The sequence below is a fragment of the Pseudarthrobacter sp. R1 genome, from assembly GCF_024494415.1.
Classification (GTDB): domain Bacteria; phylum Actinomycetota; class Actinomycetes; order Actinomycetales; family Micrococcaceae; genus Arthrobacter.
On the sequence record NZ_JAMKFI010000008.1, the window covers coordinates 380,637 to 436,119 of the forward strand.

At 63.5% G+C, this 55,483-nt stretch carries 63 protein-coding genes and 1 tRNA gene (1 of these 64 running past the window's edge); 45 read left to right on the plus strand and 19 right to left on the minus strand.

The genetic code is table 11. The annotated features are described in order from the left end of the window. Positions 1-26 precede the first annotated feature (26 nt). The 10 genes from M8J71_RS12580 to M8J71_RS12625 all read right to left on the minus strand — a co-directional run bounded on the left by M8J71_RS12580 (position 27) and on the right by M8J71_RS12625 (position 8,949). Positions 27-443: a hypothetical protein gene (locus tag M8J71_RS12580; protein WP_256248232.1), complete on the minus strand. Its 417-nt coding sequence runs from the start codon at positions 441-443 to the stop codon at positions 27-29. Positions 444-445: 2 nt separating this feature from the next. Beyond that, entirely contained in the window at positions 446-1,084 is a 639-nt protein-coding gene (locus M8J71_RS12585) for a hypothetical protein (RefSeq protein WP_256248233.1), read from the minus strand. A gap of 23 nt (positions 1,085-1,107) precedes the next feature. Beyond that, entirely contained in the window at positions 1,108-2,106 is a 999-nt protein-coding gene (locus M8J71_RS12590) for a WXG100 family type VII secretion target (RefSeq protein ID WP_256248234.1), read from the minus strand. A 112-nt stretch (positions 2,107-2,218) separates the two neighbouring features. Next, the gene (locus M8J71_RS12595; protein WP_256248235.1) at positions 2,219-2,437 is read right to left on the minus strand and encodes an NF038396 family protein; all 219 of its coding nucleotides are present in this window, start codon (positions 2,435-2,437) and stop codon (positions 2,219-2,221) included. Between the two features lie 2 nt (positions 2,438-2,439). Then, positions 2,440-3,024, minus strand: coding sequence for a dihydrofolate reductase (locus M8J71_RS12600; RefSeq protein ID WP_163161836.1), 585 nt, complete (start codon positions 3,022-3,024; stop codon positions 2,440-2,442). Then, positions 3,021-3,824 carry a thymidylate synthase gene (locus M8J71_RS12605; RefSeq protein ID WP_256248236.1) on the minus strand — a complete coding sequence of 268 codons (804 nt, stop codon included), beginning with the start codon at positions 3,822-3,824 and terminating at the stop codon, positions 3,021-3,023. The genes M8J71_RS12600 and M8J71_RS12605 overlap by 4 nt, the downstream gene beginning before the upstream one ends. Before the next feature lie 45 nt (positions 3,825-3,869). Then, on the minus strand, positions 3,870-4,841 hold the full coding sequence (locus M8J71_RS12610; RefSeq protein WP_256248237.1) for an NUDIX hydrolase: 972 nt from the start codon (positions 4,839-4,841) through the stop codon (positions 3,870-3,872). 11 nt (positions 4,842-4,852) lie between these two features. Beyond that, entirely contained in the window at positions 4,853-7,102 is a 2,250-nt protein-coding gene (locus tag M8J71_RS12615; RefSeq protein ID WP_256248238.1) for an RNA degradosome polyphosphate kinase, read from the minus strand. A gap of 131 nt (positions 7,103-7,233) precedes the next feature. After that, on the minus strand, positions 7,234-8,202 hold the full coding sequence (gene mshD, locus M8J71_RS12620) for a mycothiol synthase (RefSeq protein WP_256248239.1): 969 nt from the start codon (positions 8,200-8,202) through the stop codon (positions 7,234-7,236). A 48-nt stretch (positions 8,203-8,250) separates the two neighbouring features. Next, complete coding sequence (locus tag M8J71_RS12625; RefSeq protein ID WP_163161846.1) at positions 8,251-8,949, minus strand: winged helix-turn-helix transcriptional regulator; 699 nt, start codon at positions 8,947-8,949, stop codon at positions 8,251-8,253. A gap of 336 nt (positions 8,950-9,285) precedes the next feature. Here M8J71_RS12625 and M8J71_RS12630 point away from each other — a divergent pair, with 336 nt between their 5' ends. The 5 genes from M8J71_RS12630 (at position 9,286) to M8J71_RS12650 (ending at position 13,150) form a co-directional block, all read left to right on the plus strand. Then, the gene (locus tag M8J71_RS12630; protein ID WP_256248240.1) at positions 9,286-10,053 is read left to right on the plus strand and encodes a permease; all 768 of its coding nucleotides are present in this window, start codon (positions 9,286-9,288) and stop codon (positions 10,051-10,053) included. Positions 10,054-10,222: 169 nt separating this feature from the next. After that, the gene (locus M8J71_RS12635) at positions 10,223-10,831 is read left to right on the plus strand and encodes an FABP family protein (RefSeq protein WP_256248241.1); all 609 of its coding nucleotides are present in this window, start codon (positions 10,223-10,225) and stop codon (positions 10,829-10,831) included. Between the two features lie 39 nt (positions 10,832-10,870). Then, on the plus strand, positions 10,871-11,611 hold the full coding sequence (locus tag M8J71_RS12640) for a flavodoxin family protein (protein ID WP_256248243.1): 741 nt from the start codon (positions 10,871-10,873) through the stop codon (positions 11,609-11,611). 22 nt (positions 11,612-11,633) lie between these two features. Beyond that, a complete protein-coding gene (gene ygfZ / locus M8J71_RS12645) occupies positions 11,634-12,716 on the plus strand; it encodes a CAF17-like 4Fe-4S cluster assembly/insertion protein YgfZ (protein WP_256248245.1) in 1,083 nt (360 codons plus the stop codon). Then, positions 12,716-13,150: an ankyrin repeat domain-containing protein gene (locus tag M8J71_RS12650; RefSeq protein ID WP_256248247.1), complete on the plus strand. Its 435-nt coding sequence runs from the start codon at positions 12,716-12,718 to the stop codon at positions 13,148-13,150. Before ygfZ ends, M8J71_RS12650 begins: the two co-directional genes overlap by 1 nt. Before the next feature lie 74 nt (positions 13,151-13,224). Here the strand turns inward: M8J71_RS12650 and M8J71_RS12655 are convergent, their stop codons facing one another. The 5 genes from M8J71_RS12655 to M8J71_RS12675 form a co-directional block, all read right to left on the minus strand. Continuing rightward, positions 13,225-13,941, minus strand: coding sequence for a GNAT family N-acetyltransferase (locus M8J71_RS12655; protein WP_256248248.1), 717 nt, complete (start codon positions 13,939-13,941; stop codon positions 13,225-13,227). Between the two features lie 99 nt (positions 13,942-14,040). Further along, on the minus strand, positions 14,041-15,066 hold the full coding sequence (locus M8J71_RS12660; protein WP_050054289.1) for an ATP-dependent 6-phosphofructokinase: 1,026 nt from the start codon (positions 15,064-15,066) through the stop codon (positions 14,041-14,043). A gap of 187 nt (positions 15,067-15,253) precedes the next feature. Continuing rightward, positions 15,254-15,511 (minus strand): PspC domain-containing protein, encoded by a 258-nt coding sequence (locus tag M8J71_RS12665; protein ID WP_163161859.1) that lies wholly within the window; start codon positions 15,509-15,511, stop codon positions 15,254-15,256. A 3-nt stretch (positions 15,512-15,514) separates the two neighbouring features. After that, a complete protein-coding gene (locus M8J71_RS12670) occupies positions 15,515-15,799 on the minus strand; it encodes a hypothetical protein (protein WP_256248249.1) in 285 nt (94 codons plus the stop codon). A gap of 1 nt (position 15,800) precedes the next feature. Then, a complete protein-coding gene (locus tag M8J71_RS12675) occupies positions 15,801-17,429 on the minus strand; it encodes a PspC domain-containing protein (RefSeq protein WP_256248251.1) in 1,629 nt (542 codons plus the stop codon). 124 nt (positions 17,430-17,553) lie between these two features. Between M8J71_RS12675 and M8J71_RS12680 the strand changes: the two genes are divergently transcribed. Together M8J71_RS12680 and M8J71_RS12685 are read left to right on the plus strand one after the other, a co-directional pair. Further along, positions 17,554-18,972 (plus strand): ATP-binding protein, encoded by a 1,419-nt coding sequence (locus tag M8J71_RS12680; RefSeq protein ID WP_256248252.1) that lies wholly within the window; start codon positions 17,554-17,556, stop codon positions 18,970-18,972. Continuing rightward, positions 18,969-19,658 (plus strand): LuxR C-terminal-related transcriptional regulator, encoded by a 690-nt coding sequence (locus tag M8J71_RS12685; protein ID WP_256248253.1) that lies wholly within the window; start codon positions 18,969-18,971, stop codon positions 19,656-19,658. Before M8J71_RS12680 ends, M8J71_RS12685 begins: the two co-directional genes overlap by 4 nt. A gap of 204 nt (positions 19,659-19,862) precedes the next feature. Here the strand turns inward: M8J71_RS12685 and M8J71_RS12690 are convergent, their stop codons facing one another. Beyond that, positions 19,863-21,080 carry a pyridoxal phosphate-dependent aminotransferase gene (locus M8J71_RS12690; RefSeq protein ID WP_256248254.1) on the minus strand — a complete coding sequence of 406 codons (1,218 nt, stop codon included), beginning with the start codon at positions 21,078-21,080 and terminating at the stop codon, positions 19,863-19,865. Between the two features lie 39 nt (positions 21,081-21,119). On the opposite strand from M8J71_RS12690, the gene M8J71_RS12695 reads away from it, so the two are divergent. From M8J71_RS12695 to rplL, 10 genes are all read left to right on the plus strand, one after another. Beyond that, positions 21,120-21,269 (plus strand): hypothetical protein, encoded by a 150-nt coding sequence (locus M8J71_RS12695; protein ID WP_163161871.1) that lies wholly within the window; start codon positions 21,120-21,122, stop codon positions 21,267-21,269. Between the two features lie 89 nt (positions 21,270-21,358). Continuing rightward, a tRNA-Trp gene (locus tag M8J71_RS12700) sits at positions 21,359-21,431 on the plus strand. Between the two features lie 82 nt (positions 21,432-21,513). Further along, positions 21,514-21,798: a preprotein translocase subunit SecE gene (gene secE, locus M8J71_RS12705; protein WP_163161873.1), complete on the plus strand. Its 285-nt coding sequence runs from the start codon at positions 21,514-21,516 to the stop codon at positions 21,796-21,798. Positions 21,799-21,912: 114 nt separating this feature from the next. Further along, positions 21,913-22,716 carry a transcription termination/antitermination protein NusG gene (nusG, locus tag M8J71_RS12710; protein WP_256248257.1) on the plus strand — a complete coding sequence of 268 codons (804 nt, stop codon included), beginning with the start codon at positions 21,913-21,915 and terminating at the stop codon, positions 22,714-22,716. A gap of 130 nt (positions 22,717-22,846) precedes the next feature. Then, a complete protein-coding gene (rplK, locus tag M8J71_RS12715) occupies positions 22,847-23,278 on the plus strand; it encodes a 50S ribosomal protein L11 (RefSeq protein WP_003803853.1) in 432 nt (143 codons plus the stop codon). Positions 23,279-23,478: 200 nt separating this feature from the next. After that, a complete protein-coding gene (gene rplA, locus M8J71_RS12720; protein WP_163161877.1) occupies positions 23,479-24,186 on the plus strand; it encodes a 50S ribosomal protein L1 in 708 nt (235 codons plus the stop codon). Between the two features lie 129 nt (positions 24,187-24,315). Beyond that, positions 24,316-25,452, plus strand: coding sequence for a GNAT family N-acetyltransferase (locus M8J71_RS12725; protein ID WP_256248258.1), 1,137 nt, complete (start codon positions 24,316-24,318; stop codon positions 25,450-25,452). A 7-nt stretch (positions 25,453-25,459) separates the two neighbouring features. Further along, complete coding sequence (locus tag M8J71_RS12730; protein WP_256248259.1) at positions 25,460-26,578, plus strand: GNAT family N-acetyltransferase; 1,119 nt, start codon at positions 25,460-25,462, stop codon at positions 26,576-26,578. Positions 26,579-26,876: 298 nt separating this feature from the next. After that, a complete protein-coding gene (gene rplJ, locus M8J71_RS12735) occupies positions 26,877-27,461 on the plus strand; it encodes a 50S ribosomal protein L10 (RefSeq protein WP_256248260.1) in 585 nt (194 codons plus the stop codon). Positions 27,462-27,538: 77 nt separating this feature from the next. Continuing rightward, positions 27,539-27,913 (plus strand): 50S ribosomal protein L7/L12, encoded by a 375-nt coding sequence (gene rplL, locus M8J71_RS12740; RefSeq protein WP_066277893.1) that lies wholly within the window; start codon positions 27,539-27,541, stop codon positions 27,911-27,913. A 119-nt stretch (positions 27,914-28,032) separates the two neighbouring features. On the opposite strand, the gene M8J71_RS12745 is transcribed toward rplL, so the two are convergent. Both M8J71_RS12745 and M8J71_RS12750 read right to left on the minus strand, forming a co-directional pair. Further along, positions 28,033-28,530, minus strand: a complete 498-nt coding sequence (locus tag M8J71_RS12745) for an aminoacyl-tRNA deacylase (protein WP_256248261.1) — start codon at positions 28,528-28,530, stop codon at positions 28,033-28,035. Further along, positions 28,530-29,729: an acetyl-CoA C-acetyltransferase gene (locus M8J71_RS12750; RefSeq protein ID WP_256248262.1), complete on the minus strand. Its 1,200-nt coding sequence runs from the start codon at positions 29,727-29,729 to the stop codon at positions 28,530-28,532. Before M8J71_RS12750 ends, M8J71_RS12745 begins: the two co-directional genes overlap by 1 nt. 265 nt (positions 29,730-29,994) lie before the next feature. On the opposite strand from M8J71_RS12750, the gene M8J71_RS12755 reads away from it, so the two are divergent. The 8 genes from M8J71_RS12755 to M8J71_RS12790 all read left to right on the plus strand — a co-directional run bounded on the left by M8J71_RS12755 (position 29,995) and on the right by M8J71_RS12790 (position 43,475). Further along, entirely contained in the window at positions 29,995-30,489 is a 495-nt protein-coding gene (locus M8J71_RS12755; RefSeq protein WP_256248263.1) for a hypothetical protein, read from the plus strand. Positions 30,490-30,792: 303 nt separating this feature from the next. After that, positions 30,793-34,302: a DNA-directed RNA polymerase subunit beta gene (rpoB, locus tag M8J71_RS12760; RefSeq protein WP_091415051.1), complete on the plus strand. Its 3,510-nt coding sequence runs from the start codon at positions 30,793-30,795 to the stop codon at positions 34,300-34,302. Positions 34,303-34,401: 99 nt separating this feature from the next. Beyond that, on the plus strand, positions 34,402-38,301 hold the full coding sequence (locus M8J71_RS12765; protein ID WP_256248264.1) for a DNA-directed RNA polymerase subunit beta': 3,900 nt from the start codon (positions 34,402-34,404) through the stop codon (positions 38,299-38,301). A 459-nt stretch (positions 38,302-38,760) separates the two neighbouring features. Then, the gene (rpsL, locus tag M8J71_RS12770) at positions 38,761-39,135 is read left to right on the plus strand and encodes a 30S ribosomal protein S12 (protein WP_009358312.1); all 375 of its coding nucleotides are present in this window, start codon (positions 38,761-38,763) and stop codon (positions 39,133-39,135) included. A gap of 1 nt (position 39,136) precedes the next feature. Next, complete coding sequence (rpsG, locus tag M8J71_RS12775) at positions 39,137-39,607, plus strand: 30S ribosomal protein S7 (protein ID WP_026531948.1); 471 nt, start codon at positions 39,137-39,139, stop codon at positions 39,605-39,607. A 69-nt stretch (positions 39,608-39,676) separates the two neighbouring features. Further along, positions 39,677-41,791, plus strand: a complete 2,115-nt coding sequence (gene fusA, locus M8J71_RS12780) for an elongation factor G (RefSeq protein WP_256248265.1) — start codon at positions 39,677-39,679, stop codon at positions 41,789-41,791. 265 nt (positions 41,792-42,056) lie between these two features. Next, entirely contained in the window at positions 42,057-43,247 is a 1,191-nt protein-coding gene (gene tuf, locus M8J71_RS12785) for an elongation factor Tu (RefSeq protein WP_163161890.1), read from the plus strand. Positions 43,248-43,250: 3 nt separating this feature from the next. Continuing rightward, the gene (locus M8J71_RS12790) at positions 43,251-43,475 is read left to right on the plus strand and encodes a hypothetical protein (protein ID WP_256249030.1); all 225 of its coding nucleotides are present in this window, start codon (positions 43,251-43,253) and stop codon (positions 43,473-43,475) included. Between the two features lie 10 nt (positions 43,476-43,485). On the opposite strand, the gene M8J71_RS12795 is transcribed toward M8J71_RS12790, so the two are convergent. Then, positions 43,486-44,922: a GH1 family beta-glucosidase gene (locus tag M8J71_RS12795; RefSeq protein ID WP_256248266.1), complete on the minus strand. Its 1,437-nt coding sequence runs from the start codon at positions 44,920-44,922 to the stop codon at positions 43,486-43,488. A 401-nt stretch (positions 44,923-45,323) separates the two neighbouring features. Here M8J71_RS12795 and rpsJ point away from each other — a divergent pair, with 401 nt between their 5' ends. From rpsJ to rplO, 20 genes are all read left to right on the plus strand, one after another. After that, positions 45,324-45,632: a 30S ribosomal protein S10 gene (rpsJ, locus tag M8J71_RS12800; RefSeq protein WP_003803825.1), complete on the plus strand. Its 309-nt coding sequence runs from the start codon at positions 45,324-45,326 to the stop codon at positions 45,630-45,632. A 17-nt stretch (positions 45,633-45,649) separates the two neighbouring features. Further along, positions 45,650-46,300, plus strand: coding sequence for a 50S ribosomal protein L3 (gene rplC / locus M8J71_RS12805; protein WP_013601833.1), 651 nt, complete (start codon positions 45,650-45,652; stop codon positions 46,298-46,300). Positions 46,301-46,304: 4 nt separating this feature from the next. Then, positions 46,305-46,928, plus strand: a complete 624-nt coding sequence (gene rplD / locus M8J71_RS12810; protein ID WP_163161894.1) for a 50S ribosomal protein L4 — start codon at positions 46,305-46,307, stop codon at positions 46,926-46,928. Beyond that, complete coding sequence (gene rplW, locus M8J71_RS12815) at positions 46,925-47,230, plus strand: 50S ribosomal protein L23 (protein ID WP_011692807.1); 306 nt, start codon at positions 46,925-46,927, stop codon at positions 47,228-47,230. Before rplD ends, rplW begins: the two co-directional genes overlap by 4 nt. Positions 47,231-47,259: 29 nt before the next feature. Then, the gene (gene rplB, locus M8J71_RS12820; protein ID WP_009358305.1) at positions 47,260-48,099 is read left to right on the plus strand and encodes a 50S ribosomal protein L2; all 840 of its coding nucleotides are present in this window, start codon (positions 47,260-47,262) and stop codon (positions 48,097-48,099) included. 12 nt (positions 48,100-48,111) lie between these two features. Then, positions 48,112-48,393, plus strand: a complete 282-nt coding sequence (rpsS, locus tag M8J71_RS12825) for a 30S ribosomal protein S19 (protein ID WP_003803803.1) — start codon at positions 48,112-48,114, stop codon at positions 48,391-48,393. Positions 48,394-48,431: 38 nt separating this feature from the next. Beyond that, on the plus strand, positions 48,432-48,797 hold the full coding sequence (gene rplV, locus M8J71_RS12830) for a 50S ribosomal protein L22 (protein WP_009358304.1): 366 nt from the start codon (positions 48,432-48,434) through the stop codon (positions 48,795-48,797). Continuing rightward, complete coding sequence (rpsC, locus tag M8J71_RS12835; RefSeq protein WP_142038804.1) at positions 48,798-49,631, plus strand: 30S ribosomal protein S3; 834 nt, start codon at positions 48,798-48,800, stop codon at positions 49,629-49,631. Next, on the plus strand, positions 49,632-50,048 hold the full coding sequence (gene rplP / locus M8J71_RS12840) for a 50S ribosomal protein L16 (RefSeq protein ID WP_050054315.1): 417 nt from the start codon (positions 49,632-49,634) through the stop codon (positions 50,046-50,048). 2 nt (positions 50,049-50,050) lie between these two features. Then, a complete protein-coding gene (rpmC, locus tag M8J71_RS23345; protein ID WP_163161897.1) occupies positions 50,051-50,380 on the plus strand; it encodes a 50S ribosomal protein L29 in 330 nt (109 codons plus the stop codon). After that, the gene (gene rpsQ, locus M8J71_RS12850; protein WP_104042537.1) at positions 50,377-50,682 is read left to right on the plus strand and encodes a 30S ribosomal protein S17; all 306 of its coding nucleotides are present in this window, start codon (positions 50,377-50,379) and stop codon (positions 50,680-50,682) included. The genes rpmC and rpsQ overlap by 4 nt, the downstream gene beginning before the upstream one ends. A gap of 704 nt (positions 50,683-51,386) precedes the next feature. Then, on the plus strand, positions 51,387-51,755 hold the full coding sequence (rplN, locus tag M8J71_RS12855) for a 50S ribosomal protein L14 (protein WP_009358299.1): 369 nt from the start codon (positions 51,387-51,389) through the stop codon (positions 51,753-51,755). A 3-nt stretch (positions 51,756-51,758) separates the two neighbouring features. Then, positions 51,759-52,121, plus strand: a complete 363-nt coding sequence (gene rplX / locus M8J71_RS12860; RefSeq protein WP_256248267.1) for a 50S ribosomal protein L24 — start codon at positions 51,759-51,761, stop codon at positions 52,119-52,121. Continuing rightward, on the plus strand, positions 52,121-52,702 hold the full coding sequence (gene rplE, locus M8J71_RS12865; protein ID WP_066277862.1) for a 50S ribosomal protein L5: 582 nt from the start codon (positions 52,121-52,123) through the stop codon (positions 52,700-52,702). The genes rplX and rplE overlap by 1 nt, the downstream gene beginning before the upstream one ends. A gap of 94 nt (positions 52,703-52,796) precedes the next feature. Beyond that, positions 52,797-53,195, plus strand: coding sequence for a 30S ribosomal protein S8 (gene rpsH, locus M8J71_RS12870; protein ID WP_050054318.1), 399 nt, complete (start codon positions 52,797-52,799; stop codon positions 53,193-53,195). Between the two features lie 18 nt (positions 53,196-53,213). Continuing rightward, a complete protein-coding gene (rplF, locus tag M8J71_RS12875; protein WP_050054319.1) occupies positions 53,214-53,750 on the plus strand; it encodes a 50S ribosomal protein L6 in 537 nt (178 codons plus the stop codon). A 2-nt stretch (positions 53,751-53,752) separates the two neighbouring features. Further along, on the plus strand, positions 53,753-54,136 hold the full coding sequence (gene rplR, locus M8J71_RS12880) for a 50S ribosomal protein L18 (protein ID WP_163161903.1): 384 nt from the start codon (positions 53,753-53,755) through the stop codon (positions 54,134-54,136). After that, positions 54,133-54,855, plus strand: a complete 723-nt coding sequence (rpsE, locus tag M8J71_RS12885) for a 30S ribosomal protein S5 (RefSeq protein WP_163161905.1) — start codon at positions 54,133-54,135, stop codon at positions 54,853-54,855. The genes rplR and rpsE overlap by 4 nt, the downstream gene beginning before the upstream one ends. A gap of 2 nt (positions 54,856-54,857) precedes the next feature. Continuing rightward, the gene (gene rpmD / locus M8J71_RS12890; RefSeq protein WP_256248268.1) at positions 54,858-55,064 is read left to right on the plus strand and encodes a 50S ribosomal protein L30; all 207 of its coding nucleotides are present in this window, start codon (positions 54,858-54,860) and stop codon (positions 55,062-55,064) included. Further along, on the plus strand, positions 55,065-55,483 hold the 5' portion of the coding sequence (gene rplO / locus M8J71_RS12895; protein WP_163161909.1) for a 50S ribosomal protein L15. 73 nt of this gene lie beyond the right edge of the window; the window shows 419 of its 492 coding nt (coding positions 1-419); its start codon is at positions 55,065-55,067; the stop codon falls past the right edge of the window.

Genomic DNA, 55,483 nt, shown 5'->3' on the forward strand with positions numbered 1-55,483 from the left:
GCTATTCGACAGGACGTGCCAATAAGTTACTGCGAGACATGTCCTGCGCCTGGTTCCGGTGCCTGCCGCTCTTTCCTCAGCTTTTTGGCCCGGTACTCGTCCCTGGCCATGCCAAAGGTGTACCAGGCGCCGAAACCACCCAGCACGATAGCGAACAGTGCGCCCCACTCCGGGTCCCCACCCTGCCCGAACGAGGCAAGAAACATAACCGAAGAACCAAGGAACAGGAGCCCCAGAACGGCAGACACAATTCCCATGCCCCACCAGGATCGGACCTGTACCTGGCCTCGGCCGGGAGAAAAACCGATTTCGTCACCGGGGTAGCTGTGCAGTTCGCCGGCGTCGGTTCGCCGCAGGACGCGCTTCTCTCCCCGGGCAAGCGCCGCCTTGTGCTCGGCATATACATCATCGTTGCGGCGTTCACGATCGCGATCGAATGTCATAGTCAGTCCTGACGGATGGTGCGGATCTGGTCAAGCAGGGCAGCGTCGTCAAGGCCTGTGGTTTCAACAATGTCCTTCTGCTGCGCGTTGGCGGTGCCGATGGTCCATGATCCGCCCCCGCCATTTTTCACGTAAAGGGTCTGCCCCGTGGGCTCCTCGCGGCGACGAATTGTTGCGCCCCCCTGCGGGTTATTGTGCAGGTGCTGCCTGATGACCATGAAATTGGCCTCGGCAGCTGTGACATCCGGTCTCTGCGCCATGGCCCACCAGGTGAAGTAGGAGCGCGGCTGGAACAACAAGTGGATGTCCTCATTTTCCATGGCGATCACGCTGTCGCCCCCTTCTGCGGTGAGAAGTGAGATCTCCATGCGGCGACTGGCTGAAGAGAGGACGGCGGCAACAGCCGCGGTGGGTCCTGCCACCGCGAGAAGCCCGTCGCTTTCGGCGGTTGCCAGGCCGCGGGCAACCAGGGAGGATGCGCCCGCGCTCACCATGTCCGTATCGCCAAGGTAGTTGCCCACCCGCAAGGCCTCCGCGCTGAGTACTGCTCCGTCACCGCCCCGCAGGCTCGCCAGGGCGGCCATCTCGGCGAATCCATAACCGATGGCGTCGGGGATGGCTTGTGCTGTTGTTTCAGTCATCGTGAGTACCTCTCGTTGTGTGCTCAGAATCCGAAGAAATCGACGACGTTTTCGGCCGCGTCCCCGGCACTTTCCCATGCCGCCTCGGCACCATCAGCGATGGATCCGCCGATAGCATTGACAGTCTCCTTGACGATGGGGACGTTGTCGTAAATGGCCAGCGCGCCCGATGCAACCATTGCAGCAGTTCCAACGGGCGGCGGCGCGAAGCCTGCTACGCCCAGTCCCGCCTTAACCGCCGAATACCAGGCGCCGCCGTTGTCATCCGGGTTGCCGTTGGTGAAGTTGTTAAACGCGTCGAGGGTATCGAGTCCAACCCCCACCACTCCGAGGGCCTTGCCGCCGAACTCGAAGAAGGTAGCAGCCTTGCCGCCATCAACGAGGTTCAAGGCGGTATCCCACCTGCCGTCGAACAGCTCAGACGACGTGTTGAAATACTGGCTCAGCATGTTGGTGTCCTGAAATGCCTTTGCCACGTCTCGGAAGTCCTTGGAGAAGAACTCGGCGAAGCTGTCTGCCCTCTTGATGAAGTGTGGCAGATCGAAGAGACCAGCCCGGAGGTTGGGCAACGCCTTGGTCAGGTTGTAGATGTCCCAGCCGTCCCGGAACGGGGAGTCTGGGTCAGCAAGCCAATCGGGCCCCCAAGGATTGTTGAATGGCGGGCGGCCCGTGCCCTGGCCACCGAGGCTGCCGGGCACGCCCGTACCGGGTCCGCCCGTGCCAGGCCCGGCGCTCCCGCCTGTACCGCCGGTGCTGCTCGCGTTCTCCTGCTCGTCGGCATGTGTCAGCAGCAGTTTGGACTCCTGCTTCAGGCGTGCCGCCGTCGTCTGCAGGAGCGCCCGGTGGTTGCCGTTCCAGTCGGAACGGAAGTGCTCGGCGTCGCGGCCTTTCCAGGCCGGGCTGTTGTTGATCTGGCCGCTCAGCTGCGTGGACTGCTGCAGCAGCAGGTCTGCCGTCTTACTGAACTGCTGCGCCAGCGTGCGCAGCTGGTCAACATCGGCACCCCACAGATTTCCTGACACCTGGCTTCCCCCAATATTCGAGCAGCTCCTGACGGCTGCGGGCCCCAGCCTAGTAACAACCTGGTTCGGGCGCGATGGGGTGGCCTCCCCATGACCCGGACAGTTACGCCGGCTAGTGGCGCTCCGGTTCCTCCAGCACGGCCGCCTTCCGGGCGCGCAACGCGAAGAACGCGCCGAAGGCGAACGCCTGCGTCACCACCACCAGCACAACGGCCCCGGCGATCTTGTTGCCGCCCAAAATCATCGTTAGCCCAACGATGGCAGACAGCAGCGCCAGCAGGGGGAGCAGCATGTAGCCCAGCACAAAAAGGGTTTCCCGTTTCTTCAACATTCCTAGCCCTCAGTCCTTGACCATTTAGTAAACCTGTAGCGTGTGCCGTTGGCGGCCGTGAGCCAGCCGTCCGGAGGGACCGAGGCGGATGCTTCCCAGCTGGTGCCAAGCTCGGGGGCGAAAGTGTCGCCGTCGGCATCGACGTCGATGGTGGTGACCACCGCGACGTTGGCGAGCTCGGTGGACTGGCGGAAAATCTCGCCGCCGCCCAGAATCCAGACGGTTTCGCCGCCGTCGACGAACTGGGACTCAAGCAACGCGTCATCAAGGGAGGGGACCACGACGGCGCCCTCCGCCTCGGGCGTGTCAGCCCAGCTTTTCTGCCGGGTGATCACGATGTTGGTCCGGCCGGGCAGGGGGCGGTACTTCTCCGGAAAGGACAGCCAGGTCTTGCGGCCCATCACCACGGGGTGGCCCATGGTCAGCCGGTTGAAGTGCTTGAGGTCCTCGGGCAGGTGCCAGGGCATGTCGCCGTCTTTGCCGATGACCCCGTCGGGAGTCTGGGCCCATACCAGTCCCACGCCCGTCACCGACGCGGCCAGTTCCTCGGTGAAGGACTGCGGATCGGTCGAATTCTCCGTGCTCATACCGCGATCGGAGCCTTGATCGTGGGGTGGTGCTGGTAGCCCACCACTTCGAAGTCTTCCAGGGTGTAGTCGAAGATCGAAGCCGGTTTCCGGATGATCTTCAGCTGCGGGTACTCGTAGGGTTCCCGGTCCAGCTGCTTGAGGACCTGGTCCATGTGGTTCTCGTAGATGTGCACATCGCCGCCGGTCCACACGAATTCGCCGGGCTCCAGTCCCACCTGTTGGGCCACCATGCAGGTGAGCAGTGCGTAGGACGCGATGTTGAACGGCACGCCCAGGAACATGTCCGCGGAGCGCTGGTACAGCTGGCATGAGAGCTTGCCGTCGGCCACGTAGAACTGGAAGAACGCGTGGCACGGCGGCAGCGCCATGTCATCGAGTTCGGCGACGTTCCAGGCCGAGACGATGTGCCGGCGGGAGTCCGGATTGGATTTCAGGTTCTCGACGAGTTCGGCGATCTGGTCGATGTGCCCGCCGTCCGGGGTGGGCCAGCTACGCCACTGGACGCCGTAGACGGGCCCCAGGTCGCCATCGGCGTCGGCCCACTCATTCCAGATGGTGACGCCCTGGTCCTGCATCCATTTCACGTTCGTTTCGCCGCGCAGGAACCACAGGAGCTCTACTGCCACGGACTTGAAATGGACCCGCTTGGTGGTGATCAGCGGGAAACTCCTGGCCAGGTCAAAGCGCATTTGGCGGCCGAAAACGCTGGTGGTTCCGGTTCCAGTGCGGTCCGATTTGTGCGTGCCGGAAGCCAGGACATCGCGCAGGAGGTCTTCATAAGGCGTTGGGATGCTCACGGCTCAAGTCTACTTTGGTTGCTACCGGCAGCAGCCCAGCCGCACCTAGTCGTCAAAAGGCTTGAACTGCTCCACGGCTACAATCCGGTTTTTACCGCCCGGAGCCACATGGCACACCACCAGTTCGCCGGGGGACAGGTACGGTTCGTCCGCCGGCAGGAGGGCGCTCAGGCGCGACGGCATGTGTTTGGCCAGCTGCGCGAACACGGTGGGAAGCGCCGGGCGGTGGGTGCAGACGGCGACTGGACGCTGCTTATCGAGCAGGGCCTCGATGACTGCCGCGGTCTTCTTGGGACTCCGTTGGTGCCGGTGCTCGGTGAGGGCTTCGGCCAGCTTCACCTTCGCGCCGGTTGCCTTGGCATACGGCGCAACCGTGGCGACGCACCGGAGCCACGGGCTGGTGACAACCCGGGGCGGCTTCCACGCCTGAAGCAGCCGGCCGACAGCCTGGGCCTGGCGCGTTCCGGTGGCAGCCAACGGCCGCTCGCCTTCCGCCTTGGTCCATGACGAGCGCGGTTTCGCCTTTGCGTGGCGGACCACCAGAAGGGGCCAGGTGTCCAGTTCCCCGCGCTCATGGGCCTGGCGCAGGCACTCAAGGGGCTCGACGTCGGACGGGTTGGAAAGTAGCAGGGCCGCCTTTTCCGGGGCGCACCACATCACACTGTCCACCTCTTTGCCGTCCGGTACCAGCCTTCCACCACCATTGACTTTGACGGCCCAGTAATGCACCACCTTGAGGCCGGACGCCACGTGGTAGTGGATGGGCGGCAGGGGAATCCCCAACGGCGCGTCCAGCCCGATCTCCTCCCGGGCTTCCCGGACGGCGCATTCGGGGACAGTCTCGCCGTCATCGATCTTGCCCTTCGGCCAGGACCAGTCGTCATAACGGGGCCGGTGGATCAGCAGGACTTCAAGCTGGTCCTTCGTGACCCTCCAGGGCAGGGCACCGGCAGCGGTGACTGCTACCGGTTCTCCTGGGTGGTCTGTCTGGTCTGCTACGAGTGCGTCGCTCGACAAAACAGCAGCCCTTACCGTCGGCTCAGGCTGCGCTGCCGCGGCCGCGACGCCAGCAGGAAGGACTGGACGTCCTCAAGATGCCTGCCGTCGTCGGCCAGATGGTGACGTGTCCAGTTCCCCTCGTTGTCCAGGTGCCAGCTCGCGGTCTCCGGGGCCATGTAGCGGCGCAACAGGTCCAGGACATAGTTGATGTCATCGGGAGCGCCCAGCTGGACCAGGGCCTCCACCCGTCGGTCCAGGTTGCGGTGCATCATGTCCGCGGAGCCGATGTACACCACCGGGTCCCCGCCGTTCGCGAAGGCGAACACGCGGGAGTGCTCCAGGAACCTGCCCAGGACGGAGCGGACGGTGATGTTGTCGCTGAGCCCCGGCACCCCCGGCCGCAGCGAGCAGATGCCGCGGACCACCACGTCCACCTTCACCCCGGCCTGGGATGCCCGGTACAGCGAATCGATGATGGCCTCGTCCACCATCGAGTTCACTTTGATCTGGACGCGGGCCGGCAGCCCTGCCCGCGCGTTCCGGATCTCAGTTTCGATCCGGTCGATCAGCCCGGAACGCACCGAACGGGGCGCAACCAGGAGCCGCTTGAAAGTTGACTTGGGGGCGTAGCCGGAGAGCTGGTTGAAGAGCTTGGAAAGGTCCTCGCCCACCTGGTCGTTTGCGGTCAGGAGGCCCAGGTCCTCGTAGTAGCGGGCGGTGCGCGGATGGTAGTTGCCTGTGCCGATGTGGCAGTAGCGGCGCAGCCCGTCCACTTCCTGGCGCACTACGAGTGAGAGCTTGCAGTGGGTCTTCAGGCCCACGATGCCGTACACCACGTGCACGCCGGCCTGTTCCAGCTTCCGGGCCCAGGAGATGTTGGCTTGCTCGTCAAACCTTGCCTTGATCTCCACCAGGGCCAGGACCTGCTTGCCGGCCTCGGCCGCATCGATCAGGGCATCAACGATGGGGGAGTCGCCGGAGGTGCGGTACAGGGTCTGCTTGATGGCCTGGACCTTGGGGTCCGCTGCGGCCTGCTCAAGGAAGGCCTGGACCGAGGTGGAAAATGAGTCGTACGGGTGATGGAGCAGGATGTCCCGGCGGCGCATCGCCGCAAAGACGTTGGCGGCCTTGGAGGTCTCGGACTCGTTCAGGTACCGGGAGGTATGCGGAACGTGCTTGGGGTAGTGCAGGTCGGCGCGGTCAATGCCCGCAATCACCGACAAGCCCCGGAGGTCCAGCGGGGCTGGGACCGAGTACACTTCGGATTCCTCAACGCCCAGTTCCCGGATCAGCAGCGCCCGGATGTTGGGGTTGATGTCGTTGGTGACCTCCAGCCGCACAGGGGGGCCGAAGCGGCGCCGCAGCAATTCCTTTTCGAGCGCCTGCAGCAGGTTCTCGGCGTCGTCCTCTTCGACCTCCACATCCTCGTTCCGGGTGACGCGGAAGGTGTGGTGCTCCAGGACCTCCATCCCGGCAAACAGCTTGTCCAGGTGAACGGCAATGACTTCCTCAAGCGCGATGAAGCGCGCCACCCGGCCTGCTACCGCTCCGGCACGCGGGCCGTCGATGGAGATGAGCCGCGGCAGCTGGTCCGGCACCTTGACGCGGGCGAACAGTTCCTTGTCGCTGACGGGGTTCCGCACCACGACGGCCAGGTTCAGGGAGAGACCCGAAATGTAGGGGAACGGGTGCGCCGGGTCCACCGCCAGGGGCGTCAGGATGGGGAACACCTTTTCGGCGAACATCTGGCTGAGCTGCTGCTTGGCCGCATCATCGAGTTCGTCCCAGTGCATGAGGTGGATGTGCTCGTACGCCAGGGCCGGGCGGATCTGTTCCGCAAAGACCCGCGCGTGGCGCTGCTGAAGCCGGTGGGCTTCCTCCCCGATTTTTTCCAGCACTTCCACGGGGCTCAGGCCCGCGGGGGAGGGGACCGCCAGTCCGGTGGCAATGCGCCGCTTCAGGCCGGCCACACGGACCATAAAGAACTCGTCCAGGTTTGACGCGAAAATGGACAGGAAGCTGACCCTTTCCAGCAGGTGCAGGGAAGCGTCTTCGGCTAGCTCAAGGACCCTGGAGTTGAAGCTGAGCCAGCTCAGTTCCCGGTCAAGGAAGCGGTCCGGCCGGATGTCGCCCTCAGGTTCCAGATTCGGCGCAAAATCCGGAATGTCGATCCGGTCCTGCGTGGCCCGCGACGCCGGAACCTCCGAGGAGCCGAATCGGGCGCGCACGGGGACCGGGGTCTCCTGGGACGTGGCTGCTCCGGAAGGTTCCGGGTTCATGGCATCTCCTTTACCTGGCGCTTGGATACTGCCGTTTCCGGCCGGCGCGGTTCTGTTCCAACCTTACAAGCATTCAGTGCCCGGGGGCCTTTGATTTAGCGCCCTTCGGGCGCCTGCGTCAGGGGATTGGACTAACCCGCCACTGGGCCGTACATCACGTCCATGTCCCAGCGGGTGAAGCCCAGCCGGCGGTACAGGGAGACAGCCGGGGCGTTATCGGCGTCGACGTACAGCATGACCGCGTGCAACCCCAGGTCCTGCAGGTACTTGATGCCGGCCACCGTTAGGGCTTTGCCCAGGCCTGAACCCTGGGCTTCCGGGGTCACCCCCACCACGTAGATTTCACCGATCGCCGGGTGTGTGCCGTGGCTCGGATGCACCTTGGTCCAGTGGTATCCCAGCAACCGGCCGTTCCCGTTCACCGCAAGGAGGAAGCCCGAGGGGTCGAACCAATCCTCAGCCATCCGGGCATCAAGGTCCGCGCGGGTGAGGCTGCCCTGCTCCGGGTGGTGGGAAAAAGCGGCGCGGTTGGCCGTCAGCCAGGCGTCCTCATCCTGGCCGGGCACAAAGGCCCGGATCACAACGCCTTCCGGAAGGACGACGTCGGGAAGGTCCGCCGCCGCCGTCGTCATCCGCATCTTCCACAGCTCCCGCACGGGGACGTAGCCGTAGCGCGCGGCAAGGTCGGCCGCCGCTTCATGGTTGCCGTGGGACCACGCCTTCAGCCCCTGCAGCCCGCGCCGGTCCTGAAGGGCACCAACGAGGCGGTCGGCGACACCCTGGTTGCGGTAGCTGGGGTGCACGGCGATTTCCACCACGCCATTGCCGTCCGGCTCTTCAACCACCGCGGCGAAGCCTGCAAGGTCCTGGCCGGAGGACGGATCAGAGTCCTCGTCCGGGGCATACAGGGCCAAGGTCAGCAGCTTGTGTTCCGCGGAGTCGCCGGCGCGCATGCTGATGAGGGTCTGCTCTGAGATGGATGGGTTGCCGTCCGACTCTTCCGCCGCCGACAGGAGACCGATGCAGTCCTTCAGGAGCTGCCGGTCAACACCGCCTTGAACAACATGGACGGGCCACTTCTCAGGGTGCGCTGGAGTCATGAGGCAAGGCTATACGGGTTCGCAGGATGCCGGACCGCGAAGCCCGGGTCAGGCTTCCGTCAGCTCGTCTTCCTGCTGGCGCACCAGGGTGAGCCGGTAGCCAACGTTGCGGACAGTGCTGATGAGGTTTTCGTGGTCGGCTCCCAGCTTGGCGCGCAGGCGCCGGACGTGGACATCCACGGTACGGGTGCCGCCGTAGTAGTCGTAGCCCCATACTTCGGTGAGCAACTGCTGCCGGGTGAATACGCGGCCGGGGTGCTGCGCCAGGTACTTCAGGAGTTCAAATTCCTTGAACGTCAGGTTCAGGGGTGCCCCGTTCACGCGGGCGGTGTAGCTCGCCTCATCAATGACGACGCCGGCGGCGCGGATCTCGGACGGCGTGTCCTCCTGCTCCGGGACGGCCCGGGCGACCGACAGCCGGATGCGTGCCTCCACCTCGGCAGGGCCGGCTGATTCCAGCACGATGTCGTCCACGGCCCACGCAGAGGAGACAGCAGCCATGCCGCCTTCGGTGAGGATCAGTACCAGCGGGGCGCTGAGCCCGGTGGCCTTGAGGAGCTGGGTGAGGGAACGGGCGCCCACCAGGTCCTTGCGGGCATCCAGCAGCACAATGTCGCAGGGGTCGGTCTCCAGCAGCGCTGTCGGCTCGGCGGGGAGGATATGAACGCGGTGGTTCAGCAATTCCAGGGCAGGCAAAATGTCCACCGAAGAACCGGTGCTGTTCGTCAGTAACAGGATGTGCGACATTGTTCCTCCAAGGGCCGTCCGCGCATCGTTGGGCGACTGAACCGGATTTTCACCGGCCGGTACTGGCTCCCTGCCACGGTTTGGGACTCTGCCAATGGCAGCGGTCCGGCCACTTCAGCAGGGAACTTAGCTGAGCTCCGAGTATACCCGCAGGCCCTGCCCGCACCATTGATTCAGCCCCGGCGAGGGTACGTTTTGCGACATAACCCGTTCATATAAGGCAGGATTGTGGCAGGGCCGGATGCCCTGCCGCCGAGGGCGGACCGCCCTCGAAGGTCAACGCAGGATGGGATGCATCGCAGTGAGTGCACAGACTAAGCCCGGGCCGGGATCCGTATGACGGCGGACCTGCAGGCGCCCGCGCGCTCCCTGGGCTCGTGGACCATCGGCGTGGTGGGCATTGCCGGGCTGGCAGCCATCATCGCGGGGGTCTACACGTCCCGCGAGGCCCTCGTCGCCGTTGCCGTGGCCAGCGCCGCTGCGGTGGGCATCGGCTGGCCGCACTTCCTCCGGATTCCTGCCAAAAAGACGCTCGCGGCGGTGATTGCCCTGGCCGGGGCCGGTTCGGCGCTCGCTGCCGCGTACGCCCCCGCTCCCGGCTACCTCGACTGGACGCCGCCCTTTATTGCACTCGGTATGATGGCCGTTTTTGTGGTGCAGCTCATCCGCGGAACAGGGCAAACGCAGCGGCTGGAGTCAACCCTTGGCTGCTCGGCAGGAGTGCTGCTCGCCTGCCTGGGCGCGGGCTGGATCGCCGGAGCACGGTTTAACGGGGTGCGCGAGATGCTGCTCGTAGCGGCCATCAGCGCGGCCGTTGCCCTGCTGGCAGGATTGATCAGGTGGCCGGACAGTATTATTGCGCCCCTGGGCATCGTTCTCGCGGGACTTGCCGGTCCGCTCGCCGGGCTGGTGCTCTCGGATATCGCTGTCCTGCCGGCGGCCATTTTTGGTGTGGTGGTAGGTGCGGTCCTGGTGAGCTTCCGCCGGCTCGTGACGCTGCGCGGCGCTCCGATTAATGTTCCTGCTGCCTTTAGCATTGGCCTGGCGCCTGTCTCGGCGGTGGGTTCCCTGGCTTACTTCATAGACAAACTACTCATCTACTAACGCGTTAGGATGGCATCATGTCCGTACTTGCTTTTGAAATCTTCTTCCTTGTCCTGCTCGGCATCGCCAGCCTTTCCATGGCATGGTTTGCCGGCTTTGTGGTCTACCGCCTGTTCAAAGGCCAGAAGTAGACCCTTTCCGGAGCTAGCCGTTTTCCGAGGTAATTGCTGTGCCGATTGAGATTCCCACCGACTTGACCCCAGAACTTGTCCCGCTTTCCTGGCTCATTGGTGAGTGGGAAGGCCGCGGCCGGCTGGGCACAGGGGACGAGGGCTCGGAGCACTTCCTGCAGCGTGTGTCCTTCACCCACAACGGGCTGCCCTACCTGCAGTACCGTGCGGAGAGCTGGCTGACGGACGACGACGGCACGCGCCTGCGGCCGCTGACCGTCGAGACGGGCTTCTGGGCGCTGGAGCGCAAACAGCTGGATGCCGACGGCGGCCCTGGCCTGATCCCCGCGGACATCGTTCCTGCGTTGAAGAGCGCCGATGAGGTGGAAGCCCTCCGCAACAGCGAGGGCGGCTTCGACATCTCGGTGTCCATCTCGCATCCCGGAGGCATCTCCGAGCTGTACTACGGACAGATCAAGGGACCGCAGATCCAGCTCACCACCGACATGGTGATGCGCGGGAGCCACTCCAAGGACTACAGCGCGGCCACGCGCATTTTCGGCCTGGTGGACGGCAACCTGCTCTGGCGGTGGGATGTCGCCGTTGGTGGCAAAGAGGGCAAGGGACTGGAAGCACACGCCTCCGCCTTCCTCAAAAAGGTCTCCTGACCCTATCCGGGCCGGAAAAACGAAAGCGGGTCGTGGCACGTGAAAGATCCCCAGAACGTTCAGGCTCCCGGAAGTCTGCGGGACTACAGCGACCTGAAAGCCGTTTTTTTCAACGGGACCCTGAAGAGGTCGCCCCAGACCAGCAATACGGACGGGCTGATCAACATCAGCCGGCTCATCATGGAGAAACAGGGCGTCAGCACCCGTGTGATCCGCACTGTGGACCACGATATTGCCAGCGGCGTCTACCCGGACATGACCAAGTACGGCTGGCCCACGGATGAATGGCCCCAGCTGTATCCGGCGGTGCAGGAAGCGGACATCGTGGTGGTGGCCGGACCCATTTGGCTGGGCGACAACTCCTCCCAGACCAAGAAGCTCATCGAACGCCTCTACGCCCACTCCGGTGAACTCAACAGCAAGGGCCAGTGGGCGTTCTATCCCAAGGCGGGCGGCTGCCTGATCACGGGCAACGAGGACGGCATCAAGCACTGCGCCATGAACGTCCTGTACAGCCTGCAGCACATTGGCTTCAGCATTCCGCCACAGGCGGATGCCGGGTGGATCGGCGCTGTTGGCCCGGGCCCGAGCTACCTTGACGAGGGCTCCGGCGGTCCCGAAACCGACTTCACCAACCGGAACGCCACGTTTATGACCTGGAACCTCCTGCACCTGGCCCGGATCCTCAAGGACGCCGGCGGCTACCCGGACTACGGCAACCTGCCCCAGGAATGGGCAGCAGGGACGCGCTTCGATTTTGAGAATCCGGAATACCGCTGACCTTCAAGGACTTCTACTACATATGACTACTTCCAGCCCTCTGTTGTCGCGCCCAGGAGCCGTTGAGGCATCCGGCGCGGACGCCGGCGTCGCCTCCCACTACGGCGAGCCGCTGCGCGAGCAGCGCGCACTCGCTGCCGGTACCGCCGTCGTCGACCTTTCCCACCGCGGCATTGTCACAGTCAGCGGGCCGGACAGGCTGAGCTGGCTCAACACGCTGTCCTCGCAGCAGGTGGCCGGCCTCCAGCCCGGGGAATCCAGCGAACTGCTCCTCCTGAGCGTGCAGGGCAGGATCGACTTCGACGCCCGGGTGATTGACGACGGCGTTACCACCTGGCTGATCGTTGAGGCCGCCGAAGCAGCACCCCTGGCGGAGTTCCTGAACAGGATGAAATTCATGCTGCGGGTGGAAATTGCTGACGTCTCCGCCGACTGGGCCGTTGTGGGCAGCACCAGGGTAATTCCCGAATGGTCGGAGCTGCTGGTGTGGCAGGACCCCTGGCCCAACGTGGCAGCCGGCGGCTACTCCTATGCCACCGTTCCCGAAGCCAGCCATCCCGGGCTGGAGCGGCCTTGGTTTGAGTACTTGGTACCGGCCGCCGACCTGGAACAGCGGGTAGCCGACCGCCAGCTGGCCGGAGTCCTCGCCGCGGAAGCGCTCCGGCTGGCGGCCTGGCGCCCCCGCATCGGTGCTGAAACGGATGACAAGACCATCCCGCATGAACTGGACCTCCTCCGCACGGCCGTGCACCTGGCAAAAGGCTGCTACAAGGGACAGGAAACCATCGCGCGCGTGCACAACCTGGGACACCCGCCACGCCGGCTCGTGTTCCTCCAGTTGGACGGCTCGCAGCACACCCTGCCACAGGCCGGAAGTCCGGTGCTGGCGGGGGAGCGGAAGGTGGGGACGGTTACCTCGGTGGCCCAGCATTACGAGATGGGGCCGGTTGCGCTGGCAGTCATAAAGCGTTCGGTGGGCGCGGATGAAATACTGACGGTTCTGGACGGCGAGGAGCCTTACCCTGCCGCCCAGGAACTTATCGTTGCCCCCGACGCCGGTCAGGTAGTGGGGCGCCAGACCGGATTCCTCAAGGGGCCACGCTAATGACTGACAACGCCGGAACCAGCGCCGCGCCGTCCGCCTCACCGGCAGGCCAGGAAGGGCCCGACGAGGAGGCGCTCGCTTTGGCGCATACGCTCTTCCAAGCCGCCAGGGAAGGGGACACGGCGCTGCTGCGTGCCTATCTCGACGCCGGTGCTCCCGCCACCCTGACGAATTCCGCCGGCGATTCCCTCCTGATGCTCGCTGCCTACCATGGCCACGCGGAGACCGTTCAGCTCATCCTGAAACACGGCGCCGAGGCCGACACCGCCAACGACCGCGGCCAGACTCCGCTGGCCGGAGCGGCGTTCAAGGGCTACACCGACGTTGCCCGGGTCCTGCTGGATGCCGGTGCGGACCCGGACGCAGGTTCGCCCACAGCACGGGCCGCCGCCCAGATGTTCGCGCGCAAGGAAATCCTGGATCTCCTGGGCTAATTGATGCGGCCGTAGCGCTGTCCTTTATGAAGCCCCAGCCGGTTTAGGGCTGGGGCTTCAGCGTGTTAGCCCTGTCAGCCAAGGTGGACGCTGGTCTGGATTCCGCCGGCTGACAGGCCAAGCTTCCGGGCCAGCGCCAGGGACCCTGTGTTGCTGACGTCTGTCCGCCACTGCAGCGTGAGACCCGCCGCCAGTGCCTCATGGGCTGCGATGGACACCGCGAGCGAGCCCAGGCCCCGGCGCCGCCATTCCGGGTCCACCAGGACGCCCAGGTGGGCCAGCAGGCCCACCCACTCGGAGTAAGCGCCGCAGGCCAGAGGGACGCGGCGCCCGTCAACTTCGTGGACGATGGTGTAGCGGTTCTCGAGGTCTGACAGGCCAACCTCGTTGACGTCGTCCGGCGGGCAGCGGCCCTCCAGCTCGATGGCCTCGGGGTTGCCGTGGGAGACCGTCATCTCTTCGGAGGGCTGCTTCAGGGGCAGGTCGTCGGCGAAGAACAATGCCGCGGCGCCCAGGCCGTGGCCCCCGTGCGACCGGGTCAGCGTCAGGAGCGTGACGTGCTGGGCCATCTCCTCATCGGGAATGCCGGCCGCGGCATCAATGACCCACTGCGGTCCCACCAGTGCCGAGCTGCCAAAGAGCCGCACAAACTCAACGGTCCGCACCGATTCGTCGGCCCGGACGATCCGCTCCCCGGAGGCCAGGGCGGTTCCGAAGGCGTCGTCGTCGAGTCCCAGGCGCCGGGCCCAGGCAAGCTGGATGATGGCGGCGGAACCGGGGTCAAGTGTCATACTCCCAGCCTAGGGCGGGCAGGCGGCCCCGCCGAGCAGGACACCTTTGCTGGACGAGACAACCCAGCGGAACAGGGCACCTTAGCTGAACCGGACAACTCAGCCGAACAGGACGGCGGCTTCGTCGTAGCGCTTCTGCGGAACGGTCTTGAGCTGGCCAAGGGCTTCCTGGAAACCCACGTGCTCAATGTCCGTGCCCTTCAGTGCCACCATGGTGCCCCAGTAGCCTTCCACCACCGAGTCGATGGCCGCCATGCCCAGCCGGGTGGCAAGGACGCGATCGAAGGCGGACGGCACACCGCCGCGCTGGATGTGGCCCAGGATGGTGGCGCGGGTTTCGATGCCGGTGCGGGCTTCAAGTTCCGGGGCGAGCTGGTCCGCGATGCCGCCCAGGCGGGGCCGGCCGAAGGTGTCCAGGCCGCGTTCGGAGTGCGGGGTCTCCATGTGCTCGGGAACGAACCCCTCGGCCACCACCACCAGCGGCGCGCGGCCGCGGGCATGGGCTTCCTTCACCCATTCCGTGATCTGGTCGATGCTGACCTTCTGCTCCGGGATAAGGATGGCGTGGGCACCGGCCGCCATGCCGGCGTGCAGCGCGATCCAGCCAACGTGCCGGCCCATGACTTCGGCGATCATGCAGCGGTGGTGTGACTCGCCGGTGGTCCGGAGCCGGTCGATGGCTTCGGTGGCGATCTGGACGGCGGTATCAAAGCCGAAGGTGTAGTCGGTGGCGTCGAGGTCGTTGTCCACGGTCTTGGGAACACCGACGATCTTCAGGCCGGCGTCGGTGAGGCGCTTCGCAGCGGCCAAGGTTCCCTCACCGCCGATCGCGATGATGGCGTCGATGCCGAGACGGTCCATGTGGGCTTTGATGACCTCGGGGCCGCCGCCGTTTTCGAAGGGGTTGGTGCGTGAGGTGCCCAGAATGGTGCCGCCCTGTTTGGCAATACCGCGGACCATGGTGCGGGGGATGTCGATGATGTCGCCCTCGACGACGCCGCGCCATCCGTCAAGGAAACCCACGAATTCGTGACCATGGATGGCAATGCCTTTGAGGACGGCTCCGCGGATCACGGCGTTCAGTCCGGGGCAGTCGCCACCGCTGGTGAGAATTCCAATTTTCATGTCTCGGCTCAAATCCTGGAGAGAAGGTGTACAGGCAGAGCGCCACGCTGAGCTCACATAGAGTCTAGTGGGGGGTGTGGGGCACGACACAAACCGGTTACATAAGGGCCCGGTCAGGGATCAGGCAGCGCAAAAGAAAAAGTGTCCCCGCTCGCAGGGGGAGCGGGGACACTGTCTTGTCGGTTTCTCAGGGACGGTTCAGGGACCGGCGGTCAAGGAACGTCTGGAGCGGGATGACGTTCCGCTGATCCGGCAGGACCACCCAGGCCAGGAGATAGAAGATCAGGGCCGGCCCGGGCAGCAGGGCGAAGAGGAGGAATGCGATGCGGACGTAGGCCACGTCCACGTTGAGCTTGGCGGCAATCCCTCCCAGAACGCCTCCCAGCCAGCGCTGCGGTCCGCGTTTCAGGCCGAGGCCCCTGACGATGCTGAAAAACTTGTCCATGGCTCAAGACTTCCCTGTTGTAGGACTGTTGTCACGTTTCCGGGCTGAGAGGAGTCCGCCGATCACCAGGGCGGCGCCTGCTCCGATCATGAGCCCGATCAGGACGTAGGTCCCGTTGAGGGTGACGATGCCCAGCTGCGCGATGATGATCAGGGCGGCGAGGGCAAGGACGATCAGTCCCCAGACCACCGTTCCCACCCTCGCCCCGGATGGAGGGGCAGAGTCGGTGCGTGCCGCCGTCGTGCTTCCCGGAACGTACGGGTCCGGGGCCGGAGTGTGGCTGCTCATGTCAGTTACCTTCCTTGATGGTGACGTTGCTGACGGTGCCGTCGATCTGGATCACCAGGTGGCTGCCGGGCTTGTCGGTGTTGTAGCTGCTTTCCCGTGTGGTGGTTCCGCCGCGCTGGCTCCCGCCTTCGGTCAGGTTGCCGAGGGTCATGTCGGCCCTGATGTCCACGGGCACGGTGTCGGGAATGACCACCGTGACGTTGCTGGCGGTGAAGTCCAGCGGGACCAGGACCTCTGACTGGAGCGGGGCACTTCCGGCCAGTTCGGTGAGGTCGACGGTGCCGCGTCCTGCCGTGATGTTGAGCCCGTCGCTTGCCTGCTGGATGCTCGTGGGCGTCCAGTCAACCTGCTGGAAGCGGACACGGTCGCCGTTGTTGCCCACCACGTTGAAGATTCCGCCGATGATCAGGGCCGCCACCGCGAAGAACGAGAGGATGCCGGAGGTCCGGCCGCGGAGGCCCAGGATGAGGATGCCGATGCCCAGGACGGCCGCTGCGCTTGCCCAGGCGATGGCGTTGGTGGAGTCGCCGAGGTCGATGATGTTGGTGACGTCCAGTGCTTTCAGTCCTGCGCCGACGATCAAGGCGCTGCCGGCTGCGATCGCGACGGCGGGGGCGCCGGGACCTGCGGGACGTACCTTCGGTGCGGGTGGGGGACCCTGCGGTTGCCGGGTGCCGCCGGCGCCTCCGTTGTTCCATCCGCTGCCGGACCTGCTGCCGGCGTAAGGGCTGCCGCTGTACGGGCTGCCTCCGTACGGGCTGCCTCCGTACGGGCTGCCGGTGAAAGGACCGGTGCCCGCAACGTCTGAGTAAGGGGGAGTGGTGCCGGTGGAAGTAGATGCGGAATAGGCGGTGGTGCCGGGGTACGCGTTGGTTGCGTAGGAGGGGGTGCCGGCCGCTGCACTCGCCGGTGTTCCAACGGCCGCCTTGTTCCGCTGCGCCAGGTAGTAGATCAGGTAGATGGCGCCGCCAACCCAGAAGATGGTCCAGAGGAAGGCGCCGAAGCCGTGGTTGCCCCAGCCCCAGAAACCGCCGCCCAGTCCGCTGAAGCCGAGGATGACGGCGATGAGGGAACCTGTCATGCCGCTGGTCCACCGGCCGGCGCCGGCCTCCTGGACGTGGATCCTCCCATCGGGCTCGGGCAGGAAGGCCCACGCGAGGCCGTAGGCAAGCACGCCGATGCCGGCGAAGAGGGTGAGGACGATAAAGACGCCGCGCACGATCAGCGGGTCGATGCCCATGCGGTGGGCGATGCCGCTGGAGACGCCGCCGATCCAGCGGTCCTGGCCGCGGGTGATGCCGTGGCTGCGGACCCAACCGAAGAAGTCCGTCTGCTGGCTGGGCATTCCCGCGTAGGCGTAGCTGCCGGTGTTCTGGCTTGAGCTGCTGTGGCTGGGGGAGGGTCCGTCCGACGGCCCGGGGTATGGCCCATCGGAGCCATCCTGCGCCGGGTAATCCTGTGCCGCCGGGTAATCCTGGGTGGAGTCCTGCTTGGATTCGTCCGCCGGGTTCTGGTCTGATGCTGAGGGGGTGGCAGGCGGCACCACGGGCTCCGTGGCGTGTTCGTTTTCGCGCTTGGGGAGGGGCTCCGTTGGCTGGCCGTCGTCTGGGGTGGGGGTTTGCGAGTTCATACATCGATCCTTCCGCCTGCCGGTCTTTGGCTCTACTGGGGGACACCCTGAACGGCCCCTGAGTGGCCCCCGGTTCCGGCTGGATTGCGGTCCGGGGAACCCTGATCCGTGTTTGGATTGATCCATGACAACCGTCCCCGTCCGCCCCCCGCTGGTCCGCCGCAGCGACCGCTTTATCGCGGGCGTGTGCTCCGGCCTTGCCGCGCATCTGGGCTGGCCGGTCCGCAACGTACGGGTGGCGATGGTCCTGGCTTCACTGGCCGGCGGGGCCGGCGTCGTCTTCTATGCCTGGTTGTGGATCATGGTGCCCACCGCGGACGAAAGCGCCCGGCGGCAGGCGCGCCGGCCGCCGTCGCCCATTGCCCCGGCGGTGAGCCGCGAGCCTGTTCCGGGGGCCGTTCCCCGGGCCACTGCCGCGGGTGGCCCTGGTGTTGCCCTTCCCGGAGCGGTCGACGGCGGCCCTGGCTCGGCCACTGCCCCTCCCGCTTCCGGCGGTTACCCGGCGGCAGGGGAGGCCGCGGGACAGGCTTCCGAGGCTGCCCGGCCCTGGTTCAGGTTCCGGGACATGCGGTACGGCAAGGAGATCCTGCTCGGTGTGGGGCTGCTGCTGGTGGCGGGCATCCTGGTCGCACAGCTCCTGGGCGTGGACGTTCCCCTGGGCACACTGATTCCGGCGGCGGCAGTCCTTGGCGGCGCTTCCATTGCCTGGATGCAGCTTGATGAAACCCGGCGTGCCGGGCTCGTGGACAAAACCAAGGCGGATCAGGCCGGAGGCTGGGCGCGGCTGGCGGCGGGCCTGGCGCTGGTGGTGGCGGGCGTTCTGGTGATGGTGTCGGGATCCGGGTCGTGGGAGCAGACGTGGCTGGCGCTGCTGGCCTCCGTTGCGGTCCTCGGCGGGGTGGTGCTGGTTCTGCTCCCGTGGGCGCTGAAGTTCTGGCGTGACCTGGAGGCGGAGCGCGCCGGCCGCATCCGGGAAACCGAACGGGCCGAGATCGCCGCCCACCTTCACGACTCGGTGCTGCAGACGCTGGCCCTTATCCAGCGGCGGGCTGCCAATGAGCACGACGTCGTCCGGCTGGCCCGTGCCCAGGAGCGGGAGCTGCGGGGCTGGCTGTTTGAGGACCCCGGCAAGGACGCCGGGCAGTTGTCGGACCGGATCAAGGCGGTAGCCGCCGAAGTGGAAGACCTGCTGGGCAACGCCGTCGAGGTGGTCAGCGTGGGGGACACGACTGTCACGGAGGGCCATGAAGCGCTGATCCAGGCGAGCCGTGAGGCCATGCTCAACGCTTCCCGCCACGGCGGCGGGACGGTCTCGGTCTACCTGGAGGCAGCTGCCGGACGTGCGGAAGTCTTCGTCAAGGACCGCGGCCCGGGCTTTGAACTGCAGGACGTTCCGGAGGACAGGCTCGGGGTGCGGGAGTCCATCATCGGCAGGATGAACCGGCACGGCGGCACGGCGGCGATCACCAGTACCAGTGAAGGCACGGAGGTACGGCTGGGCTTCCCCGCCGCGCCGCAGGACAGCACGGAAGGCAAACCATGAACGTAATGCAGGGAGCCGGTACCGGTCCCGTCCGAACCGCCAGGTCCGCCCGGGTGGTGATTGTGGATGACCATGCGATCTTCCGCTCCGGCCTGAAGGCCGACCTTGATCCCAGTATCCAGGTGGTGGGCGAGGCGGCGACGGTGGAGCAGGCCATCGCCGTGATCGCCCGGGAGCGCCCGGACGTGGTGCTCCTGGACGTTCACCTTCCCGGCGGCCTTGGGGGCGGGGGCCGCGAAGTCATCGCCGGCTCCGCTGCCCTGCTGGCCACCACCAGGTTCCTTGCCCTCAGCGTCTCGGACGCGGCGGAGGACGTTGTGGCGGTGATCCGGGCCGGAGCACGCGGCTACGTCACCAAGACCATCTCGGGCGCAGAAATCACCGACGCCGTATATCGGGTTGCCGGTGGGGACGCCGTCTTCTCGCCGCGGCTCGCTGGCTTCGTCCTTGATGCTTTTGGCACCGCCCCCGCAGACATCGCCGACGACGAACTGGACAAACTCTCAGCCCGGGAACTTGAGGTCATGCGCCTCATCGCCCGCGGCTACAGCTACAAGGAGGTGGCCAAGGAGCTGTTCATCAGCATCAAGACCGTGGAGACGCATGTGTCCGCCGTACTCCGCAAGCTGCAGCTCTCCAGCCGGCACGAACTCACCAAGTGGGCGGCCGAACGCCGCCTCCTCTAGCCGCAACGCTCTCTCACTTAACGCGGGCTTTTCCGCGACGCTCTCTCCCTTGATGCGGCTTAAGCCGGAACGCTCTCTCACTTGATGCGCCTCATACCCAAACGCCCTATCACCTTCCGGTCCTTTAAGCCGAACGCTCCATCACACTCCTGAAGAGAGTGATAGAGCGTTTGGGTTTTTCCTGCGTTAAGTGAGAGAGCGTCCCTACTGAGCCTTGCCGAGGAAGTCCTGCAGGCGCTGCACGCCGGTGGCGAGGTCCTCGTCGCCAAGCGCGTAGGAAAGGCGCAGGTAGCCCGAAGGCCCAAAAGCCTCGCCCGGAACCACTGCCACCTCAACCTCATCCAGGATCAGGGCTGCGAGCTCGGCGGAGGTCTGTGGCGTGGCGGTACCCGACGCCGTCGGGAACTCCTTGCCCAGCAGCGCGCGGACGTCCGCATACACGTAGAAGGCGCCCTTCGGCGTCGGGCATTCCACGCCGTCGATGGCGTTCAGGCCGGCGACGATGGCCTTGCGGCGGCGGTCGAAGGCGACCTTCATCTCGTCCACGGCGGTCAGCGGTCCGGACACGGCGGCGAGGGCGGCGACCTGGGGAATGTTGGAGACGTTGGAGGTGGCGTGGGACTGCAGGTTGGTGGCGGCCTTGATGACGTCGGCCGGGCCGATCATCCAGCCCACACGCCAGCCGGTCATTGCGTAGGTCTTGGCCACGCCGTTGAGGATAACCACTTTGTCGCCCAGCTCCGGGGCGGCGGTGGCGATGGAGGTGAACGGAACGCCGTCGTAGGTCAGGTGCTCGTAAATCTCATCGGTGACCACCCACAGGCCCTTGGCCGCGGCCCACTTGCCAATCTCCGCCACCTGCTCCGGTGAGTAGACGGAGCCGGTGGGGTTCGACGGCGACACGAACAGCAGGATCTTCGTCCTGTCGGTCACCGCTGCTTCGAGCTGCTCCACCGTCACAAGGTAGTCCTGCTCCGGGCCGGCAAACACCTCCACGGGGACCCCGCCTGCGAGCCGGATGGCCTCCGGGTACGTGGTCCAGAACGGGGTGGGCACAATGACTTCGTCGCCCGGATCAACAAGCGTGGCGAAGGTGTTGTAGACGGCCTGCTTGCCGCCGTTGGTCACCAGGACCTGGGAAGCGTCCACCGCGTAGCCGGAGTCCCGCAGGGTCTTCTCGGCGATGGCCTTCTTCAGCTCGGGCAGGCCGCCCGCGGGGGAGTAGCGGTGGTACTTGGGCTGGCTCGCCGCTTCAATGGCCGCCTGGACGATGTAGTCCGGGGTGGGGAAATCCGGTTCACCCGCGCCGAAACCAATGACCGGCCGGCCAGCTGCCTTCAGCGCCTTCGCCTTGGCATCAACGGCAAGGGTTGCGGATTCGGCAATAGCGGAAATGCGCTGGGAAACGCGGGCGGCAGACATGGCAGGTCCGTTCTTCGCTTGCAGCCCGGAGGCTGGAATGTGGGTTTCGACGTGATCTACTCTATGCTGTTCACCGGACCCTCCGGGTTGCCGGTTTTGATTTGTGACTGCCTGCCAGTCAAGGTCAAACCCGGCCAGCGGGAAGGGCCGGAAACGGGCTGGTTCGACGAACGCGAAGTTGTTGCGTAGACTGGTTCACCGGTGTTGAAAACACGGATGATGACGTGCGCCCCAGTGCAAGCTGGTGGTTAGTCGTTGTTGCGTGGAGTTCACTCCATAGGGTAGTGGCGCAATTGGTAGCGCAGCGGTCTCCAAAACCGCAGGTTGCAGGTTCGAGTCCTGTCTGCCCTGCGCAAGCTGCCCCGGACAAAAATCCGGGGCAGGCGCAGCAACCATGGTTCTGATCAGGGCCGGGTAATCCAACATTGCAAAGATGAGCGAGGACCAGGTGACCGAAACAGCTGCCAGCAGCTCCAAGGGCCGCCCAGCTAAGAAGGACGCCAAGGCAAACTTCTTCGCCCGCATTGCGCTCTTCATCCGCCAGATCATCGGCGAGCTGAAGAAAGTTGTTGCACCAACCCGCAAGGAACTGATCAACTACACGCTCGTGGTGCTGGTGTTCGTCGGCATCATGATGATCATCGTCAGCCTGCTGGACCTCGGTTTTGGAACCGCTGTCAGCTGGGTCTTCGGCGGTAGCGTCCCCGGGGACAGCTAAGGCTGAACCGTCCGCAGGCCGCGTGATCCGTCCGGGAAACCGGAGGGAAGCACCGGTGTGCGGAATTGAGCCATTTAAATAGGCATGTTAGGCAATGAGGAAGCAGGAGACCAAGTGTCTGAGCAGGAGCTCGAGGTAACCGAGACTGAGCTGGAAGAGTCCGCGGACATCACGGCAGAAGCCGGTGACGAGTCTGAGGTTGAGTCCTCCGCGCCCGAAGCCAGCGACGCCGGGTCCGAAGACGATGAGGCGGACGACGCCGGCTCCGAGGAAGAGTCAGCAGACGCCCTCGCAGCCGCCGCCGCCAAGGCCGATGTTGACCCCGCCGAGGAATTCAAGGCCAAGCTGCGCCGCCAGGAAGGTGACTGGTACGTCATCCACTCCTACGCCGGGTACGAAAACCGCGTGAAGGCCAACCTGGAAACCCGCATCCAGACCCTGGACATGGAAGATTACATCTTCGAAATCCAGGTGCCCATGGAAGAAGTCGTTGAGATCAAGAACGCTCAGCGCAAGGTCATCAACCGCGTTCGCATCCCCGGCTACGTGCTGGTCCGCATGGACCTGACGGACGCCTCCTGGGGCGCCGACCGCCACACCCCCGGCGTAACCGGCTTCGTGGGAAACGCCCACAACCCAGTGCCGCTGCGCCTGGACGAAGTCTTCTCCATGCTCGCTCCCGTTTTCGAGGAAGAGCAGGCCGAGAAGGGCAAGCCGGTCAACAAGCAGAACCAGGCTCCCGTGGATGTCGACTTCGAGGTCGGCGAGTCCGTCATCGTCAAGGAAGGTCCGTTCGAGACCCTCCCCGCCACGATCTCCGAGATCAAGGTGGAATCCCAGACCCTCGTGGTGCTGGTTTCCATCTTCGAGCGCGAAACGCCGGTCACCCTGGCGTTCAACCAGGTCACCAAGATCTGACAACCCCAAGAATTCGTCCCGGTGCTGCCTGCTTTAGCGGCACCGGAACGGCCGGCCGCCTCGCCATGGCGGCCAAAAACCTGAGGCACGCTCCTGTGTCCCAGGACGTTATTGAGAGAAGGACCCTACATTGGCTCCCAAGAAGAAGGTCACCGGCCTCATCAAGCTGCAGATCCAGGCAGGTGCCGCTAACCCGGCTCCGCCGATCGGTCCTGCGCTTGGCCAGCACGGTGTCAACATCATGGAATTCTGCAAGGCGTACAACGCTGCGACGGAAGCCCAGCGCGGAAACGTTATCCCCGTGGAAATCACGGTCTACGAGGACCGTTCCTTCACGTTCATCACCAAGACCCCGCCGGCTGCAGAACTCATCAAAAAGGCTGCAGGCGTCGCCAAGGGTTCAGCAACCCCGCACACCGTCAAGGTTGCCAAGCTGACCCAGGCACAGGTCAACGAGATCGCTTCCACCAAGATGGAAGACCTCAACGCCACCAGCCTCGAAGGCGCAGCGAAGATCATCGCCGGCACCGCCCGCTCCATGGGCATCACCGTCGAGGGTTAATTCCCCCGCTGCCACATGTCGGGTTCGGAAAACCGATCACGACGACGGGCGGCACCGCCGGGCAACCGGCACCACTGCCGTATAAGCGGCACAAACCGACAAATGTTGGGAACCGGGCACGGATAACGAGCCCGCTCACCAACTGTGGCAGGGCCCAGCGCGGTCCGCAGACCACAACTGCACAAGGAGAAATAAGCAGCATGGCAAAGCGCAGCAAAGCATATGAGGCAGCAGCCGCCAAGATCGACGCGGAGAAGTTCTACGCGCCGTTCGAGGCAGTAACGCTGGCCAAGGACACCAACCCGTCCAAGTTCGACGCCACCGTTGAGGTTGCATTCCGCCTCGGCGTCGACCCCCGCAAGGCTGACCAGATGGTCCGCGGCACCGTCAACCTGCCCCACGGCACCGGTAAGACTGCCCGCGTCCTGGTTTTCGCTACGGGTGACAAGGCTGAGGCAGCAATCGCTGCCGGCGCCGACTTCGTTGGTTCCGATGACCTGATCGAAAAGATCGCAGCCGGCTGGACCGACTTCGACGCCGCCGTCGCCACCCCTGACCTCATGGGCAAGGTTGGCCGCCTCGGTAAGGTCCTGGGCCCGCGTAACCTGATGCCGAACCCGAAGACGGGCACCGTGACCCCCGACGTCACCAAGGCCGTCAACGACATCAAGGGTGGAAAGATCGACTTCCGCGTCGACAAGCACTCCAACCTGCACTTCATCATCGGCAAGGTGTCCTTCGACGCCATCAAGCTGGCTGAGAACTATGCAGCAGCACTGGAAGAGGTGCTTCGCCTGAAGCCGTCCGCTTCCAAGGGCCGCTACATCCAGAAGGCCACCGTTGCCACCACCTTCGGCCCCGGCATCTCCGTGGACCCGAACGTCACCAAGGTTCTGACCGAGGCCTAAATCCTCGTGTGAAGCAACCGCAGCGGATCCTTCCGTTGCAAACAAAAACCGCCCGGCACCCGTGCCGGGCGGTTTTGTTTAAGTCCGGAAACCGTGCCCAAGCGGCAGAACCTTGCCTAAGCTGTAGAAATGGCCGAACCGGATGTTGATCCATCCTTGGAGGAATCCGTTGTGCTGGCAATATCCGAGGTGGACGTCATGCAGCCCGGCGGCGAAACAGCTGCGGGGGCCCGCCAGGTTACCGCCGAGTTTGAGGAATGCCACGCCCTGCGGGTGGCCCACGAACTCGCTGCATGGGGCAACCTGGACCGTTGCCCCATGCTGCAGGAAGCTGCCGAGTTCTGGCAGGGCAACGAATATGAGGAACGGCACCTGTACCTCGCCAGGCTCGGCGCGGAAACCGCGGGGATCTGCTCAGTCACCTTCCCGCTGCGCGAGAACACGCACACCGCTGGGATCGATGTCCTGGTTGTTCCTGTCCACCGACGCCGAGGACTGGGCCGAGCCCTGCTCAAGCACGCCGAGGCCGTCGCCCGGGATCGTGGCAGGACCTCTCTTGACGCCTATCACGAGGTGCCGTTGGAGGCTGCGGAGGGTACCGCCCTGCTGCCGGCGAAATCCGGCGCCGGTGGTCTGCCGCTTGACCAGCCCGCGGTGTCTTTTGCCGTTGCTGCCGGCTACGAGCTGGAGCAGGTGGAACGGTCCAGCCGACTGGCCCTGCCTGTGCCGCCGGAACTGCTGGACCGGTTGGAGGCCGATGCCTCCGCCCGGGCCGCGGAATACTCCATCATCGGCTGGAATGACAGCTGCCCGGAAGACCTGCTGCAGGCGTATGCGGAGCTCAAAGCGACCATGAGTACGGACGTGCCCATCGCCGGGTTGGATTGGGAACGTGAGGACTGGGACGTCGCCAGGGTCCGGGAGGAGGAGGACACGCTGATCCGCAGTGGAGTCCAATCAGCGGTGACGGCGGCCCGGCAGCGGGAGACGGGGCAACTGGCGGCCTACACCGTCCTGAACTGGCGCCCGGGCGTGCCGGACTCCATCGTGCAGCAGGACACCCTCGTCACCTCCGAACACCGCGGCCACCGCCTGGGCATGTTGACCAAGGTGGCAAACTTGCGGCGGGCCCAGCGCCGGTGGCCGGCGGCACGGTCGGTGCTGACATGGAATGCCAACGAAAACCAACATATGCTGGCCATAAATATTGCACTTGGATTCAAGCCTGCAGGTTATGAAGGCGAGTGGCAGAAACGGCTGGGGTGATTCGCCTATGGCAAAAGACGTGAAGATCGAGCAGCTTTGGATTCCCGACTCGCTGGACGCGCCGGACGCAGCGGACTTCCTTGCCGCCGTCGAGGTGGGGCGGAAAGTGAGGATGCAGACCTGGGGGAGTGATGACCTCGCCTATGGTCCCTTGGAGAAGCTGCTCGAGTTCCAGGACCCGTACGAGCGCCAGCTGATTCTCGTAGCCAAGGTGGACGGGGAGATCGTGGGGACCGTCGATATCGCCCTGCCCCTCACTGACAACCTCGACCTGGCCGAATTCACCCTCGACATCCTCCCTGAGTTCCAGCGCCAGGGAGTGGGCCGCCGGCTCCTCCAGGCCGCCGAACAGCTGGTCCGCGGCGAGGGGCGCACCATGATCTTGGTGGACACGAACCACCCCGGGGCCTCCCTCCATGAATTCGAGCGCGCCCAGTTGGTCCCGGGCTCGGGCCAGGGCTTCGTACCGTTGGAGAGCCGCGAAGTGGAGTTCGCCCAGCGGACCGGGTACACGCTTCAGCATATTGAGCAGTTCAGCTCGTGCGCGCTGCCGCTGGACACAAAGCTGGTGGCAGACCTCCAGGCTGAGGCGGATGAGGCCAACAACGGCCGCTACCGGCTGCACCACTGGACGGACCGCTGCCCGGACCAGTGGCTGGAGGCCGTCGCGGCCCTTGAGAACCAAGCGGGGGCCGACGTCGATCCCGCCCTGGACGCGCCGGTTGAGCAGGACATGGTGCTCGACGGCGCCATCCTCCGGGAAGCCGAAGAGGTTGCCATCGCGCAGGGCAGGCGGACCGTGGTCACCGCAGTCGAACACCTTGCCTCGGGAACGCTCGTGGGCCTGACCACCATCACGGTACTGGCGCACCGTGCCGACGTCGTATTCCAGGACGACACCCTGGTGCTGCAGGAGCACAGGGGGAACAAGCTGGGCCTGCTGATCAAGGTGGCCAACATGGAACGGCTCACCGAGCAGTTTCCGGACGCGCGGGTCATCTATACCTGGAACGCCCCGGAAAACCGGTACCTCCTGACCGTGAACCAGCAGCTGGGTTTCCAGACTGCCGGGGTCACCGGGATCTGGCAAAAGGAGCTTCCGCACGTGCACACCAGCACCAGCTAACGGCCCGATTTGGAGGACCGGCGGCTCTCCCCGTAGACTTGAAGGACCAAAGACCGTCGGTTGTTGGAAATCCACTCTCTCGAACATGGCTCAACTCTGCAGTTGTGTGCGGGAGACGCAGTGGCTTTCTGGACGAAGGACCCTCAACGTAGGGCGGCCGGCGCAGGTGAACGAAGCAAAAGCTCCATGGAAACATCTGTGTTGAGCCAAGCCCCGTGCATCTGCGCGGGGCGTTTTTAGTTTTAGCTCATCCGAGCGGGGACCGTCGCATACCGGCACTATCCCCGGAAGGAGGGTTATGGCAACGCCTACCAAGGTTTCAGCAGTAGCTGAGATCACTAACGATTTCAAGGAATCGAACGCCGCTGTCCTGACCGAATACCGCGGGCTCACCGTTGCACAGCTCAAGCAGCTGCGTGTTTCTCTCGGCCAGGACACCAAGTTCGCGGTCGTCAAGAACACCCTGACCGCCATTGCAGCCAAGGAAGCCGGTGTTGAAGCATTCAACGACCAGCTCTCGGGCCCCACTGCAATCGCGTTCATCAAGGGTGACGCAGTTGCCGCTGCCAAGAGCCTGACGGATTTTGCCAAGACCAACAAGCAGCTGGTCATCAAGACCGGTTACTTCGAGGGCAAGGCACTGGACGCCAGCGAGGTTGCCGCACTGGCAGCGCTCGAGTCCCGCGAGCTGCAGCTCGCCAAGGTTGCAGGCGTCCTCAAGGCCCCTGCTGCCGCAGCTGCACGCATCATCGACGCACTGCGCCTCAAGCTTGAAGAAGAGAACGGTGCACCGGCGGCTGCCGAAGCACCCGCCGCTGAAGAAGTTCCTGCTGATGCTTCAGCTGAAGCCCCGGCTGAAGCTCCCGCAGCCGAAGAGAACTAATTCTCTTTACCCCACAAGACTCCGGTGTGAAGCACGGCCGCGTGCCGCTGACCACCACAACAGGAAGGACGCCTACCATGGCGAAGCTCACCAACGAAGAGCTCATTGAAGCTTTCAAGGAACTGACCATCATCGAGCTCTCCGAGTTCGTCAAGCTCTTCGAAGAGACCTTCGAAGTTACCGCTGCTGCTGTAGCTGTTGCCGGCCCCGCCGGTGCTGCTGCTGAAGAGGTTGAAGAGAAGACTGACTTCGACGTCGTCCTCGAAGCTGCCGGCGACAAGAAGATCGCAGTGATCAAGGAAGTTCGCGCCATCACTTCCCTGGGCCTCAAGGAAGCCAAGGACCTGGTTGACAGCGCTCCCAAGGCTGTCCTCGAAGGTGCAACCAAGGAAGCTGCCGAGAAGGCCAAGGAGCAGCTCGAGGCTGCAGGCGCCACCGTTACCCTCAAGTAACAGCGTTTCCTGGAAAACCCCGTCCACTCCGGTGGGCGGGGTTTTCTGCTTTAACTCCAACGCGGCGTCACTTTCCGCCCGATGAATCGTTCAGAGTGGCACAGGTGACCCCGCGTTGCTTAGGAGGGGTCGGAGATATCGGCGACCACAGCATCCAGTGCTGCGGTAAGGGCGTCGGCGTCAACGAATGCGCTGTAGCCGTGGGCTCCTGCGCCCATTGAGATCCGCCGGCCGGTAATGGTGGCGTCCGCGTAGACGGGCCAGGGTTGGGTGCTCCCCAAGGGTGTGATGGTGCCGCGTTCGTATCCGGTGGCCTCAAGCGCCACGTCCGCGGGCGGCAGCGACAGCTTGTTCACGCCCACGAGGCTCCGCAGCTTGGGCCAGGAGATCTGGCGGTCTCCCGGGATGAGGGCGAACAGGAACGAGCCGTCCTTGTGCTTGACCACCAGTGACTTCACGATGTCCCCGGGGCTGATGCCCAGGATCCCGGCCGCCTCTTCAAGACTTCTGGCGGCCGGCCGTTCCACCACCTGCACCTGCAGGCCCCTGGCGGCTGCATCCGCCAGGAACCGTTCGCGTCCGACGCCGTCCGTTCCGTTCGCAGGCATGCCCGTCATCAGTCGCGGTACAGCAGGAGGGCTTCGCCCTGTCCGCCGCCCCCGCACAGGGACACCGCGGCTTTGCCTGTTCCGCGCCGCCGAAGCTCATGGGCGGCATGTACAGCGAGCCGGGCCCCCGATGCGCCGATGGGGTGGCCCAGGGCGATGGCACCGCCATGGATGTTGCACTTTTCAAGGGGGTAATCGAGGTCCTGCAGCGACTGGACTGCGACTGAACCAAACGCTTCGTTGATCTCGATAAAGTCCAAATCGGCAGTGGTCCAGCCCGCACGCCCCAGGGCGTTCTTAATGGCGTTGGACGGCTGGGAATGCAGGGAGTTGTCCGGCCCGGCAACCTGCCCGGGCTTGCCGACAACCGCCAGGTATTCGAGCCCGTTCTCCTCGGCAAAGGCGCGGGAGGAGAGGACCAGTGCCGCGGCTCCATCAGACAGGGGAGAGGAATTGCCGGCGGTGATGGTGCCGTCGGTGACGAAGGCGGCCCGCAGCCCGGCCAGGGACTCAACGGAGGCGTTGGGGCGTACACCTTCATCGGTGGAGACCACCAGGGGATCGCCCTTGCGCTGCTTGACGCTGAGGGGGACGATTTCGTCGTCGAAGGTGCCGTTCTTGGCGGCCAGCGCGGCACGCTGGTGCGACTGGGCGGCCACATTGTCCTGGGATGTCCTGTCGATGCCCAGCGCAAGGTTGCGGGTTTCGGTGGAAAGACCCATCGACTGGCCGTCAAAGGCGTCCGTGAGTCCATCGTGCGCAGCCACGTCCAGCGCCTGGATGGAGCCGTAGGTCCACCCCTGCCGTGAGCCGGGCAGCACGTGCGGTGCCCGGGTCATGGACTCCTGCCCGCCTGCCACTACCACGGCCGCCTCACCGCCGCGGATCATCCGGGCGGCGTCGATCACCGCGGTCAGCCCAGAGAGGCAGACCTTGTTCACGGTGACGGCAGGAACATCCCAGCCGATGCCGGCGCCGATGGAGCTCTGCCGTGCGGGATTCTGGCCGGCACCCGCCTGGAGCACCTGTCCCATGATGACGGCCTCCACCTGACCGGCGTCCACCCCGCTTGCCTCCAGGGCAGCCTTGATGGCGCGGGCCCCGAGGTCGACGGCGGTAAAGCTCGCCAGCTGGCCGTTGATACGGCCCTGTGGAGTACGAACTGCTGCGAGGATGACAACGTCAGTGTTGTCCGCGGAGTTGCCCATGTTTATCTCTTCCGATCTGATCCGTTGTAGGCCACTAAGGCTATCGTGACGCTGGTCACCCATATATTCAAACGTCCCGGCCGCTATGTGCATTCCGGCCGCGCCCCTGACCCCAAGACGGCAGCGGCGGGGGAGGACTCCCCATCCCCGGGACGTGCGCGACGACGGCGGCCTGCGTAGGGTGGACGGCGGACACTTTTGCAGGGGGACAGCAGGTCCGTTCCCCGGGGACGCTTGGAGCAGCACGGTGAAAAAAATCCTGACGATGGCAGCAGCCATCGGCTTTGCCTCACTGACGGCCTGTTCCGTTTCCACGCCGGATCCCAACGCCGCCTCAACGGCGCCGGCCGCGAATGAGCCAAGCCGGGCAAACTCTCCCCGCTCCACCGGCTCCGCTGGAAGCGCCACGGACGCGCCGCCGTCGTCCGCTGCAGGGGAAGCGGCTTCAGGGGGAGCCGCAGCGATGGGAGCAAAAGGTACCTGTGAACTCTTCAACGAATTGGTCGCGGAGTACAAGGCCGTCCCGGCCGATGACCCGGACGGCTATGAGGATATCTACCTGCGGGCCGAAGACGCCAAGGACGCAACAGCCGGTGACCTCCAAGGGCTCTTCGCGTCACTGAGCCTGCTCGCCATCGACCATTCAGCCGCGGCGGAATCCGGCGGCGTGCCGGCGCAGGAATCCCGGGACGCAGTCAGGGATGCGGTGTTTGCCAACGCCGGGACGTGCACGGCCGAAGGCGTCACCCTGCGGCTTTAGTCCCGCCGCCAGCAAGCAGCCCGGAAAACCGGTGCTTGCAATCGGGCCGGATGTGGGGTAGACATGTAGGTTATTTTGCCGTATCGTAGACATTTGCGTCTTCCCTGTTTACCTTCAGCCTTCATATAGCGGTGGGCTTTCGCCTGGCAGCTGGCAATCAACGTGCCGTCAACAACGTCACAGCATGGTCAGCACCGGCCCCGGGTCATATAGCGGAACCGGATGGTAGCACTGCGGAGCATTCCGCAGGGTGCACAGCGGGGGAGATCTGAAAACGCCTGAAGGTCTGTGGAAGGATCCCTCTTGGTCGCCTCGAGCACCTCTAATAACGAAACCGCTAACACCGCCGACAGCACTGATGGTGCCACTCGCCGGCTCTCATTCGCAAAGATTCACGAACCTCTTGACGTTCCGAATCTGCTTGCCCTCCAGACGGACAGCTTCGACTGGCTGGTCGGAAACGAACGCTGGCAGGCACGCGTAGCGAAAGCTGTCGAAGAAAACGATCTTAGCGTCGCCACCACGTCCGGTCTTTCGGACATCTTCGAAGAGATCTCCCCGATTGAGGACTTCCAGGGCACCATGTCCCTGAGCTTCTCCGATCCCGAGTTCGCTGACCCGAAGTACACCATGGCCGAGTGCAAGGACCGGGACGCAACGTACTCGGCTCCGCTGTACGTCAAGGCCGAGTTCATGAACAACAACACGGGCGAGATCAAGCAGCAGACCGTCTTCATGGGCGACTTCCCGCTGATGACCGAGAAGGGCACCTTCGTGGTCAACGGCACCGAGCGTGTCGTCGTCTCCCAGCTGGTCCGTTCCCCGGGCGCCTACTTCGAGCGTGCCGCCGACAAGACCAGCGACAAGGACATCTTCACTGCGAAGATCATCCCGTCCCGCGGCGCCTGGTTCGAGCTCGAAATCGACAAGCGCGACCAGGTCGGCGTTCGCCTCGACCGCAAGCGCAAGCAGTCGGTCACCGTCCTGCTGAAGGCCCTCGGCTGGACCGAAGGCCAGATCCTCGAAGAGTTCGGCCAGTACGACTCCATGCGGGCAACCCTGGAGAAGGACGCCACCGAGACCCGCGAAGACGCTTTGCTGGACATCTACCGGAAGCTGCGCCCGGGCGAGCCCCCCACCGTCGAGGCTGCCCAGTCGCTGCTGGACAACCTGTACTTCAACTCCAAGCGCTACGATCTGGCCAAGGTTGGCCGCTACAAGATCAACCGCAAGCTTGGCATCGACCGCTCCCTTGGCGACAAGGAAGCATCGGTCCTGCACGTTGAAGACATCGTGGCCATGATCAAGTTCCTCGTCGCGCTGCACGCCGGCGAAAAGACCATCAAGGGCACCCGCGATGGCCAGGAAGTGGACCTGCGCGTCGAAATCGACGACATCGACCACTTCGGCAACCGCCGCATCCGCGCCGTCGGCGAGCTCATCGAGAACCAGGTCCGCACCGGCCTGTCCCGTATGGAGCGCGTTGTCCGCGAGCGTATGACCACCCAGGACGTCGAGGCCATCACGCCCCAGACCCTGATCAACATCCGCCCCGTGGTTGCAGCCATCAAGGAGTTCTTCGGAACCTCCCAGCTGTCGCAGTTCATGGACCAGAACAACCCGCTCTCGGGCCTGACCCACAAGCGCCGCCTTTCGGCGCTTGGCCCCGGCGGTCTGTCCCGTGACCGCGCCGGCATGGAAGTCCGTGACGTGCACCCGTCCCACTACGGACGTATGTGCCCCATCGAAACCCCTGAAGGCCCGAACATTGGTCTGATCGGTTCGCTGGCATCCTACGGACGCATCAACCCGTTCGGCTTCATCGAGACCCCGTACCGCCTGGTCAAGAACGGCGTCGTGTCCGACGACGTCCAGTACCTGACGGCCGACGACGAGGCTGAGGTGCTCATCGCCCAGGCCAATGCGCCGCTGGACGAGAACAAGAAGTTCGCCGAAGACACCGTCCTGGTGCGTGCCCGTGGTGGTGGAGGCGAGCCTGTGCTCGTTCCCGCCGAGGACGTCGAGTTCATGGACGTATCCCCGCGCCAGATGGTGTCCGTGGCTACCGCCCTGATCCCGTTCCTCGAGCACGACGACGCCAACCGCGCACTCATGGGTGCCAACATGCAGCGCCAGGCCGTGCCGCTGGTCCGTTCCGAGGCTCCCTTTGTGGGCACCGGCATGGAGCGCGCCGCAGCCGTCGACGCCGGTGACGTTGTCATCGCCAAGAAGGCCGGTGTGGTCACCGAGGTTTCCGCCGAGCTCGTCATCATGCTCAACGACGACGGCACCGAGACCAATTACCGCATCAACAAGTTCGCCCGCTCCAACCAGGGCAACTGCTACAACCACCGTGTCCTGGTGAACGAAGGCCAGCGCCTGGAAGTTGGCGGCATTATCGCCGACGGCCCGGCAACGGACCAGGGCGAGCTCGCCCTCGGTAAGAACCTGCTCGTGGCATTCATGTCATGGGAAGGCCACAACTTCGAGGACGCCATCATCCTCTCGCAGCGCATCGTTGCCGAGGACGTTCTTTCCTCCATCCACATCGAGGAGCACGAGATCGATGCCCGCGACACCAAACTTGGTGCCGAGGAAATCACCCGTGACATCCCCAACGTGTCCGAGGAAGTACTGGCAGGCCTGGACGAGCGCGGCATCATCCACATTGGTGCCGAGGTTGAAGCAGGGGACATCCTGGTTGGAAAGGTCACCCCGAAGGGTGAGACCGAACTGACCCCGGAAGAGCGCCTGCTGCGCGCCATCTTCGGTGAGAAGTCCCGCGAAGTCCGCGACACCTCCCTGAAGGTGCCCCACGGCGAGTCCGGCACCGTCATCGGCGTGCGCGTCTTCGACCGCGACAACGACGACGAGCTGCCCCCGGGCGTGAACCAGCTGGTCCGCGTCTACGTGGCTGCCAAGCGTAAGATCACCGACGGCGACAAGCTCGCCGGCCGCCACGGCAACAAGGGCGTTATCTCCAAGATCCTCCCGATCGAGGACATGCCCTTCCTTGCCGACGGTACCCCCGTTGATATCGTCCTGAACCCGCTGGGTGTCCCGGGCCGTATGAACGTAGGCCAGGTGCTTGAGACGCACCTCGGATGGGTTGCCAAGACCGGTTGGAAGATCGAAGGCGAGCCCGAGTGGGTCAAGCAGCTACCGAACCTGCCGCGCGAGAGTGGCCAGACCACTGTTGCAACGCCGGTGTTCGACGGCGCCCGCGAAGAGGAAATCACGGGCCTGCTGGACTCCACCAACGTGACCCGTGACGGCGAACGCCTGATCAACTCCTCCGGCAAGACCCGTCTGTTCGACGGCCGCTCCGGCGAGCCGTTCCCGGATCCGATCTCGGTCGGCTACATGTACATCCTGAAGCTCCACCACCTGGTGGACGACAAGATCCACGCGCGCTCCACCGGCCCGTACTCCATGATCACGCAGCAGCCGCTGGGTGGTAAGGCACAGTTCGGTGGCCAGCGCTTCGGTGAAATGGAAGTGTGGGCGCTCGAAGCTTACGGCGCCGCCTACACGCTCCAGGAACTCCTCACGATCAAGTCTGATGACATCCACGGTCGTGTGAAGGTCTACGAAGCCATCGTCAAGGGCGAGAACATCCCCGAGCCGGGTGTTCCCGAGTCCTTCAAGGTCTTGATCAAGGAAATGCAGTCACTGTGCCTGAACGTGGAAGTCCTCTCCACGGACGGAACCACAATTGAAATGCGTGACTCTGATGACGCAGTCTTCACCGCTGCGGAAGAACTGGGCATCGATCTGTCTCGTGCAGAGCCCAGTTCGGTAGAAGAGGTCTAGCAGAGCGTCCGACGGCGGGTGACCACCCGCCGTCGGACCTCTCCCTCTTCCCGTAACCAAGACTTCAGAATTTAGAGAACAAGAGAGAACAGGGACCATATGTCCAGCGAATCCTCCTTCGGCCTCATGCAGATCGGCCTCGCCACCGCGGAAGACATCCGTGGCTGGTCTTACGGCGAGGTTAAGAAGCCGGAAACCATCAACTACCGCACGCTCAAGCCCGAGAAGGACGGCCTCTTCTGCGAGAAGATCTTCGGCCCGTCCCGGGACTGGGAATGCTACTGCGGCAAGTACAAGCGCGTGCGCTTCAAGGGCATCATCTGTGAGCGTTGTGGCGTTGAAGTCACCCGCGCAAAGGTCCGCCGCGAACGCATGGGCCACATCGAGCTGGCCGCACCCGTCACGCACATCTGGTACTTCAAGGGTGTTCCCTCCCGCCTGGGCTACCTCCTTGACCTGGCACCGAAGGACCTCGAGAAGGTCATCTACTTCGCTGCCTACATGATCACCAGCGTTGACGAAGCTGCCCGCCACGAGGAACTGCCCAACCTGCAGGTTGAGCACGACATCGAGAAGAAGCAGCTCATCGACAACCGCGACTCCGACATCGCGGCGATCGCCCGTGACCTCGAAGGCGAAATTGCCCGCCTTGAGGGTGAAGGCGCGAAGGCTGCCGACAAGAAGAAGGCCCGCGACTCCGCCGACCGCCAGATGGCCAACGTGCGCAAGCGTGCCGACGCCGATATCGAGCGCCTCGAGCAGGTCTGGGACCGTTTCAAGAACCTCAAGGTCGCCGACCTCGAAGGTGACGAAGGACTGTACCGCGAGCTGCGCGACCGCTACGGCATGTACTTCGAAGGCTCCATGGGTGCCGAAGCCATCAAGAAGCGTCTTGAAAGCTTCGACATGCAGGCCGAGTCGGACCTGCTGCGCGACATCATCGCCAACGGCAAAGGCCAGCGCAAGACCCGTGCCCTCAAGCGCCTGAAGGTGGTCAACGCGTTCCTGACCACCAACAACAGCCCGCTTGGCATGGTCCTGGACGCCGTCCCGGTGATCCCGCCGGAACTGCGCCCCATGGTCCAGCTGGACGGTGGCCGCTTCGCGACCTCCGACCTCAACGACCTGTACCGCCGTGTGATCAACCGCAACAACCGCCTCAAGCGCCTGCTTGACCTGGGTGCTCCGGAGATCATTGTCAACAACGAGAAGCGCATGCTTCAGGAAGCTGTTGACAGCCTCTTCGACAACGGCCGCCGCGGCCGTCCGGTCACCGGACCGGGCAACCGTCCGCTGAAGTCCCTGAGCGACATGCTCAAGGGCAAGCAGGGCCGTTTCCGCCAGAACCTCCTCGGCAAGCGCGTCGACTACTCCGGCCGTTCGGTCATCGTCGTCGGCCCGCAGCTGAAGCTGCACCAGTGCGGCCTGCCCAAGCAGATGGCCCTGGAGCTCTTCAAGCCGTTCGTGATGAAGCGCCTGGTTGACCTCAACCACGCCCAGAACATCAAGTCGGCCAAGCGCATGGTGGAGCGGTACCGTCCGCAGGTCTGGGACGTGCTGGAAGAAATCATCACCGAACACCCGGTGCTGCTCAACCGTGCACCTACCCTGCACCGCCTCGGCATCCAGGCGTTCGAGCCGCAGCTTGTTGAAGGTAAGGCAATCCAGCTCCACCCGCTGGTTTGTGGCGCCTTCAACGCCGACTTCGACGGCGACCAGATGGCAGTCCACCTGCCGCTGAGCCCCGAAGCGCAGGCTGAAGCCCGCATCCTGAGGCCGTCCTCGAACAACATCCTGAAGCCCTCCGACGGACGCCCGGTCACCCTGCCTTCGCAGGATATGATCATCGGCCTCTACCACCTGACCACCAAGCGTGTTGGCTCAGCTGGCGAAGGCCGCGTCTTCGGTTCGGTTGCGGAAGCCATCATGGCGTTCGATGCCCGCGAGCTGCACCTGAACTCGCAGGTCAAGATCCGCCTCGAAGGCTTTGTGCCCTACGCGGGCTGGGAAGCTCCGGAAGGCTGGGAGCCGGGTCAGCCCGCGCTCGTCCAGACCTCCCTGGGCCAGGTTCTCTTCAACGAGACCCTGCCCGAGGACTACCCGTGGGTTGAGGCTGTTGCCGACAAGGGCGAGCTGTCCCGCATCGTCAACGACCTCGCGGAGCGCTACCCGAAGGTTGTCACCGCGGCAACGCTGGACAACCTGAAGGATGCCGGTTTCTACTGGGCCACCCGCTCAGGCGTTACCGTCGCCATCTCGGACATCGAGGTTCCGGCCGCAAAGCCGGCCATCCTCGCCGGTTACGAGGAGCGGGCTGCGAAGATCCAGGGCCAGTACGACAAGGGCCTGATCGACGACGACGAGCGCCGCCAGGAACTGATCGAGATCTGGAACAAGGCAACCAACGAGATCGCCCAGGCGATGCGCGACAGCCTGTCGCCGATGAACACCATCAACCGCATGGTGTCCTCCGGTGCACGTGGTAACTGGATGCAGGTCCGCCAGATCGCGGGTATCCGTGGCCTGGTGGCCAACCCGAAGGGTGAAATTATTCCCCGTCCCATCAAGTCCTCCTACCGTGAGGGCCTGTCGGTTCTGGAATACTTCATCGCCACGCACGGCGCCCGTAAGGGTCTGGCTGACACCGCTCTGCGTACCGCCAACTCGGGTTACCTGACCCGTCGTCTGGTGGACGTGTCCCAGGACGTCATCGTCCGCGAAGAGGACTGCGGCACCGAGCGCGGCCTGGTCACGCCCATCGCCGTCGCCGATTCCAACGGTGAGCTGGTGCTGGACGAGAACGTCGAGAACAGCGCATACGCACGTACGCTCGCCGTCGACGTCGTGGACTCCGAGGGCAACGTCCTCGCAGCCGCCGGCACCGACTGCGGCGACGTGGTGATCGCCGAGCTGTTCGCGGCCGGCATTACCGAGGTCAAGGTCCGCTCCGTACTCACTTGTGAGTCCAGCGTCGGCACCTGCGCCCTGTGCTACGGCCGTTCGCTGGCCACCGGCAAGACCGTGGACATCGGCGAGGCCGTGGGCATCATCGCCGCACAGTCCATCGGTGAGCCCGGTACCCAGCTGACCATGCGTACGTTCCACACCGGTGGTGCAGTCTCCGCCAGCGGCGGCGACGACATCACCCAGGGTCTGCCCCGTATCCAGGAGCTCTTCGAAGCCCGTACTCCGAAGGGTGTCGCACCGATTGCAGAAGCAGCCGGCCGCATCACCATCGAAGAGTCCGAGCGCCAGATGCGCCTGGTCATCACTCCTGATGACGGAACCGAAGAGATCGCCTACCCGGTCCTGCGCCGTTCACGCCTGCTGATCGAGGATGGCGACCACGTCACCGTCGGCCAGAAGCTGATCAACGGACCGGTGGATCCCAAGCAGGTCCTGCGCATCATGGGTCCGCGTGCGGCACAGAAGTTCCTGGTGGACGAAGTCCAGGGCGTGTACCGCAGCCAGGGCATCGGTATCCACGACAAGCACGTCGAGGTTATCGTCCGCCAGATGCTGCGCCGCGTCACGGTCATCGAGTCCGGCGAATCGGACCTGCTGCCCGGCGAGCTCGCCGAGCGCAGCCGCTTCGAGGACGCCAACCGCCGTGTTGTGTCCGAGGGCAAGACTCCGGCTTCCGGACGTCCTGAGCTCATGGGCATCACCAAGGCGTCGCTGGCCACCGAGTCCTGGCTGTCCGCGGCTTCCTTCCAGGAGACCACCCGCGTCCTGACGCAGGCGGCCATGGAAGGCAAGAGCGATCCGCTGCTCGGCCTCAAGGAGAACGTCATCATCGGTAAGCTGATCCCGGCCGGCACGGGCCTCCCGCGCTACACCGAGGTCACCGTCGAGCCCACTGAAGAAGCAAAGGCCAACCTGTTCACCGGCCCCAGTGCATTCAGTGACTTCTCGTACGACACCCTGGGCGGCGACGGAGCTCCTGAGTTCCACGCCATCCCGCTGGATGACTACGACCTGGGCAACGACTTCCGCTAAGGAAGTTCCGCTGATTGGCTGAAGGCCCCGCCTCCACGTTTGTGGGGGCGGGGCCTTCCCTTTCCCAACTGGGTAGCAGTAAGTGCCGTTATGAGCTCCCAAAACGACACTTACCGCTACCTACTTGGGGGAGCGGGCGCCGATTAAGGCATGGAGAGCGTCCGTGCTAGACTTGTTACCAATTGTTATTGTGGCAGTGGATGAGTGCGCCGGTTCCAGCTGAAAGGCTGAACCAGAGCGACGTTTCCGGTTTGCAGGGTTCTTGTGCAACATATGCCACATTTTTGCATGCCTAGGGACCATTGAAGACGCGAGTCAGGTCATTCCCTGCGTATGCGATCCGACTATTAAGGCTTCGCCTTCGCCGCCTTGGAGATCTTCTTCAAGGCCCAGGCGGCGGGGCAACGCAAAGGAGAGTGGCTGGAAGCGGCCACTCCGGATAAAACGGAGAACACGAGAGTGCCTACGATTAACCAGCTGGTCCGCAAGGGCCGCACGCCGAAGGTCTCAAAGACCAAGGCCCCCGCGCTTAAGGGCAGCCCCATGCGCCGCGGTGTTTGCACCCGCGTTTACACCACCACCCCGAAGAAGCCGAACTCGGCTCTGCGTAAGGTGGCACGTGTGCGCCTCAACGGCGGCGTTGAAGTAACCGCCTACATCCCCGGTGTGGGACACAACCTGCAGGAGCACTCCATTGTGCTCGTCCGCGGTGGTCGTGTGAAGGACCTCCCGGGTGTCCGCTACAAGATCGTCCGTGGCGCCCTCGATACCCAGGGTGTCAAGAACCGTAAGCAGGCCCGCAGCCGCTACGGCGCAAAGATGGAGAAGAAGTAATATGCCTCGCAAGGGTCCGGCCCCCAAGCGGCCGCTCGTACTAGATCCCGTTTACGGCTCCCCGCTGGTTACCCAGCTCATCAACAAGGTGCTCGTTGACGGCAAGAAGTCCACGGCAGAGCGCATCGTCTACGGTGCCCTCGAAGGCGCACGCGCCAAGTCCGGCGGCGACCCCGTAGCAGCCCTCAAGAAGGCCATGGACAACGTCAAGCCTTCCCTCGAGGTCCGCTCCCGCCGCGTCGGTGGCGCCACCTACCAGGTTCCGGTTGAGGTCAAGCCGGGCCGCTCCACCGCACTCGCCCTGCGCTGGCTGGTTGGCTACTCCAAGGCCCGCCGCGAAAAGACGATGACCGAGCGCCTCCAGAACGAAATCCTGGATGCCTCCAACGGTCTCGGTGCCGCTGTGAAGCGTCGCGAAGACACCCACAAGATGGCCGAGTCCAACAAGGCCTTCGCACACTACCGCTGGTAATACTTCCCGTACGCCGCCGGCTCAACCGAGCCGGCGGCGAACGTGTAGTCCATCCCAAAAGGAGACCCCGTGGCACAGGACGTGCTTACCGACCTTAGTAAGGTCCGCAACATCGGCATCATGGCCCACATTGATGCCGGAAAGACCACCACCACCGAGCGCATCCTGTTCTACACGGGTGTGAACCACAAGATCGGCGAAACGCACGACGGCGCTTCGACCACCGACTGGATGGAACAGGAAAAGGAACGCGGCATCACCATCACGTCTGCCGCCGTGACCTGCTTCTGGGAAAACAACCAGATCAACATCATCGACACCCCCGGCCACGTTGACTTCACCGTTGAGGTTGAGCGCTCCCTGCGCGTCCTCGACGGTGCTGTCGCCGTTTTCGATGGCAAGGAAGGCGTTGAGCCGCAGTCTGAGACCGTTTGGCGCCAGGCTGACAAGTACAACGTCCCGCGCATCTGCTTCGTCAACAAGATGGACAAGCTCGGTGCCGACTTCTACTTCACCGTAGACACCATCATCAGCCGCCTCGGCGCCAAGCCGCTCGTAATGCAGCTGCCCATCGGTGCCGAGAACGACTTCATCGGCGTCGTGGACCTGCTCTACATGCGCGCACTGGTGTGGCCCGGCGACGCCAAGGGTGACGTCACCATGGGTGCCAAGTACGAGATCCGCGAGATCCCGGCTGACCTCCAGGAAAAGGCCGAAGAGTACCGCGCAGCGCTCGTTGAGACCGTTGCAGAGTCCTCTGAGGAACTCATGGAGAAGTACCTCGAGGGTGAAGAGATCTCCATCGACGAGCTCAAGGCCGGCATCCGCAAGATGACGATCAACTCCGAGCTCTACCCGATCTTCTGCGGTTCCGCATTCAAGAACCGTGGCGTTCAGCCCATGCTCGATGCAGTTGTCGACTACCTGCCGAACCCGCTCGACGTTCCTCCGATGGTCGGCCACGATCCTCGCGACGAAGAGAAGGAACTGACCCGCAAGCCTTCCTCCGAAGAGCCGTTCTCCGCTCTCGCATTCAAGATTGCGGCCCACCCCTTCTTCGGCCAGCTCACCTTCATCCGCGTGTACTCCGGTCACGTGGAAGCAGGCGCGCAGGTGGTCAACTCCACCAAGGGCAAGAAGGAGCGCATCGGCAAGCTGTTCCAGATGCACGCCAACAAGGAAATGCCCGTTGAGGGCGCTACCGCCGGCCACATCTACGCAGCGATCGGTCTGAAGGACACCACCACGGGTGACACCCTGTGCGACTCCGCCAACCAGATCGTCCTCGAGTCCATGAGCTTCCCGGAGCCCGTGATCTCGGTTGCCATCGAGCCGAACACCAAGGGTGACCAGGAGAAGCTCTCCACGGCTATCCAGAAGCTCTCCGCTGAGGACCCCACCTTCCAGGTGTCCCTCAACGAAGACACCGGCCAGACCATCATCGCCGGCATGGGCGAGCTCCACCTGGACATCCTGGTGGACCGCATGCGCCGCGAGTTCAAGGTCGAGGCTAACGTTGGTAAGCCCCAGGTTGCCTACCGCGAAACCATCAAGCGTGCCGTGGAACGCCACGACTACACGCACAAGAAGCAGACCGGTGGTTCAGGTCAGTTCGCAAAGATCCAGATTGCGATCGAACCGCTGGACACCGCCGAGGGCGAGCTGTACGAGTTCGAGAACAAGGTCACCGGTGGCCGCGTTCCCCGCGAGTACATCCCGTCGGTTGACGCTGGTATCCAGGATGCGCTGAACGACGGCGTCCTGGCAGGTTACCCGGTTGTGGGCATCAAGGCCACGCTGGTTGACGGCGCCTACCACGATGTTGACTCCTCGGAAATGGCGTTCAAGATCGCCGGCCGTATGGCTTTCAAGGAAGCTGCACGCAAGGCGAACCCTGTTCTGCTCGAACCGCTGATGGATGTCGAGGTCCGCACCCCTGAGGAATACATGGGTGAAGTTATCGGTGACCTCAACTCCCGCCGTGGCCAGATGCAGTCCATGGAAGATGCACAGGGCGTCAAGGTCATCCGTGCGCACGTTCCGCTGTCCGGCATGTTCGGCTACATCGGTGACCTGCGCTCGAAGACCCAGGGCCGTGCTGTGTACTCCATGACGTTCAACAGCTACGCCGAGGTCCCGAAGGCAGTTGCTGACGAGATCATCCAGAAGACCCGCGGCGAATAGTTTTTCGGACTTTCGAAGCGAACAAACTCGGGTGTGCTTCCGGTTGACGGAGGCCCGCCTGGTGCAGGTGGCCGGTTTTCCGGTCGGATGCAGTCCGGTCAAGCCGGGTTCCGGCCATCTGCACGAACAGGCTCGAGGGACTAGTATTAGTTCCTGAATCTGCAATTTCACCAATCCAAAGCCCCCCAAGTAGACTTACCTGAGTTTCTGCCGCGACAAGCGCGGCTGAAGGGTATGTCATTTGAAAACGTTCTAGGAGGAACCTGTGGCAAAGGCAAAGTTCGAGCGGACTAAGCCGCACGTTAACATCGGCACCATTGGTCACGTTGACCACGGTAAGACGACGTTGACGGCCGCCATTTCCAAGGTGCTGTACGACAAGTACCCGACTCTCAACGAGAAGCGTGACTTCGCGTCGATTGACTCTGCTCCCGAAGAGCGTCAGCGCGGCATTACCATCAACATCTCCCACGTTGAGTACCAGACCGAAAAGCGCCACTACGCACACGTAGACGCCCCGGGTCACGCTGACTACATCAAGAACATGATCACCGGTGCTGCACAGATGGACGGTGCAATCCTCGTGGTTGCCGCCACTGACGGCCCGATGGCACAGACCCGCGAGCACGTTCTGCTCGCCCGCCAGGTTGGTGTTCCCTACCTGCTGGTCGCGCTGAACAAGTCCGACATGGTTGACGATGAGGAACTGCTGGACCTCGTTGAAATGGAAGTTCGTGAGCTCCTCAGCTCGCAGGGCTTTGATGGCGACGAAGCACCGGTTGTCCGCGTTTCCGGCCTCAAGGCACTGGAAGGCGACCCGGAGTGGGTCAAGTCCGTTGAGGACCTGATGGCTGCTGTTGACGAGTCTGTTCCGGACCCCGTACGTGACCGTGACAAGCCGTTCCTGATGCCGATCGAGGACGTCTTCACCATCACCGGCCGTGGCACCGTTGTTACGGGCCGCGCCGAGCGTGGAACCCTCGCCATCAACTCCGAGGTCGAGATCGTCGGCATCCGCCCGGTCCAGAAGACCACGGTTACCGGTATCGAGATGTTCCACAAGCAGCTCGACGAAGCATGGGCCGGCGAGAACTGTGGCCTCCTGCTCCGCGGTCTGAAGCGCGATGACGTAGAGCGTGGCCAGGTTGTCGTCAAGCCGGGTTCCATCACCCCGCACACCGACTTCGAGGCTAACGTCTACATCCTCTCCAAGGACGAAGGCGGACGTCACAACCCGTTCTACTCCAACTACCGCCCGCAGTTCTACTTCCGTACCACGGACGTAACCGGCGTTATCACCCTGCCCGAGGGCACGGAAATGGTTATGCCTGGCGACAACACTGAGATGACCGTTGCGCTCATCCAGCCCATCGCTATGGAAGAGGGCCTCGGCTTCGCAATCCGCGAAGGCGGCCGCACCGTTGGTTCAGGACGCGTTACCAAGATCAACAAGTAATTCTTGTTTGAACTGAAGAACAGCCCCGCTGCTACTGCAGCGGGGCTGTTCTTTTTGGTTAACTCCTGCCTGATACTGTTGCTGGACCGAAAGGAGTTCATCATGGGATGGCTTATTTTTCTGATCATCGTTGTCGCCGTGGTCGCCGTTGTCTTCTGGGCCAAGAAGCACTTCCGCTACGAAATCGATCGCGCCAAGCGGATCAACCGGGCAAACAAAAACCAGTAGCGGCCCGGAGCTAGCCTGACGCGGCCCGCCGAGCCTTGCTGAGTGACTGGTACCAGTAGAAGGACTGCTTGGGCGTACGCTCCAGCGTTTCGAAATCCACGTGGACCAGGCCGAAGCGCTGGGAGTAACCGGCCGCCCATTCGAAATTGTCCATCAGGGTCCACACGTAGTAGCCGCGCAGGTCCACGGCCGAGGCCATCCCGCCGGGCGAGGTGGCGTCCAGTGCTGCGCGCAGGTGCGAGGCGATGTAGTTCAGACGGTCCTCATCCTGGATGGACCCGTTCACTTGGTCCGGCTCCGGGTAACTGGCGCCGCCTTCGGTGATGTAAACCGGGGGGAGTGCAGCCCCATACCGGTCCTGGAGTTCTTTGAGCAGGATGCCCAGGTGCTCAGGAGCCACAGGCCAGCCGAAGCCCGTGTGGTCAAACTCCGGGTAGCCCACCTCATGGAAAGGAAGCCTGGCTACCGCCTTGTGCGTATTGGCAGGAATAGGGGTCACCCCGCGGCCCAGTGCAACCTTTACCGGAAAGTAGTAGTTGAGGCCGTAAAAGTCCAGTGGCTGGTGGATGGTCCGCAGGTCGGCGTCCGAAATCCGCCCGATGGACCGCAGCCATGGCCTCGCGTACAGGGGCAGGTGCGGGTAGCGGCCCAGCAACACGGGGTCGGCGTAGATCCTGTTCATCAGGAGGTCGTACAGCTTCGCCACGAGCCTGTCTCCGACCTTTCCGCTGGCCGGCCGGACAGGGGAGTGCAGGTTGGTTACGCCTACGTCTCCCTTCACCCCTGCCGCACGCAGGGCCTGTGCACCGAGACCGTGGGCCAGGAGTTGGTGGTGGATCGCCGGGAGGGCATCGAACATCAGGGTGCGGCCCGGGGCGTGGACGCCCAAGGCGTAGCCGTTCAGGGTCACCGACAGCGGTTCGTTGAGCGTCACCCACTGCGCCACGCGGTCCCCGAAGCGTTCGCCGGCGGCAGCGGCATACTCGCCAAACCGTTCCGCTGTTTCACGGTTCATCCAACCACCGCGGTGTTCCAGCGGCAGGGGAGTATCCCAGTGGTAAAGGGTGGCCATGGGGGAGATGCCGGCTGCCAGCAGCTGGTCGATCAGCCGGTCGTAGAAGTCCAGTCCCTCCGCATTGAGTCGTCCCTGGCCTTCGGGCTGGATCCTTGGCCAGGACAAGGAGAAGCGGTAGGAGTCCACGCCCAGCTCCTGCAGGAGGGCGATGTCCTCGGGGAGACGGTTATAGTGGTCGCAGGCCACCGCGGGGGAATGCCCGTCCATAATGCTGCCGGGCTTCTCGGCGAAGGCGTCCCACCCGGACGGGCCCCGGCCGCCCTGGGTCAGGGCTCCTTCGATCTGAAAGGCTGCGGCTGCGACGCCCAGGGTGAACGACGGCGGCATGCGGCTGGCCAGTTCGGTCACGGATTCGGTGCTTTCCAGCGTCATGCCCCTATCATCCATTCCGGTGTTGCCGAAGGCAATGATTCCTCGGACTGGCCTCTGGAATGGGCCAATTCGCTTCTGGCGGCAAATTCCGGCATACTAGATGAGTTGTTCAAGCGCTTCTTCGTGTCCCGATCCGGATAATGCCGGGTGTCAGGGTCCAAGTGGAAGACCAAACATAACCCCCTCCCCATGGAATTGCGGATTTGTATGCGTGCCAAGCGCGACACGCCCGACCGCGGGGGTCGGTTACGCCGGCAAGGTGAGGAACCCGGATTCATCCGGATTCAGCTTGTGCGGCGGATGGTGGTTACGACCTCAATTGCTTCGGCAGCCATACAACGAGTAAGTGAACAGGGCAGCCCCAACCAGGGGAAGCACAGACTGAAAGAGAGTCAGGCGACATGGCGGGACAAAAAATCCGCATCCGGCTGAAGTCATACGACCACGAGGTCATTGACGTTTCAGCACGGAAGATCGTTGAGACGGTCACGCGCGCAGGCGCAACGGTAGTTGGCCCCGTGCCGCTGCCGACGGAGAAGAACGTGTACTGCGTCATCCGCTCTCCGCACAAGTACAAGGACAGCCGCGAGCACTTCGAAATGCGCACGCACAAGCGTCTTATCGACATCATCGATCCCACGCCGAAGGCTGTTGACTCGCTTATGCGTCTCGACCTGCCGGCAGACGTGAACATCGAAATCAAGCTGTAGGGAGGTGCTGAGAGACTATGACCGCAACCCGTAACGTAAAGGGCCTGCTGGGCACGAAGCTCGGCATGACCCAGGTCTGGGACGAGAACAACAAGCTCATCCCCGTCACTGTGGTCCAGGCAGATTCGAACGTCATCACCCAGCTGCGCAACGCAGAAGCTGATGGCTACGTAGCCGTACAGATCGGCTACGGCCAGATCGATCCCCGCAAGGTCACCAAGCCGCTGGCTGGTCACTTTGAGAAGGCAGGCGTCACGCCTCGCCGCCACGTCGTCGAACTCCGTACCGCAGATGCTGCTGAGTACGAGCTGGGCCAGGAGCTCTCCGTAGAGGTCTTCGAAGCCGGCCAGAAGATCGACGTCATCGGCACCACCAAGGGTAAGGGCTTCGCCGGTGTTATGAAGCGTCACGGCTTCCACGGCGTTGGAGCTTCCCACGGTGCCCACAAGAACCACCGTAAGCCCGGTTCAATCGGTGGCGCATCCACCCCGAGCCGCGTCTTCAAGGGCATGAAAATGGCCGGCCGCATGGGCGCCGTTCGTCACACCACGCTGAACCTCACGGTTCACGCGGTTGACGTCGAGAAGTCGCTGCTCCTTATCAAGGGCGCCGTTCCCGGTGCCCGCGGCCAGGTCGTACTCGTACGCACCGCCGTGAAGGGAGCCTAGTTCAATGGCTAACACTGTCCAGGTTGACCTGCCTGCAGAGATCTTCGACGTTCAGACCAACGTGCCGTTGCTGCACCAGGTTGTCGTTGCCCAGCTCGCTGCTGCTCGCCAGGGTACCCACAAGACCAAGACCCGCGCTGAAGTTTCCGGTGCAGGACGCAAGCCGTTCAAGCAGAAGGGCACCGGCCGCGCCCGTCAGGGTTCCATCCGTGCTCCTCACATGACCGGCGGTGGCATTGTCCACGGTCCCACCCCGCGTGACTACAGCCAGCGCACCCCCAAGAAGATGATTGCTGCTGCACTGCGCGGCGCACTGTCTGACCGGGCGCGTAACGGACGCATCCACGTTGTTGCCGAACTGGTTGAGGGCTCCAAGCCCTCCGCCAAGGGTGCACTTGCAACGCTGCGCGGCGTTTCCGACCGCAAGAACCTGCTGGTTGTCATCGAGCGCGCCAACGATGTTGCTGCACTGTCCGTGCGCAACCTCGCCGGTGTTCACGTTCTGTACGCAGACCAGCTGAACACCTACGACGTTCTCGTGTCTGATGACGTTGTCTTCACCAAGGCTGCCTACGAAGCATTCGTTGCCGGCAAGGCAGTGGCAAAGAACGAGGAGGATGCCAAGTGAGTGCAGCCACCATCAAGGATCCCCGCGACGTCGTGCTTGCGCCCGTCGTGTCGGAAAAGAGCTACGGCCTGATCGACGAGGGCAAGTACACCTTCCTGGTGGACCCCCGGTCGAACAAGACCGAGATCAAGCTGGCCGTGGAGAAGATTTTCTCCGTCAAGGTCGAATCGATCAACACCATCAACCGTGCCGGTAAGCGCAAGCGCACCAAATTCGGATGGGGTACCCGCAAGAACACCAAGCGTGCGATTGTCACCCTCAAAGAAGGCACTATCGACATCTTCGGCGGTCCGCTCGCGTAGCGGAGACCACTTTAACGAGGAAATAAATTATGGGAATCCGTAAATACAAGCCGACTACCCCGGGCCGTCGTGGCTCGAGCGTAGCGGACTTCATCGAAATCACGCGGTCGACGCCGGAAAAGTCGTTGGTACGTCCGCTGCCCAAAAAGGGCGGCCGTAACAACACCGGTAAGATCACCACCCGTCACAAGGGTGGCGGACACAAGCGCCAGTACCGTCTGATCGACTTCCGTCGCCACGACAAGGACGGCGTTGACGCCCGCGTTGCTGAAATTGAGTACGATCCGAACCGTACGGCTCGCATCGCCCTCCTGCACTACGTTGATGGCACCAAGCGCTACATCATCGCGCCGAACAAGCTGTCCCAGGGTGACTTCGTAGAGGCAGGTGCCAACGCTGACATCAAGCCTGGCAACAACCTGCCCCTGCGCAACATCCCCGTGGGTACCGTTATCCACGCAGTTGAACTGCGCCCGGGTGGCGGCGCCAAGATGGGCCGCTCCGCCGGTGCATCCATCCAGCTCGTCGCCAAGGAAGGCCGCTTCGCCCAGCTGCGTCTGCCTTCCGGTGAAATCCGCAACGTTGACGTGCGCTGCCGCGCAACCGTCGGCGAGGTGGGCAACGCCGAGCAGTCGAACATCAACTGGGGCAAGGCCGGCCGCATGCGCTGGAAGGGCGTACGCCCGACCGTCCGTGGTGTCGCCATGAACCCGGTTGACCACCCGCACGGTGGTGGCGAGGGCAAGACGTCCGGTGGACGTAACCCCGTCAACCCGAACGGTCAGCGGGAAGGCCGCACCCGCCGCCCCAACAAAGAGAGCGACAAGCTTATTGTTCGTCGCCGTCGTACTGGCAAGAACAAGCGATAGGAGCCTGGACACATGCCACGCAGCCTGAAAAAAGGTCCTTTCGTTGACCAGCACCTCTTTGTGAAGGTAGCCAGGGAAAACGAAAAGGGCACCAAGAACGTCATCAAGACCTGGTCACGCCGTTCGATGATCATCCCCGACATGCTCGGGCACACGATCGCCGTACACGACGGACGCAAGCACATTCCGGTGTTTGTCACTGAGTCGATGGTCGGGCACAAGCTCGGCGAATTCGCTCCCACGCGGACATTCCGCGGCCATGTCAAGGACGACCGTAAGGGCAAGCGCCGCTAGGCGCCTGCACTTACGTCAAAGACGAGAGAAGGAAAGCAATGGAAGCCAAGGCAATTGCGCGCCACATCCGCGTAACGCCTATGAAGGCCCGGCGCGTCGTCAACCTTGTTCGTGGTTTGCAAGCGAATGAGGCTCTGGCAATTCTGAAGTTTGCCCCACAGGCAGCTTCAGAGCCGGTATTCAAGGTAGTTCAGTCGGCAATCTCCAACGCCCGGGTCCTCGCGGACCGCGACGGCGTGGCGTTTGACGAAGGCGACCTCATCATCAGCGAAGCGTTTGTTGATGAAGGCCCGACCATGAAGCGGTTCCAGCCGCGTGCCCAGGGTCGTGCATTTCAGATCAAGAAGCGCACCAGCCACATCACCGTGGTAGTCGCTACCCCGGAGAAAGAGGAGGCTCGCTAAGTGGGACAGAAAGTAAACCCGCACGGGTTCCGACTCGGCATCACCACCGATCACGTATCGCACTGGTTCGCTGACAGCACCAAGGCCGGCCAGCGGTACAAGGACTTCGTTCGCGAAGACATCCGTATCCGCCAGCTCATGTCCACGGGCATGGAGCGCGCCGGTATCGCCAAGGTTGAGATCGAGCGCACCCGTGACCGCGTCCGCGTGGACATCCACACGGCCCGCCCGGGCATCGTCATCGGCCGCCGTGGAGCAGAAGCAGACCGCATCCGCGGCGAGCTCGAAAAGCTCACCGGCAAGCAGGTCCAGCTGAACATCCTCGAGGTCAAGAACCCCGAGATGGAAGCACAGCTTGTTGCCCAGGGCGTTGCTGAGCAGCTGACTTCACGTGTGGCTTTCCGCCGCGCAATGAAGAAGGCCATGCAGTCCGCACAGCGTGCAGGTGCCAAGGGCATCCGTATCGCCTGCTCCGGTCGACTGGGTGGCGCTGAAATGTCCCGCTCGGAGTTCTACCGCGAAGGCCGTGTGCCCCTGCACACCCTCCGCGCGAACATCGACTACGGCTTCTACGAAGCCAAGACCACCTTCGGCCGCATCGGTGTGAAGGTTTGGATCTACAAGGGTGACGTCACCGCCAAGGAACTGGCCCAGCAGGCCGCTTCCGCCCCGTCCCGTGGCCGCGGTCCCAGCGACCGTCCGGGCCGCCCGGGTGGCGCTGACCGTGGTGACCGCCGCCGTCGCAACGACCGTCCGGCCGCTGACGCAGCTCCTGCTGCCGAGGCTCCGGCAGCTGAAGCTGCTGCTCCGGCAGCAGAAGGAGGACAGGCTTAAATGCTTATCCCACGTCGAGTCAAGCACCGTAAGCAGCACCACCCGGGTCGTTCCGGCGCTGCTACGGGCGGCACCAAGGTCACTTTCGGTGAGTACGGCATCCAGGCCCTGAGCCCGGCATACGTCACCAACCGTCAGATCGAATCCGCCCGTATTGCCATGACCCGCCACATCAAGCGTGGCGGTAAGGTCTGGATCAACATCTACCCGGACCGTCCCCTCACCAAGAAGCCTGCCGAAACCCGCATGGGTTCCGGTAAGGGTTCACCGGAATGGTGGGTCGCAAACGTCAAGCCGGGTCGGGTTCTCTTTGAGATCTCCGGCGTCGAAGAATCGGTAGCACGCGAGGCCCTGCGCCTGGCAATCCACAAGCTCCCGTTGAAGGCACGCATTCTGCGTCGCGAAGGTGGTGAATAGAAATGGCAGTAGGATCCAAGGATCTGGCTCCCGCACAGCTGGACGGTTTCGACAACGAGCGTCTCGTTGAAGAACTCCGCAAGGCCAAGGAAGAGCTGTTCAACCTGCGTTTCCAGTCCGCCACCGGACAGCTGGAGAACCACGGTCGTCTGCGCGCGGTAAAGAAGGACATCGCCCGCATCTACACCGTTCTCCGTGAGCGCGAGCTGGGCATTCGTGCCGAGGTTGCCGCACCGGTTGTGGAAGCCAAGGAAGAAAAGAAGTCCAAGAAGGCAGCAACCAAGAAGGCCGACAAGGCTGAAACGGTTGAGACCGAGGAGGATGCCAAGTGAGTGAAAAGGACGAGAACGTGACCGAAACTGCTACCGCAGCCACGGCTGAGCAGCGCGGTTACCGCAAGACGCGTCGCGGCTACGTGGTCTCTGACAAGATGGAAAAGACCATCGTTGTCCAGGTTGAAGACCGCGTGAAGCACGCCCTGTACGGCAAGGTCATCCGCCGTACCTCCAAGGTCAAGGCCCACGACGAAGAGAACACCGCCGGCATCGGCGACCTCGTTGTCATCGCCGAGACCCGTCCACTGTCCGCCACCAAGAACTGGCGGCTCGTGGAGATCCTCGAGAAGGCCAAGTAGCACCTGCTGCTTCGGTATCCGGAGGCCCCTGCTCCCTTTGGGAGCGGGGGCTTCCGCGTTTAACAGCCGGCCCCCCGGTAGCGCCGGGCACGCTTTGGGGAACGGACGACGGCGGTGGCGCGTCTTCCTGCGCATGTGGCACCCAGGGTGGGCCAAAAGGCTGCCGTCCGTAACGCCGTCGTCCCCCCTCGACGCTCTCTCACTTAACGCCTGTTTTTAACTGACGCTCTCTCACTTCTCTCAGGAAAGTGAGAGAGCGCCGGCCAAAAAGGCGCGTTAAGTGAGAGAGCGTCCCAGGGAGCGGGCGGGAGGTGATGGGGCGGACGACGGCGGTGCCGCGGCTTCCTGCGCATGTGGCACCCGGGGTGGGCCAAAAGGCTGCCGTGCGTGACGCCGTCGTCCGTCTTGCGGGGGAGCGCCGGCGGTGATATGGGGATGGGCGGAAAACGTGCTAGGATATTGAGTTTGTATGGCGCCCTTAGTGTGCCGACATCAACCTCGTAAACAAGCGTGCCACGGCATAGTGCCCCCTTGCGCCCAGGATCTCCTGGAACGGATGGGAGCAACTGCTTCTGGCACGGGCGTTTAGGCCTGGTCTGGCAAAATCCAGGCAGGTCAAGAGACACCCCGATCAACCGTTCCGCAAGGCTCATTCCGTAGGAAGATTTTCGGTCTGAGAACCGGCGCGACGCAAGGAGTAAATAGTGATTCAGCAGGAGTCGCGACTCAAGGTCGCCGACAACACGGGTGCTAAGGAAATCCTTACCATTCGCGTTCTCGGTGGATCCGGCCGTCGCTACGCAGGCATCGGTGACGTCATTGTCGCCACCGTCAAGGATGCAATCCCCGGCGGCAACGTAAAGAAGGGCGATGTTGTTAAGGCAGTCATCGTCCGTACCAAGAAGGAACGCCGCCGTGCGGATGGTTCCTACATCAAGTTTGACGAGAACGCAGCTGTGATCCTGAAGGGTGACGGTGACCCCCGCGGTACCCGTATCTTCGGACCGGTTGGTCGTGAACTGCGTGACAAGAAGTTCATGAAGATCGTTTCTCTGGCTCCGGAGGTGCTCTAGTCCATGGCTGCAAAGATCAAGAAGGGTGACCTGGTTCAGGTCATCACTGGCGCCAAGGCTGAGCGCGGCGGCGACCGCGGCAAGCAGGGCAAGGTCCTGCGCGTGTTCACCGACACCAACCGAGTGCTGGTCGAAGGCATCAACCGCGTAACCAAGCACACCAAGGTCGGTCAGTCGCAGCGCGGCACCAAGACCGGTGGCATCGAGGTTGTTGAAGCCCCGATCCACATCTCCAACGTGGCTCTGGTTGACCCGTCCACCAAGAAGCCCACCCGCGTCGGTTTCCGCACCGAGACCGTTGAGCGCAATGGCGTGAAGCGTGAAGTGCGCGTGCGCGTGGCCAAGAGCTCAGGGAAGGACATCTAATGACTGAGACTCTCGAGACTCCGGCAACGAAGATCGTTCCTCGTCTGAAGACCAAGTACGCCGAATCCATCAAGAGCACGCTCATTGAGGAATTCAAGTACGAAAACGTCAACCAGGTTCCGCGCCTCGTGAAGGTCGTTGTGAACATGGGTGTTGGAGATGCCGCCAAGGACTCCAAGCTGATCGACGGCGCTGTCCGCGACCTCACCCAGATCACCGGCCAGAAGCCGCAGGTAACCAAGGCCCGTAAGTCGATCGCTCAGTTCAAGCTGCGCGAAGGCATGCCCATCGGTGCACACGCCACACTTCGTGGCGACCGCATGTGGGAATTCCTGGACCGTCTGGTCACCCTCGCACTGCCCCGCATCAGGGACTTCCGTGGTCTCTCCGGCAAGCAGTTCGACGGTAACGGCAACTACACCTTCGGTCTGACCGAGCAGGTTATGTTCCACGAGATCGACCAGGACAAGATCGACCGCGTCCGCGGTATGGACATCACGGTTGTCACCACTGCCAAGACCGATGACGAAGGCCGCGCGCTGCTCAAGGCGCTTGGTTTCCCGTTCAAGGCCGAAGACTAATCTAACTACGTAAAAGGTCCGGCGGTCCGGCTTCTGAATCCGTTCAGGAAAGCAGCACCGCGGAAACCGTTATGAGGAAGGGCAAGAGCCCACAATGACAATGACAGATCCTGTCGCAGACATGCTTACGCGTCTGCGCAATGCAAACTCGGCATACCACGATTCCGTGTCCATGCCGTACAGCAAGCTCAAGGCACGCGTTGCTGACATCCTCAAGGCCGAAGGCTTCATCGCCGGCTGGAAGGAAGAAGACGCTGAGGTTGGCAAGAAGCTGACCATCGAGCTCAAGTTCGGACCGAACCGCGAGCGTTCAATCGCTGGTGTTCGTCGTATTTCCAAGCCGGGACTGCGCGTTTACGCAAAGTCCACCAACCTGCCGCACGTGCTGGGTGGCCTGGGTGTCGCAATCCTGTCCACCTCTTCCGGCCTCCTGACTGACAAGCAGGCCGGCAAGAAGGGCGTGGGCGGCGAAGTCCTCGCTTACGTCTGGTAACGGGAAAGGAAGAGAATAATGTCACGTATTGGACGTCTCCCCATCACCGTTCCTGCCGGCGTTGAGGTCAAGGTTGACGGCTCTGTCGTCAGCGTCAAGGGTTCCAAGGGCGAGCTGAACCACACTGTGGCCAGCCCGATCGAGGTCACCCTGGATGCAGACACCCTGACTGTCGCCCGCCCGAACGACGAGCGCGCCTCCCGTTCACTCCACGGCCTGACCCGCACCCTGATCTCCAACATGATCGAGGGCGTTACCAAGGGCTACGAGAAGAAGCTTGAAATCGTCGGTACCGGTTACCGCGTTCAGGCCAAGGGATCTGACCTTGAGTTCGCTCTCGGCTTCAGCCACCCGGTCAATGTCTCCGCACCGGAGGGCATCACCTTTGCAGTTGAGACCCCGACCAAGCTCTCTGTTTCAGGTATCAACAAGCAGCAGGTCGGCGAGGTTGCTGCCAACATTCGCAAGCTGCGGAAGCCGGACCCCTACAAGGGCAAGGGCATCCGTTACGCCGGCGAAGTCATCCGCCGCAAGGTCGGAAAGGCTGGTAAGTAACCATGGCCATCTCAATTAACAAGAAGCGTACGAACAAGAGCAAGTCTGCCCAGCGCAGCCGCCGCCAGCTTCGTATCCGTAAGCGCATCTCCGGTACGGCTGTACGTCCTCGTCTGGTCGTCAACCGTTCCGCACGCCACGTATTCGTCCAGGTTGTCGATGACACCAAGGGCCTGACCGTAGCGAGCGCCTCCACTCTGGAAGCCGACCTTCGTGCATTCGACGGCGACAAGACTGCCAAGGCCAAGCGCGTTGGCGAACTTGTCGCAGAGCGTGCCAAGGCTGCCGGTATCGAAGCTGTTGTCTTCGACCGCGGTGGTAACAAGTACCACGGCCGGATCGCCGCCGTCGCTGACGGTGCACGTGAAGGTGGGCTGTCACTGTGACGGAAGCAAACAAGGAAAAGGACACTGTGTCTGCAGATCAGAAGGCTACCGAAGCCGTAGCTGCCGCTGAGACCACTGCCCCCGCAGCTGCCGACGACCGCCGTGGTGGCGCTCGTCGCGGTGAGCGTGGCGACCGTGGCCAGGGCCGCGGCGACCGTGGTGGCCGTGGCGGCCGCGACGGCGGCCGTGAAGCCGAGAAGAGCCAGTTCGTAGAGCGCGTTGTCACCATCAACCGCGTCTCCAAGGTGGTCAAGGGTGGTCGTCGCTTCAGCTTCACCGCCCTGGTCGTCGTCGGTGACGGCAACGGCATGGTCGGCGTTGGCTACGGCAAGGCTAAGGAAGTTCCTGCCGCAATCGCGAAGGGCGTTGAAGAGGCCAAGAAGTCCTTCTTCCGCGTACCCCGCGTTGGCAGCACCATCCCGCACCGCGTCCAGGGTGAGGCTGCCGCAGGCGTCGTAATGCTGCGTCCGGCTTCCGCCGGTACCGGTGTTATCGCCGGTGGCCCGGTCCGTGCAGTACTGGAGTGCGTGGGCATCCACGACATCCTCTCCAAGTCGCTCGGTTCCTCCAACGCCATCAACATCGTTCACGCGACTGTTGATGCCCTGAAGCGCCTCGAAGAGCCGGCAGCAGTGGCAGCACGCCGCGGCCTGCCCCTCGACGAGATCGCTCCGCCGGCGCTGGTGAAGGCTCTCCTGAACTCGAAGGCGGGTGTCTAGTTATGGCTAAGAACCTGATTCCCTCCGACATCCAGTTGGAGATCACTCAGATCAAGTCCGCCATTGGCGGCAAGCAGAACCAGCGCGACACCCTGCGGTCCCTCGGCCTGAAGCGGATCGGACACACCGTTGTCCGCACCGCCGACGCCGTCACCGTGGGAATGCTCAACACGGTTCCGCACCTGGTACAGGTAGAGGAGGCGAAGTAAATGGCAGAGAACACTGCTGACAAGGCACAGAGCGCCGCTGCTGAGAAGCAGAACGCCCTGAAGGTTCACCACCTGCGTCCCGCCCCGGGTGCCAAGACCGCCAAGACCCGCGTTGGTCGTGGTGAAGGCTCCAAGGGTAAGACTGCCGGTCGTGGCACCAAGGGTACTGCAGCCCGCTACCAGGTCAAGGCTGGCTTTGCCGGCGGCCAGCTGCCGCTGCACATGCGCCTGCCGAAGCTGCGCGGCTTCAAGAACCCGTTCCGGGTTGAGTTCCAGGTTGTAAACCTGGACAAGCTCAACGAGCTGTTCCCGGAAGGTGGCGCAGTCACCGTGGAGAACCTGGTCGAAAAGGGTGCCGTTCGCAAGAACCAGCCCGTCAAGGTGCTGGGCACCGGTGACATCACCGTCAAGGTTGACGT

What these genes read in the sequence shown, in the direction of transcription:
- M8J71_RS12580 (WP_256248232.1), bottom strand. Translation starts at nt 443, where the DNA reads ATGACATTCGATCGCGATCGTGAACGCCGCAACGATGATGTATATGCC.
- M8J71_RS12585 (WP_256248233.1), bottom strand. Translation starts at nt 1,084, where the DNA reads ATGACTGAAACAACAGCACAAGCCATCCCCGACGCCATCGGTTATGGA.
- M8J71_RS12595 (WP_256248235.1), bottom strand. Translation starts at nt 2,437, where the DNA reads ATGTTGAAGAAACGGGAAACCCTTTTTGTGCTGGGCTACATGCTGCTC.
- M8J71_RS12600 (WP_163161836.1), bottom strand. Translation starts at nt 3,024, where the DNA reads ATGAGCACGGAGAATTCGACCGATCCGCAGTCCTTCACCGAGGAACTG.
- M8J71_RS12615 (WP_256248238.1), bottom strand. Translation starts at nt 7,102, where the DNA reads ATGAACCCGGAACCTTCCGGAGCAGCCACGTCCCAGGAGACCCCGGTC.
- mshD (WP_256248239.1), bottom strand. Translation starts at nt 8,202, where the DNA reads ATGACTCCAGCGCACCCTGAGAAGTGGCCCGTCCATGTTGTTCAAGGC.
- M8J71_RS12625 (WP_163161846.1), bottom strand. Translation starts at nt 8,949, where the DNA reads ATGTCGCACATCCTGTTACTGACGAACAGCACCGGTTCTTCGGTGGAC.
- M8J71_RS12630 (WP_256248240.1), top strand. Translation starts at nt 9,286, where the DNA reads ATGACGGCGGACCTGCAGGCGCCCGCGCGCTCCCTGGGCTCGTGGACC.
- ygfZ (WP_256248245.1), top strand. Translation starts at nt 11,634, where the DNA reads ATGACTACTTCCAGCCCTCTGTTGTCGCGCCCAGGAGCCGTTGAGGCA.
- M8J71_RS12650 (WP_256248247.1), top strand. Translation starts at nt 12,716, where the DNA reads ATGACTGACAACGCCGGAACCAGCGCCGCGCCGTCCGCCTCACCGGCA.
- M8J71_RS12655 (WP_256248248.1), bottom strand. Translation starts at nt 13,941, where the DNA reads ATGACACTTGACCCCGGTTCCGCCGCCATCATCCAGCTTGCCTGGGCC.
- M8J71_RS12660 (WP_050054289.1), bottom strand. Translation starts at nt 15,066, where the DNA reads ATGAAAATTGGAATTCTCACCAGCGGTGGCGACTGCCCCGGACTGAAC.
- M8J71_RS12665 (WP_163161859.1), bottom strand. Translation starts at nt 15,511, where the DNA reads ATGGACAAGTTTTTCAGCATCGTCAGGGGCCTCGGCCTGAAACGCGGA.
- M8J71_RS12670 (WP_256248249.1), bottom strand. Translation starts at nt 15,799, where the DNA reads ATGAGCAGCCACACTCCGGCCCCGGACCCGTACGTTCCGGGAAGCACG.
- M8J71_RS12675 (WP_256248251.1), bottom strand. Translation starts at nt 17,429, where the DNA reads ATGAACTCGCAAACCCCCACCCCAGACGACGGCCAGCCAACGGAGCCC.
- M8J71_RS12680 (WP_256248252.1), top strand. Translation starts at nt 17,554, where the DNA reads ATGACAACCGTCCCCGTCCGCCCCCCGCTGGTCCGCCGCAGCGACCGC.
- M8J71_RS12685 (WP_256248253.1), top strand. Translation starts at nt 18,969, where the DNA reads ATGAACGTAATGCAGGGAGCCGGTACCGGTCCCGTCCGAACCGCCAGG.
- M8J71_RS12690 (WP_256248254.1), bottom strand. Translation starts at nt 21,080, where the DNA reads ATGTCTGCCGCCCGCGTTTCCCAGCGCATTTCCGCTATTGCCGAATCC.
- secE (WP_163161873.1), top strand. Translation starts at nt 21,514, where the DNA reads ATGAGCGAGGACCAGGTGACCGAAACAGCTGCCAGCAGCTCCAAGGGC.
- rplA (WP_163161877.1), top strand. Translation starts at nt 23,479, where the DNA reads ATGGCAAAGCGCAGCAAAGCATATGAGGCAGCAGCCGCCAAGATCGAC.
- M8J71_RS12725 (WP_256248258.1), top strand. Translation starts at nt 24,316, where the DNA reads ATGGCCGAACCGGATGTTGATCCATCCTTGGAGGAATCCGTTGTGCTG.
- M8J71_RS12730 (WP_256248259.1), top strand. Translation starts at nt 25,460, where the DNA reads ATGGCAAAAGACGTGAAGATCGAGCAGCTTTGGATTCCCGACTCGCTG.
- rplJ (WP_256248260.1), top strand. Translation starts at nt 26,877, where the DNA reads ATGGCAACGCCTACCAAGGTTTCAGCAGTAGCTGAGATCACTAACGAT.
- rplL (WP_066277893.1), top strand. Translation starts at nt 27,539, where the DNA reads ATGGCGAAGCTCACCAACGAAGAGCTCATTGAAGCTTTCAAGGAACTG.
- M8J71_RS12745 (WP_256248261.1), bottom strand. Translation starts at nt 28,530, where the DNA reads ATGACGGGCATGCCTGCGAACGGAACGGACGGCGTCGGACGCGAACGG.
- M8J71_RS12750 (WP_256248262.1), bottom strand. Translation starts at nt 29,729, where the DNA reads ATGGGCAACTCCGCGGACAACACTGACGTTGTCATCCTCGCAGCAGTT.
- M8J71_RS12755 (WP_256248263.1), top strand. Translation starts at nt 29,995, where the DNA reads ATGGCAGCAGCCATCGGCTTTGCCTCACTGACGGCCTGTTCCGTTTCC.
- M8J71_RS12765 (WP_256248264.1), top strand. Translation starts at nt 34,402, where the DNA reads ATGTCCAGCGAATCCTCCTTCGGCCTCATGCAGATCGGCCTCGCCACC.
- rpsG (WP_026531948.1), top strand. Translation starts at nt 39,137, where the DNA reads ATGCCTCGCAAGGGTCCGGCCCCCAAGCGGCCGCTCGTACTAGATCCC.
- M8J71_RS12795 (WP_256248266.1), bottom strand. Translation starts at nt 44,922, where the DNA reads ATGACGCTGGAAAGCACCGAATCCGTGACCGAACTGGCCAGCCGCATG.
- rpsJ (WP_003803825.1), top strand. Translation starts at nt 45,324, where the DNA reads ATGGCGGGACAAAAAATCCGCATCCGGCTGAAGTCATACGACCACGAG.
- rplC (WP_013601833.1), top strand. Translation starts at nt 45,650, where the DNA reads ATGACCGCAACCCGTAACGTAAAGGGCCTGCTGGGCACGAAGCTCGGC.
- rplD (WP_163161894.1), top strand. Translation starts at nt 46,305, where the DNA reads ATGGCTAACACTGTCCAGGTTGACCTGCCTGCAGAGATCTTCGACGTT.
- rplB (WP_009358305.1), top strand. Translation starts at nt 47,260, where the DNA reads ATGGGAATCCGTAAATACAAGCCGACTACCCCGGGCCGTCGTGGCTCG.
- rpsS (WP_003803803.1), top strand. Translation starts at nt 48,112, where the DNA reads ATGCCACGCAGCCTGAAAAAAGGTCCTTTCGTTGACCAGCACCTCTTT.
- rplV (WP_009358304.1), top strand. Translation starts at nt 48,432, where the DNA reads ATGGAAGCCAAGGCAATTGCGCGCCACATCCGCGTAACGCCTATGAAG.
- rplP (WP_050054315.1), top strand. Translation starts at nt 49,632, where the DNA reads ATGCTTATCCCACGTCGAGTCAAGCACCGTAAGCAGCACCACCCGGGT.
- rpmC (WP_163161897.1), top strand. Translation starts at nt 50,051, where the DNA reads ATGGCAGTAGGATCCAAGGATCTGGCTCCCGCACAGCTGGACGGTTTC.
- rplX (WP_256248267.1), top strand. Translation starts at nt 51,759, where the DNA reads ATGGCTGCAAAGATCAAGAAGGGTGACCTGGTTCAGGTCATCACTGGC.
- rplE (WP_066277862.1), top strand. Translation starts at nt 52,121, where the DNA reads ATGACTGAGACTCTCGAGACTCCGGCAACGAAGATCGTTCCTCGTCTG.
- rpsH (WP_050054318.1), top strand. Translation starts at nt 52,797, where the DNA reads ATGACAATGACAGATCCTGTCGCAGACATGCTTACGCGTCTGCGCAAT.
- rplF (WP_050054319.1), top strand. Translation starts at nt 53,214, where the DNA reads ATGTCACGTATTGGACGTCTCCCCATCACCGTTCCTGCCGGCGTTGAG.
- rplR (WP_163161903.1), top strand. Translation starts at nt 53,753, where the DNA reads ATGGCCATCTCAATTAACAAGAAGCGTACGAACAAGAGCAAGTCTGCC.
- rpmD (WP_256248268.1), top strand. Translation starts at nt 54,858, where the DNA reads ATGGCTAAGAACCTGATTCCCTCCGACATCCAGTTGGAGATCACTCAG.